Source organism: Bacillus sp. JUb11 (genome assembly GCF_024807925.1).
Lineage (GTDB): Bacteria > Bacillota > Bacilli > Bacillales > Bacillaceae > Bacillus > Bacillus altitudinis.
Window position 1 is genome coordinate 166,291 of record NZ_JANUEZ010000002.1, and the last position, 57,671, is coordinate 223,961.

The 57,671-nt window shown below is 41.6% G+C and carries 60 protein-coding genes and 2 pseudogenes (2 of these 62 only partly in view); 18 read left to right on the forward strand and 44 right to left on the reverse strand.

Annotated features, from left to right (window positions below):
* From essC to M2369_RS04090, 4 genes are all read right to left on the reverse strand, one after another.
* Positions 1-2,020, reverse strand: partial view of a type VII secretion protein EssC gene (gene essC / locus M2369_RS04075; protein ID WP_259253403.1) — the beginning only. The gene continues 2,456 nt to the left of window position 1, outside the view; only the first 2,020 of its 4,476 coding nucleotides appear in the window; its start codon is at positions 2,018-2,020; its stop codon lies beyond the left edge, outside the window.
* A gap of 51 nt (positions 2,021-2,071) precedes the next feature.
* Positions 2,072-3,385, reverse strand: coding sequence for a type VII secretion protein EssB (gene essB / locus M2369_RS04080; protein ID WP_008345895.1), 1,314 nt, complete (start codon positions 3,383-3,385; stop codon positions 2,072-2,074).
* 14 nt (positions 3,386-3,399) lie between these two features.
* The gene (yukD, locus tag M2369_RS04085; RefSeq protein WP_008345897.1) at positions 3,400-3,639 is read right to left on the reverse strand and encodes an ESX secretion system protein YukD; all 240 of its coding nucleotides are present in this window, start codon (positions 3,637-3,639) and stop codon (positions 3,400-3,402) included.
* A 95-nt stretch (positions 3,640-3,734) separates the two neighbouring features.
* Entirely contained in the window at positions 3,735-4,028 is a 294-nt protein-coding gene (locus tag M2369_RS04090) for a WXG100 family type VII secretion target (protein WP_003213769.1), read from the reverse strand.
* 407 nt (positions 4,029-4,435) lie between these two features.
* On the opposite strand from M2369_RS04090, the gene M2369_RS04095 reads away from it, so the two are divergent.
* The 3 genes from M2369_RS04095 (at position 4,436) to M2369_RS04105 (ending at position 7,625) form a co-directional block, all read left to right on the forward strand.
* Positions 4,436-5,665 (forward strand): sporulation transcriptional activator AdeR, encoded by a 1,230-nt coding sequence (locus M2369_RS04095; RefSeq protein WP_008345900.1) that lies wholly within the window; start codon positions 4,436-4,438, stop codon positions 5,663-5,665.
* 110 nt (positions 5,666-5,775) lie between these two features.
* Positions 5,776-6,912 carry an alanine dehydrogenase gene (gene ald, locus M2369_RS04100; protein WP_259253404.1) on the forward strand — a complete coding sequence of 379 codons (1,137 nt, stop codon included), beginning with the start codon at positions 5,776-5,778 and terminating at the stop codon, positions 6,910-6,912.
* A gap of 116 nt (positions 6,913-7,028) precedes the next feature.
* A complete protein-coding gene (locus M2369_RS04105) occupies positions 7,029-7,625 on the forward strand; it encodes a biotin transporter BioY (RefSeq protein WP_039168933.1) in 597 nt (198 codons plus the stop codon).
* A 47-nt stretch (positions 7,626-7,672) separates the two neighbouring features.
* Here M2369_RS04105 and M2369_RS04110 read toward each other — a convergent pair whose 3' ends face one another.
* Together M2369_RS04110 and M2369_RS04115 are read right to left on the reverse strand one after the other, a co-directional pair.
* On the reverse strand, positions 7,673-9,001 hold the full coding sequence (locus tag M2369_RS04110) for a Na+/H+ antiporter family protein (protein ID WP_024719743.1): 1,329 nt from the start codon (positions 8,999-9,001) through the stop codon (positions 7,673-7,675).
* A 139-nt stretch (positions 9,002-9,140) separates the two neighbouring features.
* On the reverse strand, positions 9,141-10,631 hold the full coding sequence (locus M2369_RS04115) for a leucyl aminopeptidase (RefSeq protein ID WP_008346787.1): 1,491 nt from the start codon (positions 10,629-10,631) through the stop codon (positions 9,141-9,143).
* A gap of 326 nt (positions 10,632-10,957) precedes the next feature.
* On the opposite strand from M2369_RS04115, the gene M2369_RS04120 reads away from it, so the two are divergent.
* Positions 10,958-11,434 (forward strand): divergent PAP2 family protein, encoded by a 477-nt coding sequence (locus M2369_RS04120; RefSeq protein WP_024719744.1) that lies wholly within the window; start codon positions 10,958-10,960, stop codon positions 11,432-11,434.
* Positions 11,435-11,474: 40 nt separating this feature from the next.
* Here M2369_RS04120 and M2369_RS04125 read toward each other — a convergent pair whose 3' ends face one another.
* From M2369_RS04125 to M2369_RS04140, 4 genes are all read right to left on the reverse strand, one after another.
* Entirely contained in the window at positions 11,475-12,119 is a 645-nt protein-coding gene (locus M2369_RS04125; RefSeq protein ID WP_100324821.1) for a 3D domain-containing protein, read from the reverse strand.
* Between the two features lie 99 nt (positions 12,120-12,218).
* Entirely contained in the window at positions 12,219-12,539 is a 321-nt protein-coding gene (locus M2369_RS04130) for a YuiB family protein (RefSeq protein ID WP_003212933.1), read from the reverse strand.
* Between the two features lie 81 nt (positions 12,540-12,620).
* Complete coding sequence (locus M2369_RS04135; protein ID WP_008346797.1) at positions 12,621-12,746, reverse strand: YuiA family protein; 126 nt, start codon at positions 12,744-12,746, stop codon at positions 12,621-12,623.
* Between the two features lie 135 nt (positions 12,747-12,881).
* The gene (locus M2369_RS04140; RefSeq protein WP_160758061.1) at positions 12,882-14,099 is read right to left on the reverse strand and encodes an NAD(P)/FAD-dependent oxidoreductase; all 1,218 of its coding nucleotides are present in this window, start codon (positions 14,097-14,099) and stop codon (positions 12,882-12,884) included.
* 390 nt (positions 14,100-14,489) lie between these two features.
* Here M2369_RS04140 and yumC point away from each other — a divergent pair, with 390 nt between their 5' ends.
* Positions 14,490-15,488: a ferredoxin--NADP reductase 2 gene (yumC, locus tag M2369_RS04145; RefSeq protein WP_039181175.1), complete on the forward strand. Its 999-nt coding sequence runs from the start codon at positions 14,490-14,492 to the stop codon at positions 15,486-15,488.
* A 46-nt stretch (positions 15,489-15,534) separates the two neighbouring features.
* Here yumC and M2369_RS04150 read toward each other — a convergent pair whose 3' ends face one another.
* On the reverse strand, positions 15,535-15,741 hold the full coding sequence (locus tag M2369_RS04150) for a hypothetical protein (RefSeq protein ID WP_008346803.1): 207 nt from the start codon (positions 15,739-15,741) through the stop codon (positions 15,535-15,537).
* A gap of 210 nt (positions 15,742-15,951) precedes the next feature.
* Between M2369_RS04150 and M2369_RS04155 the strand changes: the two genes are divergently transcribed.
* The 3 genes from M2369_RS04155 (at position 15,952) to M2369_RS04165 (ending at position 18,134) form a co-directional block, all read left to right on the forward strand.
* Positions 15,952-16,368, forward strand: coding sequence for a hypothetical protein (locus tag M2369_RS04155; protein ID WP_259253406.1), 417 nt, complete (start codon positions 15,952-15,954; stop codon positions 16,366-16,368).
* 117 nt (positions 16,369-16,485) lie between these two features.
* Positions 16,486-17,238: a MerR family transcriptional regulator gene (locus M2369_RS04160; RefSeq protein ID WP_259253407.1), complete on the forward strand. Its 753-nt coding sequence runs from the start codon at positions 16,486-16,488 to the stop codon at positions 17,236-17,238.
* The gene (locus M2369_RS04165; protein WP_017367976.1) at positions 17,238-18,134 is read left to right on the forward strand and encodes a DUF2268 domain-containing putative Zn-dependent protease; all 897 of its coding nucleotides are present in this window, start codon (positions 17,238-17,240) and stop codon (positions 18,132-18,134) included. The genes M2369_RS04160 and M2369_RS04165 overlap by 1 nt, the downstream gene beginning before the upstream one ends.
* A gap of 231 nt (positions 18,135-18,365) precedes the next feature.
* Here M2369_RS04165 and erpA read toward each other — a convergent pair whose 3' ends face one another.
* From erpA to M2369_RS04180, 3 genes are all read right to left on the reverse strand, one after another.
* A complete protein-coding gene (erpA, locus tag M2369_RS04170) occupies positions 18,366-18,728 on the reverse strand; it encodes an iron-sulfur cluster insertion protein ErpA (protein ID WP_017358921.1) in 363 nt (120 codons plus the stop codon).
* A 73-nt stretch (positions 18,729-18,801) separates the two neighbouring features.
* On the reverse strand, positions 18,802-19,656 hold the full coding sequence (gene dapF / locus M2369_RS04175; RefSeq protein WP_041091838.1) for a diaminopimelate epimerase: 855 nt from the start codon (positions 19,654-19,656) through the stop codon (positions 18,802-18,804).
* A 270-nt stretch (positions 19,657-19,926) separates the two neighbouring features.
* Positions 19,927-20,163: a YuzB family protein gene (locus M2369_RS04180; RefSeq protein WP_008346813.1), complete on the reverse strand. Its 237-nt coding sequence runs from the start codon at positions 20,161-20,163 to the stop codon at positions 19,927-19,929.
* 255 nt (positions 20,164-20,418) lie between these two features.
* Here M2369_RS04180 and M2369_RS04185 point away from each other — a divergent pair, with 255 nt between their 5' ends.
* Positions 20,419-21,486 carry an NAD(P)/FAD-dependent oxidoreductase gene (locus M2369_RS04185; protein WP_058213651.1) on the forward strand — a complete coding sequence of 356 codons (1,068 nt, stop codon included), beginning with the start codon at positions 20,419-20,421 and terminating at the stop codon, positions 21,484-21,486.
* Between the two features lie 48 nt (positions 21,487-21,534).
* On the opposite strand, the gene M2369_RS04190 is transcribed toward M2369_RS04185, so the two are convergent.
* Together M2369_RS04190 and M2369_RS04195 are read right to left on the reverse strand one after the other, a co-directional pair.
* Positions 21,535-21,765: a WYL domain-containing protein gene (locus M2369_RS04190; RefSeq protein ID WP_008346816.1), complete on the reverse strand. Its 231-nt coding sequence runs from the start codon at positions 21,763-21,765 to the stop codon at positions 21,535-21,537.
* A 100-nt stretch (positions 21,766-21,865) separates the two neighbouring features.
* Positions 21,866-22,195 carry a YuzD family protein gene (locus M2369_RS04195; RefSeq protein ID WP_008346819.1) on the reverse strand — a complete coding sequence of 110 codons (330 nt, stop codon included), beginning with the start codon at positions 22,193-22,195 and terminating at the stop codon, positions 21,866-21,868.
* Between the two features lie 121 nt (positions 22,196-22,316).
* On the opposite strand from M2369_RS04195, the pseudogene M2369_RS04200 reads away from it, so the two are divergent.
* Positions 22,317-22,616 (forward strand): annotated as a pseudogene (locus tag M2369_RS04200) (NifU family protein).
* Between the two features lie 232 nt (positions 22,617-22,848).
* Here the strand turns inward: M2369_RS04200 and M2369_RS04205 are convergent.
* The 6 genes from M2369_RS04205 to yutH form a co-directional block, all read right to left on the reverse strand.
* Positions 22,849-24,819, reverse strand: coding sequence for a S9 family peptidase (locus tag M2369_RS04205; RefSeq protein ID WP_259253409.1), 1,971 nt, complete (start codon positions 24,817-24,819; stop codon positions 22,849-22,851).
* Positions 24,820-24,917: 98 nt separating this feature from the next.
* On the reverse strand, positions 24,918-25,850 hold the full coding sequence (gene thrB, locus M2369_RS04210; protein WP_007500423.1) for a homoserine kinase: 933 nt from the start codon (positions 25,848-25,850) through the stop codon (positions 24,918-24,920).
* A complete protein-coding gene (gene thrC, locus M2369_RS04215; protein WP_048002236.1) occupies positions 25,847-26,908 on the reverse strand; it encodes a threonine synthase in 1,062 nt (353 codons plus the stop codon). Before thrC ends, thrB begins: the two co-directional genes overlap by 4 nt.
* A complete protein-coding gene (locus tag M2369_RS04220) occupies positions 26,908-28,209 on the reverse strand; it encodes a homoserine dehydrogenase (RefSeq protein ID WP_024719752.1) in 1,302 nt (433 codons plus the stop codon). The genes thrC and M2369_RS04220 overlap by 1 nt, the downstream gene beginning before the upstream one ends.
* Before the next feature lie 222 nt (positions 28,210-28,431).
* On the reverse strand, positions 28,432-29,400 hold the full coding sequence (locus M2369_RS04225; protein ID WP_259253410.1) for a 2-hydroxyacid dehydrogenase: 969 nt from the start codon (positions 29,398-29,400) through the stop codon (positions 28,432-28,434).
* Between the two features lie 74 nt (positions 29,401-29,474).
* The gene (gene yutH, locus M2369_RS04230; protein WP_035389301.1) at positions 29,475-30,515 is read right to left on the reverse strand and encodes a spore coat putative kinase YutH; all 1,041 of its coding nucleotides are present in this window, start codon (positions 30,513-30,515) and stop codon (positions 29,475-29,477) included.
* Positions 30,516-30,628: 113 nt separating this feature from the next.
* Here yutH and M2369_RS04235 point away from each other — a divergent pair, with 113 nt between their 5' ends.
* Positions 30,629-31,129 carry a phosphatidylglycerophosphatase A family protein gene (locus M2369_RS04235; protein WP_024719755.1) on the forward strand — a complete coding sequence of 167 codons (501 nt, stop codon included), beginning with the start codon at positions 30,629-30,631 and terminating at the stop codon, positions 31,127-31,129.
* A 42-nt stretch (positions 31,130-31,171) separates the two neighbouring features.
* On the opposite strand, the gene M2369_RS04240 is transcribed toward M2369_RS04235, so the two are convergent.
* The 3 genes from M2369_RS04240 to M2369_RS04250 are packed head-to-tail and all read right to left on the reverse strand — an operon-like array spanning position 31,172 to position 32,693.
* Entirely contained in the window at positions 31,172-31,942 is a 771-nt protein-coding gene (locus tag M2369_RS04240; protein ID WP_259253411.1) for a TIGR01457 family HAD-type hydrolase, read from the reverse strand.
* A gap of 21 nt (positions 31,943-31,963) precedes the next feature.
* Complete coding sequence (locus M2369_RS04245) at positions 31,964-32,398, reverse strand: DUF86 domain-containing protein (RefSeq protein WP_017367989.1); 435 nt, start codon at positions 32,396-32,398, stop codon at positions 31,964-31,966.
* Between the two features lie 19 nt (positions 32,399-32,417).
* Entirely contained in the window at positions 32,418-32,693 is a 276-nt protein-coding gene (locus M2369_RS04250) for a YutD family protein (RefSeq protein WP_008346837.1), read from the reverse strand.
* A 120-nt stretch (positions 32,694-32,813) separates the two neighbouring features.
* On the opposite strand from M2369_RS04250, the gene M2369_RS04255 reads away from it, so the two are divergent.
* Positions 32,814-33,449 carry a YhcN/YlaJ family sporulation lipoprotein gene (locus M2369_RS04255; protein ID WP_259253412.1) on the forward strand — a complete coding sequence of 212 codons (636 nt, stop codon included), beginning with the start codon at positions 32,814-32,816 and terminating at the stop codon, positions 33,447-33,449.
* A 39-nt stretch (positions 33,450-33,488) separates the two neighbouring features.
* Here the strand turns inward: M2369_RS04255 and lipA are convergent, their stop codons facing one another.
* On the reverse strand, positions 33,489-34,385 hold the full coding sequence (lipA, locus tag M2369_RS04260) for a lipoyl synthase (protein WP_008360456.1): 897 nt from the start codon (positions 34,383-34,385) through the stop codon (positions 33,489-33,491).
* Positions 34,386-34,708: 323 nt separating this feature from the next.
* On the opposite strand from lipA, the gene M2369_RS04265 reads away from it, so the two are divergent.
* The gene (locus M2369_RS04265; protein WP_226650614.1) at positions 34,709-35,653 is read left to right on the forward strand and encodes a M23 family metallopeptidase; all 945 of its coding nucleotides are present in this window, start codon (positions 34,709-34,711) and stop codon (positions 35,651-35,653) included.
* A gap of 81 nt (positions 35,654-35,734) precedes the next feature.
* On the opposite strand, the gene M2369_RS04270 is transcribed toward M2369_RS04265, so the two are convergent.
* Entirely contained in the window at positions 35,735-35,965 is a 231-nt protein-coding gene (locus tag M2369_RS04270; protein ID WP_259253413.1) for a hypothetical protein, read from the reverse strand.
* A 225-nt stretch (positions 35,966-36,190) separates the two neighbouring features.
* Between M2369_RS04270 and M2369_RS04275 the strand changes: the two are divergent.
* Positions 36,191-36,654 (forward strand): annotated as a pseudogene (locus tag M2369_RS04275) (DUF2691 family protein).
* A 78-nt stretch (positions 36,655-36,732) separates the two neighbouring features.
* Here the strand turns inward: M2369_RS04275 and yunB are convergent.
* The 4 genes from yunB to M2369_RS04295 form a co-directional block, all read right to left on the reverse strand.
* Positions 36,733-37,503, reverse strand: coding sequence for a sporulation protein YunB (yunB, locus tag M2369_RS04280; RefSeq protein WP_007500406.1), 771 nt, complete (start codon positions 37,501-37,503; stop codon positions 36,733-36,735).
* A gap of 69 nt (positions 37,504-37,572) precedes the next feature.
* The gene (locus M2369_RS04285; RefSeq protein ID WP_007500404.1) at positions 37,573-37,878 is read right to left on the reverse strand and encodes a YunC family protein; all 306 of its coding nucleotides are present in this window, start codon (positions 37,876-37,878) and stop codon (positions 37,573-37,575) included.
* A 67-nt stretch (positions 37,879-37,945) separates the two neighbouring features.
* Positions 37,946-39,319, reverse strand: coding sequence for a bifunctional metallophosphatase/5'-nucleotidase (locus tag M2369_RS04290; protein WP_073412640.1), 1,374 nt, complete (start codon positions 39,317-39,319; stop codon positions 37,946-37,948).
* Between the two features lie 63 nt (positions 39,320-39,382).
* The gene (locus M2369_RS04295) at positions 39,383-40,234 is read right to left on the reverse strand and encodes a DUF72 domain-containing protein (RefSeq protein ID WP_041091849.1); all 852 of its coding nucleotides are present in this window, start codon (positions 40,232-40,234) and stop codon (positions 39,383-39,385) included.
* A gap of 317 nt (positions 40,235-40,551) precedes the next feature.
* Here M2369_RS04295 and M2369_RS04300 point away from each other — a divergent pair, with 317 nt between their 5' ends.
* Positions 40,552-41,724 carry a PucR family transcriptional regulator gene (locus M2369_RS04300; RefSeq protein WP_259253414.1) on the forward strand — a complete coding sequence of 391 codons (1,173 nt, stop codon included), beginning with the start codon at positions 40,552-40,554 and terminating at the stop codon, positions 41,722-41,724.
* Positions 41,725-41,788: 64 nt separating this feature from the next.
* Positions 41,789-42,946 (forward strand): oxalate decarboxylase family bicupin, encoded by a 1,158-nt coding sequence (locus M2369_RS04305; RefSeq protein WP_259253415.1) that lies wholly within the window; start codon positions 41,789-41,791, stop codon positions 42,944-42,946.
* A 48-nt stretch (positions 42,947-42,994) separates the two neighbouring features.
* On the opposite strand, the gene M2369_RS04310 is transcribed toward M2369_RS04305, so the two are convergent.
* Both M2369_RS04310 and M2369_RS04315 read right to left on the reverse strand, forming a co-directional pair.
* Complete coding sequence (locus tag M2369_RS04310; protein WP_008346860.1) at positions 42,995-44,188, reverse strand: MFS transporter; 1,194 nt, start codon at positions 44,186-44,188, stop codon at positions 42,995-42,997.
* 163 nt (positions 44,189-44,351) lie between these two features.
* The gene (locus M2369_RS04315; RefSeq protein WP_259253416.1) at positions 44,352-45,587 is read right to left on the reverse strand and encodes a pyridoxal-phosphate-dependent aminotransferase family protein; all 1,236 of its coding nucleotides are present in this window, start codon (positions 45,585-45,587) and stop codon (positions 44,352-44,354) included.
* Between the two features lie 173 nt (positions 45,588-45,760).
* Here M2369_RS04315 and M2369_RS04320 point away from each other — a divergent pair, with 173 nt between their 5' ends.
* Positions 45,761-46,639: an endonuclease I family protein gene (locus tag M2369_RS04320; RefSeq protein WP_017367997.1), complete on the forward strand. Its 879-nt coding sequence runs from the start codon at positions 45,761-45,763 to the stop codon at positions 46,637-46,639.
* 120 nt (positions 46,640-46,759) lie between these two features.
* On the opposite strand, the gene M2369_RS04325 is transcribed toward M2369_RS04320, so the two are convergent.
* From M2369_RS04325 to M2369_RS04370, 10 genes are all read right to left on the reverse strand, one after another.
* Positions 46,760-47,218, reverse strand: a complete 459-nt coding sequence (locus M2369_RS04325) for a hypothetical protein (RefSeq protein WP_039956360.1) — start codon at positions 47,216-47,218, stop codon at positions 46,760-46,762.
* A gap of 126 nt (positions 47,219-47,344) precedes the next feature.
* A complete protein-coding gene (locus M2369_RS04330) occupies positions 47,345-48,064 on the reverse strand; it encodes an IucA/IucC family C-terminal-domain containing protein (protein WP_173408254.1) in 720 nt (239 codons plus the stop codon).
* A 21-nt stretch (positions 48,065-48,085) separates the two neighbouring features.
* Positions 48,086-49,123, reverse strand: a complete 1,038-nt coding sequence (locus M2369_RS04335) for a FecCD family ABC transporter permease (RefSeq protein WP_039168968.1) — start codon at positions 49,121-49,123, stop codon at positions 48,086-48,088.
* Positions 49,116-50,132: a FecCD family ABC transporter permease gene (locus M2369_RS04340; protein WP_073412648.1), complete on the reverse strand. Its 1,017-nt coding sequence runs from the start codon at positions 50,130-50,132 to the stop codon at positions 49,116-49,118. The genes M2369_RS04335 and M2369_RS04340 overlap by 8 nt, the downstream gene beginning before the upstream one ends.
* 70 nt (positions 50,133-50,202) lie before the next feature.
* Positions 50,203-51,156 carry an ABC transporter substrate-binding protein gene (locus M2369_RS04345; RefSeq protein WP_007500381.1) on the reverse strand — a complete coding sequence of 318 codons (954 nt, stop codon included), beginning with the start codon at positions 51,154-51,156 and terminating at the stop codon, positions 50,203-50,205.
* Positions 51,157-51,295: 139 nt separating this feature from the next.
* Entirely contained in the window at positions 51,296-52,198 is a 903-nt protein-coding gene (locus M2369_RS04350; protein ID WP_045034560.1) for an alpha/beta hydrolase, read from the reverse strand.
* Between the two features lie 71 nt (positions 52,199-52,269).
* Positions 52,270-53,181, reverse strand: coding sequence for an alpha/beta hydrolase (locus tag M2369_RS04355; RefSeq protein WP_216099133.1), 912 nt, complete (start codon positions 53,179-53,181; stop codon positions 52,270-52,272).
* Positions 53,182-53,472: 291 nt separating this feature from the next.
* Entirely contained in the window at positions 53,473-53,901 is a 429-nt protein-coding gene (psiE, locus tag M2369_RS04360; RefSeq protein WP_024719769.1) for a phosphate-starvation-inducible protein PsiE, read from the reverse strand.
* Positions 53,902-53,939: 38 nt separating this feature from the next.
* Positions 53,940-55,247, reverse strand: coding sequence for a HAMP domain-containing sensor histidine kinase (locus M2369_RS04365; protein ID WP_259253417.1), 1,308 nt, complete (start codon positions 55,245-55,247; stop codon positions 53,940-53,942).
* The gene (locus tag M2369_RS04370; RefSeq protein WP_024719771.1) at positions 55,234-55,929 is read right to left on the reverse strand and encodes a response regulator transcription factor; all 696 of its coding nucleotides are present in this window, start codon (positions 55,927-55,929) and stop codon (positions 55,234-55,236) included. Before M2369_RS04370 ends, M2369_RS04365 begins: the two co-directional genes overlap by 14 nt.
* Positions 55,930-56,166: 237 nt before the next feature.
* On the opposite strand from M2369_RS04370, the gene M2369_RS04375 reads away from it, so the two are divergent.
* A complete protein-coding gene (locus tag M2369_RS04375) occupies positions 56,167-57,372 on the forward strand; it encodes a DUF418 domain-containing protein (protein ID WP_259253418.1) in 1,206 nt (401 codons plus the stop codon).
* A 79-nt stretch (positions 57,373-57,451) separates the two neighbouring features.
* Here the strand turns inward: M2369_RS04375 and M2369_RS04380 are convergent, their stop codons facing one another.
* Positions 57,452-57,671: the 3' end of a helix-turn-helix transcriptional regulator gene (locus M2369_RS04380; RefSeq protein WP_259253419.1), read on the reverse strand. 719 nt of this gene lie beyond the right edge of the window; 220 of the gene's 939 nt are visible here — the last part of the coding sequence; its start codon lies off the right edge, out of view; the stop codon is at positions 57,452-57,454.

A 57,671-nucleotide genomic window follows, 5' to 3' on the forward strand; every position in this document is an offset into this window, starting at 1 on the left:
CATGTGGGCCATGTGCTTTTTCATGCAGATTCAGATCGACAATATCGTTTTTTCCTTTATAACCGATAGGCACAGATAATGACTTTGCTGTTTCAGATGTCAGCCATTTTTCACGAATGCCAATGTCATCTACCTGCTTGGCATGAAACAGGTCAAGGAAGGAGACCGTTTCTGGAATTGAGTTGGTCATCCCGACTTGATGATCTAATGTTCTTAAGGTTCTGGCAAACAGCTCATTGTCCGCTCGCTCATGTGCATCCAGCTGAAATGGAATTCGTACGGCCTTCTTATGCTGAATGAGAATATCTCCTTCTTCTTCGTTAATGTAACGAACAAGCGTTGAAATATTTTCAGCCAAGCTTTCCTTTGTTTCTGCCGCAAAGATAATTGAGATGCCTAAATCCGTCCGGCTGCCTTCTAGGTATTCTAAAATCACGTGTTCCGCAATGAGTTCATGGTTTGTCACGATAAACACAAAGTGAGGCGTAAAGATTTTTTTCTCTTTTTCCTCTTCCAGATCACGCTCTCGCAAAATTTCATAAATAGAAGACAAGAGCTGATCACGTGTTTGTTCGTTATATATAAACCCTTTCCCGTATGTATGAGGAAGTTGGAAGTGCGGCAGCCATTTCATCCATTCCCAGTTCTCATACTCCTGTTCATTAAAGATAAAAACAAATCTCAAATCATGATAGCTGTGCGAGAAAGCAAGCTGGCCGACAAGCTGGTGAAGCTCATTTTTGACAATTGCCGGTTTTCCTATTAATCCGGTTGGACCGTCCGCAAGACCGAACGTAATCGGTACATCTTTTACCTCGCGATAGACGTTTTGCATATGCTGTGTTTGTTCCATTAAGTCATCGATGTCACGATTGGCCATATCGCCGCCGCTCGTCGATAATTCATAACTTGAAGGAACTGCACCTGTCCCGAGACGCAGCTGTAAAAAATCATCACTGACAAGCGTCTTTTCCCAAATACGCCCGCTGATTTCTGACGTCAAATATTTCATTTGTTCAAAAGACGGATAATGATACGTTAAAATAAATTGTTGACGGTCATACAGCTCTTGCAGCTCTTTCCGCTTATTTTCTAAGTAAAGCGAGTAAACGCGTTGCCGCTTCTCTTCTCGTCTTTTGCGCTGTGATTTCTCTTTAAAATATTGAACGGACGAAGTAATTAACGTCATAATAAACATCGCCATCGACACGACAATAAAGATGCCTCGCGGCTGTACAAGGGCCACGATCCCCATGACAATCAGCATGACAAGCGGTGGAAGAACCACGAGCCAAAGTCCTCTGCCATTATTTTCACTCTCCTGTGAAGGAAAGCTGAAAGACACCCGGTCATCTGGCAGATCGTAAATCAAACGTGGTGTTCGTCTATATAAAGGATATTTTTGTTTCGTTTCGGTACTCGGCGGCCTTGTTTTTTCTAAACGTGTTTGAAATGGTTCAAATGCTGTTACTTGCAATAAATCATCATCTTTCAATGACAACGTCAAAAAGTTCCAAAACAGCTCATCTCCAGCAAGAAGCTGCTGTTGACCGTGCAACTGTTTCCCGTTCACATAGATCGTCTCATCTTGGGGAATGACATACCAAGTGCCTTCTATTTTTTCCAACGTGAAGGATTTGGCATCTTGAAACATTGAATGAGCTTGTTCTTTCCACACATCCGCTTCATCTATTTCTTCACTTGAAATAGTCACTTCGACTCTATTTCCTAGGTAATAAATGGATTGATCATGATGTGAATCCATCAACATGAGTGTGAGTGAACCAATCTGATATGGTTCATGTGGAAGTAAGTGACCTTTCTTTTTTTCGCCCTGATAAAGAGAAAAGCCGTCATTCGTTTCATCTGGAGATAAACGAATCAACCCTTCATCAAACGAAAGGGAAGGAATCGTTACTGTATGCTCTATTTCAGGTCCAATCACAGCTTCTCGGTTGAACTGCTCATCTAAACGGACGGTTTGATAATCTTCCTCATAAAAAACCCATAGAAGACTCAAACGCTCCACCTCCTCATCGGACAGCACCAACTGTCAGTTGTATCGAAAGAATTATTTTTTCTCATCTTTTTTCGTCTGAGAGGTTTTCTTTTTTGCATCAGATTCTTTCTCTTTTTTCTCCTGATCGGCTTTTGACTGCTCTTTTTGTTCAGCTGTTTCATCTGTTTGACTTGCATCTGAGGAGTCATTGGTGCTCGTCTCCGTTGTTTCTTTTTCTTCATACTTCGCCATTTCCTTAATGATTGGATCTAGCTGTTTTTGTTTTTCTTCAGCAGATAGGCTGTCGTCATTTTGAATTTCATTGCGGTAGGCGACGAGTGCTGTGAATATGTATCGGTCGTCCCCGAGCACCCTTGCAATATCCAGAGCTTCCTTGCTATTGCCTTGTCCAATATGAATCCAGAACAGGAAGTATTGCGGGTCAGTCTGCAATGTGTACGTATCCGTGATTTCTTTTTTGTGCTGGTCAAGCAATAGATTCCCTTGATTCGTTTGCACATACGAAATGGCCAGTTCATATTGAAGAGAGACTGGCATTTGATCGGCTTTGTATTTTTCGAGCGTATCCACCACTTGGCTGTACTGTTTGTTGAGATAATACTTGTTCGCTTCCACATACGCTTCTTGTTTCGGCATGGCGAAAAAGAACGTGTAAATGGTATACACCAATGCAGGAATCAAAAGAACAAGGAGACCAAGTCCAATGTATCGTTCGATCTTCCATTTCTTTTTTGGAATGGTTAAGAGCGTCTTTTCTTTTGCTTCGATGGCTTCTATTTTTTGTTGAATCAAAGCAGACAATTCTTCCAGTGACTGTGTATCACTTATTTCCTTTGCCAGCTCAGATAATTTCAACGTATCATGATAAGCCAAATATTCTTGAAACTGATATTCATGGTCCACCACTCGAAGAATGACGGCTTTGACCTCTTTTAACAGACGATGTTGGTCGGTTTCATATGGCGGGATGCTTTCTTTAACCCCGTAATGCAAAAATGCAGGCGCTAAGCCTTGATGAAAAACAATGTTTTCAGGAGAAACAATAGGATGCAGCCGCTTCACGTCGTGTTTGCACACTGCATCGACAAGCTGGTATGAAAAAATCCATTTGCTTTTTTCATCCTTTGCATGGATGAAACGAAATTCCTGATAGGCAGGAGGCGGTTGAATCGAAATGATGACCTCACCTTCGGTTAATTGGATCTCTTTTTTAAATGAAGGATTGATGTCTTTAATCGGTGCCGCTTCTAAACCGTCTAAGAGTTTAATTGTCTCTCTTTGAAAAATGAAGGTGTAAGTGCCTTCCTCTTTTTTCATGACTGCTTCTAATTGTTCTTCTAAATAGGAACTCTTTTTATCTGCCATTTACAAAAGTCCTTTCATAGTATTTCCAGCCTGTCTCCTGTGGTGATTCCACAGTCTGACAGCTTATATTCGCCTGAAAACACAGCTTTCTTATTGACTACACGCACCCATCCGCCATCTCGTTTAGGTAGTGAGATTTGTTTTGCCTGCCAGGCGATATGGATGACTTGTTTAATATGTAAATAATTTGATAGTCTCAAATCAAACACACTGCCATCATAGTTTTTTAAGTCGATGGTAATATCGATATACACAAATTTCCACCTCACAAAATAGAAAGAGCGCCGGCATCAACTGACAGACTCGGCGCTTTTTCTGCTTTTCACACTTAGAAAGGAAATCCCTTTGATTAGCCGCGGATTTGGCTAGCGATGTCTTGGTCAGTGCTTTCAAGTGTATTTGCAGTTTGATCAAGCTGATTGCTGACATCTGTTAATAGATCAGACATTTTGATGAATGAAGGTTTAAGCTGTTCGTATTGATCAGCGAATGCTTCACTAGAAGCACCTTCCCACATTCCTTTTAGGTCAGAGATCATTCTATTTAGACGATCAACTTGGTTTAACACTTCTTGACTTTCAACACCATATTGCTTAGCGGTCGCTCTTAGTTCTTCTGGGGTTACGCGAATAATTCCTGACATATTCCTCATTACCTCCCGTGCATAGCCGCCATATAATGGGCTAATCCACTTATTTTTTGACGTTATTATTATAAAAACAGAAATGATACACAGTCAAACAAATCTGTTTTTATTTTACAAAATGAGTCTATGGAATTACTGTTTTTTCGCTCTTTATCTAGTATTTAACAGTTTTTTGGTCATATATTCTTAATAAAAGGGCGTGCACTTCCATGAATCTTTCCGCCTATTGATTTTTTACTACATTATTATTGTACTATTTCTTTTTGTGATCAACGCATGACCAATGTGCTCATTTTTCAAGCTTTTTGTTTTTTTAATGTTTATGGCATTTTTTTGTTGATTTACGTACCTGATTCTCTTCATAATGTAAGTACGTGAAATATTCGAAAAAGCAGGGGTTTTTTATGACAAAAAAGACAGATCCATTTAAGTATAGCCTTGATCGTTTAGAGGATGTGGCAGACCAAATTAGTGATGTGCTCAATTGCCCTATTACTATAGAAGATACTCATCATCGATTATTAGCCTATAGCACACATAATGATTTCACTGATCCCGCCAGAACTTCAACCATTATCTCCCGCCGTGTACCGGAAAAAGTCATTAATCGGCTTTGGAAAGACGGTATCATTCCTACACTCCTTAAAACAGATGAACCGCTTCGCGTACCTCAAATTGCAGAAGTCGGTCTATCCAGCAGGGTTGCCATTTCCATATGGAAAGACAAAGAGGTGCTCGGCTTTATCTGGGCAATTGAATCCACGCAGCCTTTTTCAGATGAAGAAATGGACCTTCTCAAGATGGCAGCACATGCCGTGAAAAACAAATTACTCAATTTACAAATTCGAAAAACGAAAACAGAAGAACGCAATCAGGAGCTATTTTGGAAGATGCTCACAGGACATATTCATGAAAAGGATGAGATGCTTGATCTCTTCTTGAGACTTGGGATGAGGTGTCCAGACACGTATGCCATTATTATCTTTCGCCTTCGTGATGAACTCACTGAAGATACGGAAAAGAAGCTCTCCTATCTGCTTGAAACAACGCAACAAGTGCAGGTGCTGTTAACGACTGTTGATTTTAACGAATTCATTATTCTTGTCTCGCCAAAAACAGAACATCCGCTTCAAGATATTAAACAATTCACAAGCGGCATGCTAAAGCAGTTGTCTGATCGGTATCAGCTCCATGACGTTCAAGCGGCCATTGGTGGAATTTACGATCACATTACTCATATTCAGCCATCCTATAAAGAAGCACTGGCCGTCTTAAAAACAAAAGAACGCTTTCCTGTGGAAACAGAACAATTAAACAGCTTTTCTGAACTGGGTATTTATCAATACTTAGATGTGCTTGCTGAAAAACGAAAGGGATCGTCTTATTCCAGTTACTCTTTATCAAAGCTTGAGGATTACGATCTCAGGCATCATTCCAACCTCGTCGAGACCCTTGAACGGTTTATTGATTGTGACAGCAACGCCAATATCGCCGCAAAGCAGTTAAATATTCATATCAACACATTGAATTACAGACTGAAGCGGATTACGGACATTGCAGAAATTGATTTAAAAAACATGAATGAGAAAATGACCATTTATCTTGATATGAAGCTAAAAAACGTCCCTTTGTGAAATTTCACAAAGAGGCGTTTTTTAATTTTTTCATTCAACCGAAGAATTTTCTAAACTTTCAGGATACACTAGACATACAATATCAATAGATAAGCATAGGAGGAATTGATATGATCATCGGCATTCCGAAAGAGATTAAGAACAATGAAAACCGGGTCGCATTAACACCAGGAGCAGCATCTCAATTGCTTTCAGCTGGACACCAGATTTTAATTGAAACGAACGCTGGTTTTGGAAGCGGTTTCACTGATGACGATTATGTATCTGTTGGTGCAGAGATTCTTCATCAAGCGAAAGATGTGTGGGCATCTTCTGATATGATTATGAAGGTAAAAGAACCATTACCTGAAGAATATGCTTATTTCAGAGAAGGTCTGATCTTATTTACGTACTTGCACCTTGCAGCAGAGCCCTCCTTGGCTGAAGCATTAAAACAAAAAGGTGTAACAGCCATTGCTTATGAAACGGTAACGGACGGAAAATCACTCCCTCTATTAACGCCAATGTCTGAAGTAGCAGGTAGAATGGCTGCTCAGATTGGTGCTCAATTTTTAGAAAAGCCAAAAGGCGGAAAAGGCATTTTGCTCGCCGGCGTGCCAGGAGTATCGAGAGGGAAAGTCACCATTATTGGCGGCGGCGTTGTTGGAACAAATGCAGCGAAAATGGCGATCGGACTTGGCGCAGATGTCACCCTTATTGATGTAAATGCGGAACGATTACGTCAGCTGGACGATCAGTTTGGTCATCAAATGAAAACGTTAATGTCTAATCCTGTTAACATTGCAGATTCAGTGAGCGAGGCAGACCTGCTCATTTGTGCAGTTCTCATCCCAGGTGCTAAAGCTCCAACCCTTGTCACAGAAGAAATGGTGAAACAAATGAAGCCTGGTTCTGTCATTGTCGATGTAGCCATTGACCAAGGCGGGATTGTGGAAACAATCGATCATATCACAACACATGATCAGCCTACTTATGAAAAGCATGGCATTTTACATTATGCTGTTGCCAATATGCCCGGAGCGGTTCCGAGAACATCGACAGTTGCTTTAACAAATGTCACAGTCCCATACGCACTGCAGATTGCAAATAAAGGCGCTGCAAAAGCGATCAAAGAAAACAAGGCGATTGCTGAAGGCGTCAATGTGATGAACGGACATATCACCTATGAAGCTGTCGCTCGTGATCTCGGCTATGATTATGTGCCTGTTAGTAAAGCCCTTGAAACCTCTTCCATGACCGAAGCTTAATATCTAGCCCGCCCTTTTCAGGGGCGGGTTTTATTGTTAACCTAAAATAAAAATGAGTTGACAAAAGAACCTCTTCCCCTTAATCTATTTGTACAGATAAGACAGGGGGAAATATCATGCAAAAGAAGACAAGAACAGCTGACTTTGTGCTCGTCGGGATGTTTGCTGCACTCATGGCTATCGGAGCCAATATCACATCCATTGTGCCATTTTTACAGGTCGGCGGAATCCCACTTACGATGCAGCCGTTTTTTTGTGTGCTTGCTGGTCTTTTGCTGGGCAGACGACTTGGCGCATTGGCCATGATTGTCTATGCTCTTGTTGGGATCGCTGGTGCACCTGTATTCGCACAGTTCTCGGCGGGTCTCGGCGTTATTTTAGGAAAAAGCGGTGGCTTTGTGTTATCATACATTCCTGCTGCATGGTTTGCCGGATTCATTCTTGAAAAAAGACAAAACCCTGGTTTTGGCCGCTTTTTATTTGCAGCCATTGCAGGAACGACCGTGATGTATGTGATCGGGACAACTTATACGTACATCGCATTAAATGTATGGCTGAACGCACCAATCTCTTATCAAACCACATGGTTCTTCATGATGTGGTTTATGGTAAAAGACTACGCGCTGACCATCCTCCTTGCGATGCTGGCACCTAAAATTTATCGATCGGTTTCAAAAGCCACATCCTTTCGAAAAGAACAAACAGCTTCCTAATATCAGAAAAGGTTCCTTTACTCTATGAGTAAGGAACCTTTTTTCATTTATAGCATAATTGCCGCAAGCCAGCCGAACAAGACGAGCGGGATATTATAAAAGGCGAATGTTGGGACACATGTACCCCAAATGTGGTGATGCTGTCCATCCATATTCAGTCCAGATGTTGGTCCAAGTGTACTGTCGCTTGCAGGTGAACCTGCATCTCCTACCGCCGCAGCTGAACCAATAATCGCAATAGTCGCCATCGGGCTGAATCCTAAGTGTAAACAAAGCGGGACAAAGATCGTCGTAATAATCGGAATCGTTGCAAATGATGAGCCAATGCCCATTGTCACTAGCAGACCCACCAATAGCATTAAAATAGCCGCTAAGCTTTGGCTGTTTCCGATAAATTGAGAAGACGCCTTGACGAGAGATTCAATATCTCCTGTTTTCGTTAAAACATTGGCAAATCCAGCTGCAACAAGCATGACAAATCCGATAAATGCCATCATGTTCATGCCAGATGTAATCAGCGCATCTGCTTCATCACGTTTCATCATTCCAGTTACAAACAAGACAAGCAAGCCTGCAAGCGCACCGAAGATCATCCCTTCGACTCCAAGACTTTGAGAGAGATATAACTGAACAATAAGTGATACAAGGATCGCAAGTCCAGCAAAGAATAAGCTCTTTTTTGTATATGCTGATTTTTCTACATCCGTAATGTCACGATTCTCATATGTTTTTGGCTTACGATAGACAAAGAGTGAAACGATCAAGCCAACAACCATGCCGCCTACAGGAATCAGCATCGCATACGGAATGTCTGCTAAATTCACTGTTAAACCTGCATCTTTCATGTTGTCACGAAGCATTCCGTGAAAAATCTGTCCAAAACCGACCGGAAGCAAAATATATGGTGCAGTAAGTCCGAAAGTCATCACACATGCTAGCAGTCTGCGGTCAATTTGAAGCTCGTTAAACACCTTTAATAATGGCGGGATTAAGACCGGAATAAAGGCAATATGAACAGGAACAACGTTTTGAGAAAAACAAGATACAATCAAAATGACCAGAATAATGAGCACTTTTGATAATGTTTTTCTTCTTGAATCGCCTTCTTTTCCAAGAAGCTTCACAGCTCCTTCGACCATGGCATCAGGAAGACCCGTTTTCGTCAGTGCGGCTGCGAATGCACCTAATAGTGCGTAACTAATCGCCACTGTCGCATTTCCGCCAAGACCGTCAGTGAACGCTTGAACTGTTCCCCCTAGACCTAATCCACCTGCAAGTCCGCCCGCTAAAGCGCCAAGTGCCAGCGCAATCACGACATTGACCCGCAGCAAGCTTAATATCAACATTAAAACAACCGCTAAAACAACTGCATTCATGGTGAAACCTCCGAAATCCTTTAGTTTACTAATGTAGTAGATAATTAAAGTACCAACGTATGTTACCATAGAAAATTTACTTCGTCAAATGGCGTATGTCCTACATAAAAAGCTCTGCCAGTTGGCAGAGCTTCGGTCTTTATTTCTTCGGTTCAAATCGTTCCACAAATGTTGCTAATGATCTGACCATCACACCTGTTGCTCCTGTTGGACCAAAGCATGAAGGCTTTTCTGTCGTGGCTGTTCCTGCAATATCTAAGTGAACCCAAGGGGTATCTTCAGCGAATTCCCCAATGAATGCACCTGCCATGATCGCATGACCATCACGACCTGGTGAGTTATTCAGATCAGCCATTTTGCTGTTTCTTACTCGTTTTTTATCTTTTTCGGTGATTGGCAGCTGCCAAATCATTTCCCCACATTCTTCTGATGCCTCTTTAAACTGGGCATACAGTTCATCGTTATTGGTCATCACGCCTGTTGTCTCATTCCCAAGTGCCACAATGACACCGCCTGTTAGTGTCGCAACATCCACAAGCACAGAGGCACCATGCTGCTTCGCATAGGTCACACCATCTGCTAAAACAAGCCGACCTTCTGCATCCGTGTTAAGCACTTCAATTGTTTTGCCGCTTAGTGAGACAATGACGTCATCTGGCTTCATCGCATCTGCTGAGACCATATTATCTGTTGAGGCGATGACCGCAATGACATTCTGCTCTGGACGAAGTTCACCGATGATTTCCATTGCACCTAAAACAGAGGCTGATCCGCCCATATCTGTTTTCATCCCCACCATACTTGCTCTTGGCTTTAAGGAATACCCACCTGTATCATACGTAATGCCTTTACCGACAAGACCGATGACGTCTGTCCATTCTTCCTTGCCTTGATATTTCAATACAATCAGCTTCGGTGGTTCTGTTGAGCCTCTATTAACGGCTAGAATACCGCCCATTCCGAGCTCTTCCATTTGTTCTTTATCTAAAATTTCAATCTCGAATTCATATTTATAAGCAAGCTCTGCCGCATAGGATGCAAGATCAGAGGACGTGAGCATGTTCGGCGGCATATTCACAAGTGTACGAGCCGAATTGACCGATTGTCCGTAGACTTCGCCCACTTTCAAACTTGCCTGAATTTCGGCAGCATCATGATCCGTTGTTGCATAAACAAATTCGATAAAGCGATCCGGTTCATTCGTTTTATGTTTAAAATCTTGTAATTCATATGTAGCTAAAAGGCAGCTTTCAGAAAGGGCATGGGCTGCATCTTGAACAGGCAGATCCTTTCCTGTGAATGTATCAAGCAAAACCGAAACTGCTTGCTTTTTATCTTGATGAAGCTTTTTAAATAAATGCGCAAACACTTCCTTTGCCTCTTCAAACGTGTAATCTGACTCCTTCCCAAGCCCGACAAAATAAATACGTTTAATGCCGGTTTCAGGGGATGGGAAAAATTTCGAAAGCTGATTTCGCTTGGACGAAATATCGCCTTCTTTTAATAATTCAGTGATTCTTCCTCCATGTAACTCATCCATTTCTTTTGCTTTTCCTGATAATTGGCTCTTTTGAAAAAGTCCGATGGCCAGTGTATCTTTATGTTGCAACTCATTTGTCGAGAAAAACATATTTATCACACGCTCCTTCAATGAACTCCATATTTCACATTGGAACTTCTATTATATCAAAATTTATGTGCTGATACGATCATTGCCAGCCTGTCTTCCCTTGAAGAACATTTATATTTTGGCACGCGGAAGGGCATCATGAAAAAGCGGCAGCGATCCATAGCAACCTGTCCATGGTCTCCTCGTTCCACATCTACTTTCTTTAATGTTATAATGAACATGGACTTGGCAACAGTTCTTACTGCCATCATTTTTTTATCTTACTAGGGTAAATACTTTATCATTTCGCACGTTATTTTTTCTTAAAGAGAGGATGTTTCTTGTTCATGAGCGTACTGACGAATTTTCCGCTGCTTGCCAGCCTTGCAGCCATCTTTTTTGCACAATTTGTAAAAGTACCGATTCAATTTATCATTTCTAGACGACTAGATTGGTCGCTCATTACAAGCACAGGCGGAATGCCAAGTTCACACTCCGCAGCAGTAACAGCACTCTCAACAGCAGTTGCTTTAGAGCACGGGCTAGGAACATCTATTTTTGCCATTTCCGCCATCTTTGCCATTATTACGATGTTTGATGCGACAGGTGTTCGCAGACAGGCAGGAGAACAAGCAACTGTCCTGAACAAACTGGTCACAGATTTTAACCGGTTTGTTGCCGAGGCAAAGAACTTCCCAAGTGCGGAAGAAAAAGAGAAGCAAAAGAAATTGAAAGAGCTTCTTGGGCATAAGCCGATTGAAGTCTTCTTCGGCGGCTTAACAGGAATTTTGCTCACACTCATCTTAGATTATTACTTCATGTAGAAACGAAAAAGCTTTGGACCTTTTGAGATCCAAAGCTTTTTTATTCTTTATTGGCTTGAAACTGCTGCCGGAACACTTGCATCGATTCTGCTTCATTCAACTGATTTAAGTCTTTTTCTGTCAGCGTTCCTTCACCCTTTTTAATCACATAAACGTCCAGCACTTTTTTACCCCATTCTCTATACACATCATCAACCGTTTCATAATATAAATCAAGCTTATGACCTTTAATCGCTTTCCCAGTATCTGCGACTACACCATAGCCATAATTGGGGATAAACAGGACAGTTCCTATCGGAAAGACAGATGGGTCCGCTGCAACGGTTGAATATAAATCACGTTTTACTTTGACGCCTGAATATGTAATGCCATATGCATGATGTTCTTTCGTCTTACCTGTTGATTCTACACCTGCTGTATAACCTGTGGCGACAACCTTTTGCTTCGGATAATCGTTCCAATTAAATGCTTCTTCGAGAGAAACAGCACGCAATTCGTCACTTTTCACCGCCATCGTCTGCCTTTTTGGATGCTTTAAAAAAGAAGATACGTGCTTACCGGCATCGGTCTCTTTCACCCATGCAGCTAAATCACTTGGTTCTACGCCAGATATGCCCGTAAAGCTTGTCATCAAGGCAAGCATAAACAGAACTGTCATGAACAATCGTTTCATCCATGTTTTCATTTCTATTTGTCACTCCTCTACCCATCTATTTGTTTCCAAACAAAATGGAAACTATGCAAAGGAGAAACAAAAAAACCCACTTGCGTATAGACAAGTGAGTTAAAACATTTGATAGCCTCTTTTACGAAGGGCATTAATGACAAAACCTGAGGCAATGGCACCAATTAGACCACTTAATAAAATAATGATATCTGCCGCAGCAAGAGAAACGATGCGGTCTCCTATCCCGGAAAAAGCAATGCCTGGTTCTCTTACATAAGCAATCATCTTTTGATTATTGATAATGAAAAGGCATACAATTGGATATAAAATTGCCATAATCCATGACATTCTCAGCAGCATATTCAGCAAAAAGCCAATGCCGAAGAATAACACGAAAAATAAAATAACTGAAATGATAACGACTGGTAAACTGATCACTTCATCTCCACCCCCAAATATCCCATCATTAGTTTAACTTGGAAATAGAGATGAAGTCAATCAATGGAAAAAGCCGTAAGATTAATGCTTCTTTCCTGTCCCTTTACATTCCTCACATGTTTCTGATCCGCCGAGCAATAACTGAAAGTATCCTTTTCCTGAACAATACTGACAAGTTGACTTTTTTTCTTTCGTTTGTGCATTCATATTGCTCACTCCTTAATCTAAATTTTCTGATAATTCATCATAACATATTTTTCTGTCCAGTACCAAGTGAGAAAATATTCCGTCAAACATTAAAAAACGTGTACCACAAGGATACACGTTTTTGTCTATATCGGTTTAGAAGAACTTGAATTTTCCTTTTTTCAGAACAAGTCCTGGTCCGCCAACCATGAATAATGAACGGTTGTCGATGATTTTTTTCATTGCAGAAGCTTTTGTTCCTTGAAGTTTTTTACCAAACGCAACACCTACAGCGTCGTGTTCACCAAGAGAAGCAACTGTTCCTTTGATGTCTGGCTTAAAGCTTTCTAGCGTACCACCTTTTACTAGTGCTGCAAGGTTTTTCGCTACTGTTTCACCTTGCTGCATCGCAATTTGTGCAGTAGGTGGGTATGGACGATTAATTTCTTCATTGATGATTAATGAGCAGTCACCGATGATGAATACATCTTCATTTTCTGGTACACGAAGATCTGGAGACACTTTTACGCGGCCGCGCATGTTTTCAAATCCAGCTTCTTCAACGATTGGGTTACCACGTACACCAGCAGCCCATACAACAGTTTCAGCTTTGATTTCTTCTGTATCATCGTCTTTTCCAACAATGATGCCTTCAGGCGTACATTCTTTGATCGCTGTACCGATTTTGAACTCAACACCTTTACCTTGAAGGTAGTTCATCGCATAGTCGATCAATTCAGGATCGAATCCTGGAAGAGCTGTTGGTGCAGCTTCTACACAGATAATACGCACGTCTTTTTGATCAATATCATACTCTTTGCAAAGCTCAGGTACACGGTTTCCAAGCTCACCAAGGAACTCAATACCTGTGAAGCCTGCACCGCCGACAACGATTGTCAGACGCTCTGGACGCTTTTCGGCTTCCGTATTATATGTCGCAAATTGAAGTTCAATGTGCTCACGAAGCTGACGAGCAGAGTTGATGTTAGAGATTGAGAATGCATATTCTTTCAGTCCTGCAATACCAAAAGTTTCAGGAACAGCACCAAGCGCAACAACAAGGTAGTCATAAGAAAGTTCGCCATCTGATGTCACAACTTTCTTCTCTTCCTTATTAATGCTTTCAACTGTTGCTTGTACAAAGTTGACACGGGAACTGTTAATCACATCTTTGATTTGATAACGACAACGGTCATGATGAAGAGTACCTGCACTTGCTTCATGTAACCATGTTGTTTCGTAATGATAATTATGCTTGTTCACAAGAGTAATGTCCGCATCATTTGTGCCAAGCTGTTTTGTTAATCTTGTTACAGTCATTAATCCGCCATAACCTGCACCTAATACAACGATTTTCGGTTTATTCACTGGAATCACATCCACCTTTTTTAAATTTGCTGTAAAACGGATAAAGAATTACATATCGTTATTCTCAACCGCTTTGCGGCATTTTATGAAATTTAAACAAAAAAATAAGTATGTGAAAATCTGAACTTTCACCTACAAAAAACGAAAGCATTTGACCGTATCCGACAAAAATTCATAAAAAATTAATATTTAGTTCCCTTAACAATAATAGCGAGTTCTGCTCCTTTTTTCAAGGCTTTAAACTGAAAATCCTTAGGATAAACGGTCTTTCTCTCTTTTTTCCCCTTTTCACAGCATCGGCATCAAAAAACGACAAGTTTTTCAAAACAAGTCAAACGACGATATGTGGTATGATATGATATAGTGATAACAATTTTCATTTGGGAGGATTAAGGAATGCAAGAAGATTCTAAGGTATATGACATTACCGTTATCGGGGGCGGCCCAGTCGGATTGTTTACTGCGTTTTACGGAGGCATGAGACAGGCAAGTGTGAAAATCATTGAAAGCCTTCCTCAGCTCGGCGGTCAACTATCCGCTCTTTACCCTGAAAAATACATTTATGATGTGGCTGGTTTCCCAAAAATCCGCGCACAAGAATTAGTTGATAATTTAAAGGAACAAATGGATAAATTTGATCAAACCATTTGCTTAGAGCAAGCTGTGGAAACGGTTGAAAAACAAGCAGACGGTATCTTCAAACTCGTTACGAATCAAGAGGTTCATTATTCAAAAACGATCATCATTACAGCTGGTAACGGTGCATTCCAACCGAGAAAGCTTGAGCTAGATACTGCAGAATCATTTGAAGGAAGCAACCTGCATTACTTCATCAATGACTTGAACCAATTCGCTGGCAGACGTGTTGCTGTTCTTGGCGGCGGAGACTCTGCGGTCGACTGGGCACTGATGCTTGAGCCAATCGCAAAAGAAGTATCGATTATTCACCGTCGTGATAAATTCCGTGCACATGAGCATAGTGTAGAAAACTTGCACAACTCGAAAGTCAATGTACTGACACCATTTGTGCCAACTGAGCTCATTGGGGAAGACCGCATTGAACAAATTGTGCTTGAAGAAGTGAAAGGCGATAAAAAACAAGTACTAGATGTGGACGACGTGATCGTCAACTTCGGTTTTGTTTCCTCCCTTGGACCAATCAAACAATGGGGCCTTGAAATCGAAAAGAACTCTATCGTGGTCAAATCCACGATGGAAACAAACATCGAAGGCTTCTATGCGGCAGGAGACATCTGTACGTATGAAGGAAAAGTCAAATTAATCGCAAGCGGATTTGGTGAAGCACCAACTGCTGTGAACAACGCGAAAGCTTACATGGACCCGAAAGCTCGTGTACAGCCGCTTCATTCCACAAGCTTATTTGAAAATAAATAAGAACGGATCAAAAAAAGGAGTTCCATCTGCGGAACTCCTTTTTTGTTTATTTAAAAATCCCAATATAGGCATTCGCCATTCCAAGTACCATTGCAGCAAGTAACACCACAACAATTCCTGCCACAACCAAAATCACCCGATCCTTCACACGTTCCTTTTTCGGAAGCGGCTTGTCTATCCCGCAAGATGGACATGTTTTTGAACGATACGGAATCAGTTCATGACAGTTCCTGCAATTGATTTGTTCACTCAAACCTCAGCAACCTCTTTTCTGATGACAGTTTATGTTTGGTTCTCATGATACTCTTTTCGAGTGGAAATAGCCAGTTGTGAGGACAAGCTGTAACAAAATTGAGCGATTTATGAATTGTTTGAGAAGAAATGGAATCAATGAAGGTTTGATTGGTTCAGCCGATATAAGAAGGAGAAGATCGTCATGAAGTCATGAAGGATAGGTGGAAAGATGATAAAACGTTTCGTGATTAGTTTGAGCTTGTTACTGATGATTGGTGGTTCAGTTGAAGTGTTTGCAAAAGACTATAACAAACACTATGCTCAATTCGCTGCCGGATTGAATATGGATGTTGATCAGCTAGAACCTTTTTTAACACATGTGTCTACTTCGATTTTAGATGCTGGTTTGAGTGATCAAGAAATCAAACAGATACTCACCAACGTTCAAAAAATGAATAAAAACAATGAAACAAAAAGAATGGGCACTTTTGAAGTGGTGTACCATGAAAAAACAGCAAAGATTAAAATTGAAATTGAAGTCCATGTGGAAGATGGCAATAAAGAAGTGGTGATCTATATGTTTAGCACCCAAGAGTTGGTGGATGTCTTGGATAAAGAACTATTGAAAATAGAAGAAGCAATTTGAGAAAGAGACGCTGAATGAGTGTCTTTTTTTCATTTTTACACCTTCATTGATCCCTTTCTATTGACCCTCACGTAACGTCATACTTTATAGTGAATATCATAAGGAGATGTGTTGAATATGAAAGTAAAAGAAGTCGCTGAATTGTTTGATATTAGTATTCGTACACTTCATCATTATGATCAAATTGGTTTGTTGACCCCAAAAGAAGTCACGGATGCTGGTTACCGGCTTTATTCAGAAGAAAACCTTGAAACACTACAGCAAATATTATTTTTCAGAGAACTGGGATTTAACTTAAAGGAAATAAAAGAAATCCTAAACAATCCGTCATTTGATAAACATGAAGCATTTATATTACAACGAAAAATGTTGATGGAAAAACGAAATACACTCGATAGAATGATTGAAAATATTGATAAGACGCTAAAACATATAACGGGAGAAATTCACCTAACAAATAAAGAGAGGTTCAAGGGAATGAATATGAAATTCAACCAATATGAAGAAGAAGCTCGCTGTCGCTGGGGGAATCAGTCCATTGATAACGTGAACTTCAAATTAAGTCGATTGTCGAAAGATGAACAACATGATTTATCTTTAAGATGGGATAGAGTTTTTCATAACTTAGCATCCCTCCGCAACCTCACTCCTCAATCCAAAGAGGTACAAGCCGCCATCAGAGAATGGTATGAATTTTTAAATAATCACTTTACTCAATACTCCCTCGAGGCATTTTATGGATTAGGTCAACTTTATATTCAAGATGAACGATTCACAAAAAATATAGATCAATATGGTGAGGGCTTGGCTTCATTCATGAGTGAAGCCATGAAAGTATTTGCTGATCAACAGAAAAGAGGTCCAAGCTGATGAACATCATCATTGAAGATACAATCGCTCAATACGAAAAATTGTTTTCGCTAAAAGAAAATAAAGAACACTTTTTTCGATACAACATGATGAGGCCTTTTGAAAAGATGTGGAATATGATAAACGTTCCGTTAAAAGCTACACAAAAAAATGGCTATGATGTCATCATGGCAACCAATATGCTTGGCTATCTTGATGTATCACAAACACAAACTGGTAAACAAGCGTTAAAAAAACTACAAGAAATTCAAGCTCTTCAAATGGCAAATACCACCTTGAACTATTGTATGAATTTTATCAAAAAACACAACCTTCATATAAATTCTGATGAATTGAGATTTGGTCTATATATAGCTGATCCGAAAAAGCTAGAACAACAAAAAGGGTATTGTGGCTTTGGAGGAATTCCGGGATTTATCCAATGCTCAATATATCCGAACTCTTATAACATCCCACGGATCCCCGCTCTAATTGCGCATGAATTCCATCATAATATTCGTTTTTCCTATTTTGAATGGGATTACGGAAATGTAACGGTTGGAGATTACTTAATTATAGAAGGTTTAGCTGAATCATTTGCAAAAGAACTTTATGGTGAAAAGATGCTAGGACCTTGGGTCACTTCTTTTGATCAACAGGACTTAGAATATTCAAAAGAAGTGATTAAAGACGCTTTATATACGAAAGGGTTTGCTGAGGTCAGTAGTTATATGTTTGGTGATAACATTGCAAAAGAACAAGGATATCAACCTGTCGGATTATCACCCTTTGCAGGCTATGCAGTAGGTTATCAAGCTGTACAATCTTTTATGAAAATGAATAATGTAGGAATTGAAGAAGCAACCGTACTTGATACAAATGAAATTTTAAAAAATTGCGGATTATTTTTCACCTAAACATTTTAATGAATTTCAAAGCAAATCGGTGTAATAATGAATTCTAATTATCGTACGAAACATACTGTATGCTCATGCTATATCTAATCATTTCAAATAGACTTGTTGAAAACCTTGTTAGAATTTTAAGCACCTTTAAAAAAGAACATAAAAAAACCTCCTCAAATTTATAATCTAATTGAGAAGGTTTTTATTCAAAATGGATTTACAGAATTCATTGATACTGAAATTCTAACACTCTTCCGGCGTACCGGTATTGGTAGCTGTTCTGAACGAAGAACCGCATCCGCATGACGCAATCGCGTTCGGATTGTCAATCGTGAAACCGCCGCCCATTAGTGATTGTTTGAAATCAATGATGGTGCCGTTCATGATGTCAAGGCTTTCGGAGTCGACAAGGACCTTGATGCCCTGCTGTTCGAACTGCGTGTCTTTCTCAGAAACTTCATGGTCAAAGCCCATTCCGTATGAAAGACCGCTGCAGCCGCCGCCTTTTACGCCCACTCGTAGGAACGCATTTTCTTCTTCATGTTCTTTCATCATATCTTTAATCTGCAATGCAGCAGCTTCTGTAATCGTTACTGGTGTACTCACGATCATCCCTCCTTTTGACTGGATGTTTCTTTTCAATTATAAACGTGATGTTGCCTTTTCTCAAATAAATGGTTTAGAGATAGAATGTGCCGTCACAAATTGTTTCAGCAGGTCCTGTCATCAGCACGTGGTCATTGTCTTTCCAGCGAATGATGAGGTCTCCGCCAGCTAGATGAACGGTCATATCCGTTTCTTTTTTCGCATGTCCATTCACAATCGTTGATACAGCCGCAGCACATGCTCCTGTTCCGCACGCTTGCGTAATCCCTGATCCTCTTTCCCAAACGCGGAAATGCAGTTCCGTTTCACTGACACGTTCAACAAATTCTACATTGACGCCTTCTGGAAACATGTCATGCTTTTCAATGATTGGTCCAAGCGAATCAAGCGGCGCCTGTTCAATGTCTTCTAAATAGAAAACGATATGGGGATTCCCCATTGAAACAGCTGTTCCATTTAAGGTCGTCGTGCCAAAATCAAGCGGTTCATTAATCGTTGTACTGGCCGGTTCACCAAGCATCGGCATCGCTTCTTTTTCAAAACGAGGTTTCCCCATATCTACTGTCACTAACTGAACGTGACCATCCTGCACATGAACGGTCGCCTCAACGAGTCCTGACAATGTCTCAATCTGGAACGTTGTGTCTGTTACGATTTGATGCTCATATACATATTTAGCAACGCAACGCAGACCGTTACCGCAGTTTTTCCCCTCTGATCCATCATTGTTGAAAATGCGCATCTTCACAGGCGCAACATCTGATGGGCAAATGAGGATCATTCCGTCTGAACCGATACCTGTATAAACAGAAGAAACCTGAATTGCTATCTCTGACAGCTGCTCTTCTGGAAGCTGTTCCTTCATCTGATTGACGTATATATAATTGTTTCCTAGTCCGTGCATTTTCGTGAATTGAAATGATGTCATGAGCGTCCTCCAAAAATGTTGTTTCTTTATAGTATAAAAGGAGTCGATTCAGGAGACAATCTTATCATCCCCCGTTTTTCATACATAGAAGCTCTTTGCTGCCATGGCAAAGGGCTTTTATTATGCATATGCCTCTTTTTCTCTCGTGTGATGCTTCATTTTGATGATATTTTATTAGCATAACATATTGGATGCGCTTTCTATATTTTCCCCTAAAAAACGGAAACTGAATATATGAAAAAAATGCACCTCATGACCCATGCGATGCATTTAAAACATGTCGTTTTCCTCTATAAAAGCATAAATACGCTCAACTAGCTGCTCTGCATTTTCTCCAGAAACAAATTCTCCATTCACAAGGGCAAATGGGGAGTCCATACATTTGCCGCAGTAGCTTAAACAACCGTATTCCATTACATCTAAGTTTGGGTCTTTTTCAAGTTTCTCTTTTGCTTCTTGAGACCCTTGTGCAAGATTACTTACACAAAATTCGATCAGTGGAAACACTGTGCTTCACCTCACATTTGCCTTACTATCCTACCGAAATTCCTTCTATTAGTCAAAACATGAGCTTCAATAAATCGTTACGCCTATTCCCCGTAAAATGTTTTACTATTTAGGACTAAGTAATGAATATGTAGGTTATTTTGAAACAATTATTGTGGTTTCACAGTAAATTCGATATAATTTTATTTGGTATTTTAACTTAAAGTTTTTTAGTATAAGTGTTTTTCAATGTCTAGGGGGAAAAGGAGAATCGTCATGAAAAATTTAGTCTTGATCGGCGGAGGTTACGGGAATATGCGGGTTCTCCACCGCTTATTGCCAAATCAATTACCTGATGATGTTACTATCACATTAATTGATCGAAATCCTTACCACTGTTTAAAAACAGAATATTATGCACTTGCTGCTGGAACGATCTCTGATCATCACATTCGAGTATCTTTTCCAGAGCATCCGAAGCTGGATATTCAATACGGGGAAGTAGAAAAAATTGATATTGAAAACAAACAGATCTTATTTAGCGACCGTGAACCGCTTCCATATGATGATACGGTAATCGGACTCGGCTGTGAGGACAAGTATCACAATGTCCCTGGTGCGAAAGAACATACATACAGCATTCAAACCATTGATCAGTCAAGACATACGTATAACAAATTAAACAATTTGAGTGCAGGTGCAACGGTTGGTATCGTCGGTGCTGGACTTAGCGGGGTAGAGCTGGCCAGTGAACTGCGTGAAAGCCGTTCTGATTTAAACATCATTCTTTTTGACCGCGGAGAACTGATTCTTTCCAGTTTCCCAAAAAGATTAAGTTTATATGTACAAAAATGGTTTGAAGAAAATGATGTAAAGATCATTAATTGCGCCAATATTACGAAGGTTGAAGAAGGAGTTGTGTACAACCATGACGATGCCATTGAAGCAGATGTCATCGTGTGGACAGCAGGAATTCAGCCAAGTAAAGTCGTGCGAGATATGGATGTTGAAAAAGACGCCCAAGGCCGTGTCGTCTTAACTCCTCATCACAATCTCCCTGGAGATGAGCATGTCTATGTCGTAGGTGACTGCGCAAGCTTGCCGCACGCACCAAGTGCACAGCTTGCCGAGGCACAGGCAGAGCAAATTGTGCAATCTCTACAGAAACGCTGGAAGAACGAGCCGCTTCCTGAGACTTACCCGCAGTTTAAGTTAAAAGGCGTACTCGGCTCTTTAGGGAAAAAAGCCGGATTTGGCTTAGTAGCGGATCGCCCGCTTGTTGGTCGTGTTCCAAGACTCTTAAAATCTGGACTTCTTTGGATGTACAAGCATCACAATGGATAAAATGATGTGAATTTTTTCTCAAAGCTCCTTCTAATGAAGGAGCTTTTATTATGAAACGGCATGTGCCGATGGATGGTTCACTTTGATAGGAGCAAGCGCAAGGATGCAGTCTTTACGAAACGTTCTGATCGTCTTCTTCGATAAACAATACGCTTGTATGAACTGTTCAGTTTGACGATGTACAATGATTTTTCGTTTCGAGCACTCTCCATTTTTCTTCATATAAATCATATCAATCGGTATTTGTTGATGAAGAGATTGTTTTAGTAAATAATTCATGATGCTCACGCTCCTTTCCTCTCATTATATACGAACAAACGTTCTAAATCAACCTAAAAAGGAACGTTTGTTCGATTTATTTTTCTAAAAAAAGAACAGCTCATTCACTGCTCTCTTCGTACCCGTATTTCTCCATTTCTTGATAAATATCTTTTAATTTCGGATTGCCCTCTCCTACAATTTGATCCTCAACAAGGACAAGCGGATAAAAGAATTCATCATCAAGAATTCGTTCAGATAATTCTTTTTGGCGTTCGTTTTCAGGCGGGTGCTCAATATCGATATATGTGATGCGAAACGGCTGATTTGGATATTTTCGTTTTAATGCTGCATCTAGCCACTCAAATGTATCTTTTGAAGAAGGCAGATTCACGCAACTAGCGCACAGGACATCTCTTCCATATACATAAAGGTCAACGGTTTTGTTCATTTGACAAGCCCCCCATTCTTTCTTTATTTTAGCTGAATTTTCTGTATGAAAAAAGTCAAAATCACTTTTTGTTTCAAGATGAGATTGTGCTATAATGAGAAGGAAACTTTGAAACCAATCAATAGATTTTTATCGTCCAGATGAATATAATGGTGATATGTTGTGAAAGGAGCGATTATATCTAATGACTGAAGTCGAAATGAAAGACCAAGTACAGGAAGTACTGGACAAACTTCGTCCATTTCTATTACGTGATGGTGGAGACTGTGAGCTTGTAGACATTGAAGATGGCATTGTGAAATTACGCCTTCTTGGTGCATGCGGCAGCTGCCCAAGTTCAACCATTACATTGAAAGCCGGTATTGAGCGCGCATTATTAGAAGAAGTACCTGGCGTTGTAGAAGTTGAACAGGTTTTCTAATTCATATATGACATGAAAACGGCCCTTACTGGGCCGTTTTTTAATTGTTGACAAAGGGCTAATTTTAGCCCTTTGTCTTGTTTTCAGTGTGATAGAAAACCTTTGCAGTCTAGGAAGGACGAGTACTGGCGCGGAGCGAATTTGACATTCGTGAGCACCGGAACGCAGGACTGACACCGAATGCGAGGGTTTGTCTACACGCTGAAACGACCCAATCAGGGCCGTTTTTTAATTAGGATAACTTCTCTCTAAACCATTCTTGAATAAAGGTCAGTCTTTGAATACGCTGCCCAGGGTGGCCGCTTCTCGATAAATCATGAGAGGCCTTCGGGAATTTGACTAATCTCGTGTCTTTTCCAAGCTCCTTTAATGCCACAAAAAGCTGTTCTCCTTGATCGACTGGGCAGCGGTAGTCTTCATCACTGTGCAGGATCAGAAGCGGTGTATTCACCTGTTTTACATACTTTAGCGGCGAACGATCCCATAGCTTATCAACAGAGTCATAAATATCCCCATCAATCTGCCATTTTGTAAAGAAATAACCGATATCACTGATGCCATAAAAGCTAATCCAATTTGAGATGGAACGCTGTGTAACAGCTGCACGGAAACGGTCTGTCTGTCCGACAATCCAGTTGGTCATAAAACCGCCATAGCTGCCGCCTGTTACGCCAAGCCTTGTTTCATCAAGAAAGTCATAGGCTTCGAGCACATGATCAACAGCCAGCATGACATCCTCATAATCAACATCACCATAGCTGTCTCTTACTCGGTCTGTAAACATCTGTCCGTATCCATGACTGCCATGAGGATTGATGTACACAATCGCATACCCTTCAGCGGCGAGCATTTGAAATTCATGAAAATACGTATGACCGTACATCGCATGCGGCCCGCCATGAATTTCTAAGATTAATGGATATGTCTTCCCCTCTTCCATCTGAGCAGGCTTCATCAACCAGCCATGTACAACGTCTCCTTCTTTTGACTGGAAAGAAATTGGTTCAGGTTCGGATATGACATGTTCCTTTAGAAAGTCATCATGCTCAAACGTGATTTGCTTGAGTGAGGATTCCCCTAAAGTCAGCTCATACAGTTCACTAGGCGAGACAGATGAAAGACGGCTGATCAGCATTTTTGATTCGTCTGGATGAAGACTGAAATTCGTCACATGTTCTGCCTCTAAACGAACGGGATAGGCTAAGCCTTCAATAGAGAAATAATAAATTCCGGTACTCCCTTGATCAGAAACAAGCGCATAAAACCCCTGACTATCCTTTGTCCATTGTGGAAGCTGATTGGCCTCACCCATAACACTATCCCCTGCCATACAGTTTCCTACATACATATCGAGCATTTCTGACAATTGAACGGTCTTTTTCTCCTTCAGGTCATGCAGCCACAATGACAGGATGGTCGCATTTTCAAATTCACGTTCGTGTCCAATGTACAAAAGGCTTTCTCCATTTGGAGAAAATGATACAGTCGTGTAAGCGCCTGTTGATTGGGTGATTTTCTTGGATGTACCGTCCTCTAAGGAAAGGAGACAGATATCACTTATGTAAAACGTCTGAGGATTTGATTGAATATACGCAAGCCACTTCCCGCAAGGAGAGATGACATGATTCACATGATGATGGGGCTCACTCGTAACCACCTCTACCTCGCCGGAACGGACATCGATTTTTACAATTTGCGTCAGACGCCCGTCTAAAAAGCCTCTGCCATCTGCTTTATAAGTCAAATCATCATATACGGCCGGAGCAAAGTCATCGCACTCTTCCTTTTTTTCATCATGAACAGATTCTTCTTGTTTTAATGAGACCGCTGCATAAATAAAAGCTCCATCCGGTGAAAATACAGGTTGAGAGACGCCGTAAGGAATATTCGTTAAGGTACGAATTCCGCCGCCATCGCTCTGAATAAGTGCGAGCTGAGGGACTTCCTTTGGCTTCTGCAAAATAAACGCAAGCTGCTTTCCGTCTTTTGACCATGTTGGCTGATGATGCTTCCCATCATCAAATGTCCATTGAGACAGCTCCCCTGTCTCTTCATCTCGAACCCATAAATGAATATTGTAATCATCCTTTTTTTCATTCACCGTTACTTTTGTAAAAACAGCCTTTTTTCCATCTGGTGAATAAACTGGATGAGAAACAGACACGATTTGTGTTAAATCCTCTGCTGTTATCAATTTCTTCATCAATAGATCGCCCCCTTTTATGTATCAAAAAATAGTTCGCTTCTCTAAATAATAATCCCTGCTTTTGTTATGAAAAACAAGAAAAAGAACGTGCGTCTTCACAGCACGTTCTTCATTTGATTCACAGAATGATGCTCGACGACGACACCTTCTACCGGCACCGTCAGCACATCCACTTCACAATGCGGGAAATTTTGAGCAAGCTGCTTTTTCAGCGCTTCTCCCTTCCCTTTTTCCACTAAGGTCAAAATAGTCGGCCCAGCACCACTTAATGCCGTTCCATACGCGCCTTTTAATGAAGCAACGTGCTCCACCTTGGACAACTCTGGGACAAGCATCGTGCGGTATGGCTGATGAAATAAATCTTTATTCATCATTTCCCCTACAAGCGGCCAGTTCTGCGTCATTAAGGCGGCGACAAGGACGTTACTCACTGCACTCGCACTTACGGCCTGTTTATAGGAAAAATCCTCTGGCAGGACATCACGGGCATCCTTTGTGAGCACTTCATAAAAAGGAATCACGACGACGACATCTACATCCACATGCTGCACTTTAACGGCATGTGTCTTGTCTTCTTCATGAAGACCGATGAGTAAACCACCGAATAAAGAGGCACCCGCATTATCTGGATGACCTTCTACCTCACTTGCAAAAAAGAGCTTCTGATCATCGGTCATCTTTAATTCAAGCAACTGATTGGCGAGCTCAATAGCGGCGACAATGGCAGCAGCGCTGCTACCCAGCCCCCTTGCTAATGGAATATCACTCCACACTTTGACATGAACAGGCGGGAGTGTTTTTCCAAAGTCATCTGCGACCTTTTTAGCTGTTTGGTAGATCAGGTTATCGGTGCCTGATGGAATACCAGACACGACATCTGTTTCTGCTTCAAACAGCCAGCTATCATGGTCATAGACCGATAGCTTTAAATAGCGGCTGAGCGCCATTCCGACTGAGTCAAAGCCTGGTCCTAAGTTGGCAGTGCTTCCCGGTACTGTGATTGAAAAAAGCATGGAGGCGTTACTCATACGCGTGCGGCCTTTTCTAAATGTTCCAGAATTTGATCTTCATCTGCATCCAGCGTGACCGGTTTGATGTGTGAAATATCAATCGCCGTATTCGGATCTTTTAATCCGTTTCCTGTCAGTACAGCGACGACTTTACTGCCTGGCTTAATTTCTCCAGATTTCACTTGTTTGAGTACACCTGCAATTGATGCACAAGAGCCTGGCTCTGCAAACACACCTTCTTCACGTGCGATCAATTGATAGGCATGAAGAATTTCTTCATCTGTCACTTCATCAATTTTCCCGTTTGATTCATCTGCCGCTGCTACAGCTTGCTTCCAGCTTGCAGGGTTTCCGATGCGAATGGCTGTTGCGACTGTTTCTGGCTGCTCAATGACTTCATTTCTAACGATGGCTGCAGCTCCTTCTGCTTCAAAACCACGCATGACTGGCAGTCCCGTGCCTTTTTTCTCATGATATTCTTTGAAACCTTTCCAGTACGCTGTAATATTCCCCGCATTTCCAACAGGAATCGCCAGTACGTCCGGTGCGGAGCCTAGCTGCTCACAGATTTCAAATGCCGCTGTTTTTTGTCCTTCAATTCGGTATGGATTGACGGAGTTAACAAGTGCAATCGGTGCTTTTTCACAGATGCTGCGGACAATTTTCAGCGCATCATCAAAGTTGCCGTCAATGGCAATGATCTCTGCTCCGTACATGACAGCCTGCGCCAGCTTACCGAAGGCAATTTTTCCATCTGGAATGATGACAATACATTTCATATCAGCGCGCGCCGCATAAGCTGCTGCTGCTGCAGACGTATTCCCTGTCGATGCACACATGATCGTATCATTGCCTTCTTCTTTTGCCTTTGCGACGGCCATGACCATCCCGCGATCCTTAAAAGAACCTGTAGGGTTGACGCCTTCTGTTTTCACATGAAGTTCAATACCAAGCTTTTCAGATAGCTTTGCGAGATGAATCAGCGGTGTGTTTCCTTCATTTAATGTTAGTTTAGGTGTGTGTTCGTTTACTGGTAAAAATTCTTGAAATTCTTCAATGAGTCCATTCCACTTCATCAGCTTAAACCGTTCCCTTCTACTCGGTACGTGCTCTTCACTTGAACCACCACGTCGAGATCGTTTAATGTTTGCAGGATATTTGAGAAATCTTCTTCTGATGTCTGATGTGTAATAATCACAATTTCAGCCAGCTCATCATGCCCTTTGACAGGAAGCTGAAGGATCTTTTCAAAGCTGATGCCTCTTTCAGAAAAAATCGATGTAATGCGGGAGAAAGCTCCGACTTGATCTCTCACATGTATTCTTAAAAATTGCTGAGCAAATACTTCGGATGATGATTTGATTTTCTTCTCAAATTGCGGTGCAATAAATCCACTGCCATTCACACCAAGACGCATGTTTTTCATAACAGCGACTAAATCTGAGACAACAGCTGTTGCCGTTGGCAGGCTGCCTGCTCCAGGCCCGTAAAACATCGTTTCTCCGACAGCACTTCCGTAAACATAGACAGCATTAAATTCATTGTTGACGGAAGATAACGGGTGATGATCAGGAAGTAAAGTTGGCTGTACGCTGACCTCCACTTTCTCTCCGTCCCTTTGGGCAATTCCAATCAACTTCATTGTATAGCCAAAACGTTTACTGAAATTAATGTCCTCGTCCGAGATGTCCGAGATGCCTTTCACTTTCACATCCTCTAAGTCTACATTCATGGAAAAGCCGAGTCTTGCCAGAATGGCCATCTTTCTTGCCGCATCCAGTCCTTCTACATCCGCCGTCGGATCTGCTTCTGCAAAGCCAAGATCCTGCGCTTCTTTTAATACATCTTCATACGCACTTTTATCGACATTCATTTTTGTTAAAATAAAGTTCGTTGTCCCGTTCACGATTCCCATCATTTTTGTGATGCGGTCAGAGGCTAAACCTTCCTCTAGTGTACGCAAAATCGGAATCCCACCTGCGACACTTGCTTCATAGTAAAGGTCACAGCCGTTTTCTTTTGCTACATGTAAAAGCTCTGTGCCATATAGCGCCATTAAATCCTTATTGGCTGTAATGACATGCTTCTTCTCATTTAGTGCATCTATTAAATATTGTTTTGTCTCTTCAATGCCGCCCATCACTTCAATAATGACGTCGATCTCTGGATCTCGAATCACATCGTATACTTCAGTTGTGAAGACCTCTCTTGCCACATCCACATCTCTTTTTTTATCGGGATTGCTCACAAGCACTTTTTGTATTAATACCGGACAGCCGATCTGGTGCATTAATTTATCCTGATGATCTTGAATAATCTTAACGACACCGCTCCCCACTGTTCCTAATCCTAGTAGTCCAACTCGAATTGCCTTCACCTGAAATTCCACCTTTCTCCGTAAATGTCCTCTCTAAAAAGACATTTGTTAACCTAACACAGACATTCAATGTACACACATTATAAAGGGGTATCCTCATTTTGACAAGGTAATAAAATAAGAGAATATGAGAATGAAACCGCTTAACAGCTATTTATATCAAGATTCTATATTTTCAAAATATTTTTGTGAGAAAAGCTCCCGAAGCCGGGAAGCTTGAGATTACGCCTGAACTGGCGTTTTGGCTTGCTGATCTTGCAGGACAAGCGCAATATTTTCAGCACATAAATGCATCATGTTTTTTCTCGTTTCAACACTTGCACTTCCGATATGAGGAAGCACTGTCACATTTGGTAATGTTGTTAACGGGTGATCTGGGCTGACTGGCTCCTTGCTAAATACATCCAGACCTGCTCCTGCAATTTTTCCTGTCGTGACAGCATCATATAAAGCATCTTCATCTACCGTCAGCCCTCTGGAAACGTTGATGAAGTAAGCCGTGTTCTTCATCTGCTCAAATGCTTTCTTATTAAACATTTCTTTCGTTTCAGGCGTTAAAGGCGTCAAACAAACGATGAAATCAGACTGCGTAAGCAGCTCATCAAATGCGGCATAGGTCACACCTAGTTGCGCTTCTGCTTCTGGCTTTCTTGAACGATTATGATACAGAACATTCATATCAAAACCTTTTGCCCGCTTGGCCAGTGCGGTTCCAATACTGCCCATTCCGACAATCCCTAACGTTTTATGATGAACATCAGCACCAGCTAGAAGAAGCGGCCCCCAGCCTGTCCAGTTCCCATCCTTAATCCAATCACTCGCTTCGACAATTCGTCTTGCTGACGCCATCAAAAGCGCAAAGGCTAAATCAGCCGTCGATTCTGTTAAGACGTCCGGTGTATGACATACCGTGATCCCGTGCTTTTTAGCTGCCTTTAGATCAATATTGTCATAGCCGACCGCGAGATTCGCGACCACTTTTAGATTTGGAGCATTTGATAAAAGTGCCTCATCTACTTGATCTGACAGCATCGTGAGCAGCCCATCTGCTTGAGCCGCTTGTTTTTCTAACTCTTCTCTTGGACACGGCTCATCCTCGCTCGTCCACATATCAATATGAGCGACTTCTTTTAATGGTGTAAGTGTTGTTTCATCAAGCTTTCTTGTGATATAAACATAAGGTTTCGTCAAGAAGAACACTCCTTTGATTGATTTCTTTAAGCATAACGAAAAACGCCTCAAGAGAAAAGAGACGTTTCGTCTGTTCACTGAAACTTCAAATCAGCGGATTGATGAATCCATCCAACAGGAGGAATGAGATGCCCACCGCTGCGCATAGCACTCAATTCTTGAAACACCTTGAGAAAATATTCGTAGCGGTTCGCATCATTTAAAACGTAATCTAATCGTTCTTCATAATAAGATTTTTCATTTTCTCCTGACATATAATAACCTTCGACAATTTCAAAATAATGAAGCGGAAACAGAAGACGGCTGTACAGCAGACGCTTTGAAAATGATGAAAGAGGCGTAACCTGCTCATATTGCTGCAAAAAGGAAAATCCCTCTTCAATTAAATCCTCCTTATGCTGGACAAAGGTTTCTCTTAAATATTCTGCGATGTCCCTTGTTGGATGATCAAATACCCAATCTACAGGTAAACGAAGCGGCTGCTCATGTGGCCAGGTCATACGTGAAAAGCGCTGATGACAAACAGTACCTGAATCACATTCTTTCGGTTCATCATCAAGCTCTGTATCCACTAAATATTGAATGGCATTTTCCGTTAATCCGAGATAATACGGAAAGGATTCAATAAATTTCTTTTCAAATCGTTCAAGTGGTTTTTGATGCATTTGCTGCATCCAAAAGCCTTCCAGCTGGTCTAACCGTTTTGCCCATAATTCCTTCCAAGCTCCGACACGTTTTGTTTCAGACACCTCATAAGGAAACCCTCTCCCCCTGACATGAAAGGCCGCCAGCTCTGATGCGTGCTGAAATGAGCGGCTTGTGACCCGCGGTGCTGCCTTTAATAGAGCGTACAGTTCTTTTCCATGGGTAAAAGTCGGTTTCTCTTCGTTTGTTAATTCAAACACGGCAACGTATGGGTCACCGTCATTCAGTAAATACTGACTGATATGATAAAGCTCTGTGAGTTCTTCTTCTCGCAAATGAGACACGGGAACAATGATGAAGAGAGCTTTCGCCGTTTGAAAGCTCTGATAACTGCCATATGGCATAAATTGACGCACATCAATACCAAATGTGTGATAAATGGTTTCTTTCATGATTTCACCTGCGTTCATAAAATCAGTCTCTTATCATATCGTAGTCGCAGGTTGAGGGATTTATGAATACTATTTACTATCCGAAGCTATTTCACACGTTGTGGACAAATTACGAGGATTGGGTGAGGAACATGCCGCATCATCATGAGATGAACGAAGTAGAAAAAACAGCAAGACGCCGTTTACAAGAACGAGGCGTAACCATTCAAGATATAGCAGACCTTGTCTTCTTTTTACAGGAAAAATATCATCCTGGCTTAGACATGACAGAGTGCATCCACAATGTGGAACGTGTCATCGCAAAACGTGAAGTCCAAAATGCCATCTTAACAGGCGTTGAACTAGATGTTCTCGCTGAGCAAAAAAAGCTGACAGAACCGCTGCAATCCATTCTTGAAACAGATGAAAGTCTATATGGTGTGGATGAAATTTTATCCTTTGCCATCGTTAATATTTATGGCTCCATCGGCTTTACGAATTACGGATATATCGATAAAGAAAAACCAGGGATTCTTGGGAAACTCAACGATAAATCCTCAGGCGAATGCCACACCTTTTTAGATGACATTGTCGGTGCTATTGCTGCGGCAGCATCAAGTAGACTGGCACATAGTGCAAGAAATGCAGAATAAAACACAAAAGAGGACGTGCGTCTGACGCTTGTCCTCTTTTCATTAAGATAATCGTTCAATCCACTCAGATAATGAATCAATGACATAGGTTGGCTGTTTGTCATATTTCTGAAGCAGCTCTTTTGTCGTGACGCCTGTATGGACAAGCAGTGTATCCATCCCTGCATTCATCCCTGCCATAATATCGGTATCATAGTTATCGCCCACCATGAGCGCCTCTGACACATCTGTCCCGAGCACCCGCATGGCCTGTTCCATAATGATAGACTCTGGCTTCCCGATAAATGTTGGCTGCACTGTTGTCGTAACCGTCAGCACAGATGTTAACGATCCATTTCCAGGTAACAGCCCTCTTTCTGTCGGAATGGCAATATCTCCATTTGTTGAAACAAATTGTGCACCTTGACGGATCGCAATGGCTCCTACCGCTAGTTTTTCATATGTAATACTGCGGTCTATTCCAACGACAACGAAATCAGCGTCTTCTTGACCAAACGACAGTCCTTTTTCTTCGATGGCCTGCTGAATGCCTTCTTCTCCGATCACATACACCGAGGCATCTTTCTTTTGTTCTGCGATATAGTTTGCCGTCGCCATACTGGTTGTAAAGACTTGTTCTTCCGTTGCTGGAATATCGAATGAAACCAGTTTTTCTGCTACTTGCTTCGGCGTGCGTGAAGAGTTATTCGTGACAAACAAATAAGGGATGTTCAACTCATTTAACTTGTGAACAAATTGCCCCGCCTCTTCGATCTTTTCTGTTCCTTTATACATCGTCCCGTCTAAATCAATTAAATAGCCTTTGTATTTCATGCTGCATACAACTCCAATGGTTTATTTAAACGCTGATACTGGTCCAAGCTCCTGCTCCAAGTAAGTGCGAATTCGATTCGGGAAGACTTGCAGCGCCTGTTCTACCTCACTGATGACCTGCAACAAATCGTGATGAACCACTTCTTGGTATTGCTGAACAAGTGTTTTACGGCACGAGACCAGTTTTTTCAGGTGAGTGCCTTCTTCTGTTGGTACAACTTTTTCGTCCACAAGAATATCCATGATGTCGTCATAGCTTCCTGGGTCCCGCATGATAAAGCCGTCAATCATATCATTTCCTGTATCAAGAATACATTCGACGAGCAAATGAACAATTCGTTCCAGCGCTTTTTTTTCTAAAGGGCTTGACCATGTTTGATGACTGCGCATCAAATTATATTGCTCCTCAAAAAAACGTAATGTCTCTTCAATCTTCTTTCTGTCTACGAAATACATCATGACGCTCCCCTTTGCGTTATTTTCTAATCCGCTTTAAGACAAAATAGGCACAGCCAAAATTACAGTATTCATAAATGTATTCATCGAGTGTACTGATTTTTGTATCGAATGTGGCCTTTTGGTTTTGGTCATCAAAGAACCCCTTCAGCCTAAGCTGGTTATAGCCCCAATCCCCCACAATATAATCATACTTATTTAAAATATCTGAGTACCTTGCTTTAAACGCTTCCTCATCAAAGCCGTCTTTGATTTCTCTGACAAGATCAAAGGTAGCATTCTGAATGACGATCATCTTCTCACCTCTTTTTAAACGATCCACCTTTAATGATAATTCATTGGAACAACTCCATCAATTGCTAAAGCATGTTTTTTCCGATTTAGCCGAAGCTAAAGAAAAAAGGAGGTCACATTTATGATGAAACAACTGACAGCCACTATTCTCCTATGCATGCTTTTAGGCGGGTGCGGCTTTCAATCCGGCATGAACCGGCAAGTGGATGAAGATTCTTCCAGTAAGACAATTCGCCTGTCTGATCGTCATGAAGGAAATAATTCCAACATGCCAGAAGCAGATACGAATCGAGCAGGCTATGTTCGTTATCAGCGCCAGCAAGTAACCGATCAGAAGGAAAGAACCCCTGCTTTAAATCGTGAGCATCTTGCCCACGTGATTACAAGTTTAGCCATTCAGCTGCCAAATATAAAGGATGCAGCAACACTTGTCACAGACGAGGATGCCCTCATTGTGTATCGAACAGGCAACAAAAAACGAGATGAATCAGCCGATCAAGTGAAAAAAACAGCGGTTTCTGTTCTCCCTCGTTATTATCATGTGTACGTCTCTGATAACCCAGAGCACTTTCAATCCATTGCCAATTTTTCACGTCTTCAAACCAACTCACGTGATTTTGATCAAATTTTAACGAAAACGATTCAACAAATGAAATACTCTCCTCAAGGCGGAGATATTTCAACGAAAGAAGATGCCAATGGCATGACGAATTCCGATCGGACCATGAGACGAAACGCACCTTACGGCCAAAATTAATACGAGAAAAAACGCCAGAGAGCTCTGGCGTTTTCTTTGTTATGCTTGCGCCTGACGCTTCTTAGACGCTTCGTTTACTTGTTCGTCTGCATGATAAGAAGAACGGACAAGCGGTCCAGCTTCACAGTGGCTAAAGCCTTTTGACATGGCAATTTCCTTCAGCTCTGCAAACTCATCTGGATGGTAGTATTTTTGCACTTTCAAATGCTTTTTCGAAGGCTGTAAATACTGACCAATTGCCATGATGTCGACGTTATTGGCAAGAAGATCATCCATGACTTCAATGATTTCTTCCTTCGTTTCACCAAGTCCAATCATAATGCTTGATTTCGTTGGAATGTCAGGCTGCATTTCTTTTGCACGACGCAAGAATTCCAATGAACGATCGTATGTAGCCCGTGCACGAACTCTTGGTGTTAACCTGCGAACTGTTTCAATATTGTGATTTAAAATATCAGGGCGTGTATCCATTAACGTTTTCAAATTATCATAATTGCCACCCATGTCTGAAGGGAGAACTTCAATTGTTGTGAATGGACTTTTTCTTCTAATGGCACGAACAGTTTCAGCAAATACGCCTGCTCCGCCATCTTTTTGATCATCCCTTGCAACCGCTGTTATCACAGCGTGCTTTAAATTCATCAAAGCCACTGAATCTGCCACGCGTTCTGGCTCTTGCAAGTCTAACTCAGTAGGAAGTCCGGTTTTCACCGCACAGAAACGGCATGCGCGCGTACAAACAGATCCGAGGATCATAAATGTAGCAGTTCTTCTCACTGCCCAGCATTCGTGAATATTCGGACATTTCGCTTCCTCACAAACGGTATGCAGGTTGTTTTCCCGCATCATTTTTTTCAAACCGGTATAGTTTTCATTCGTATTCAGCTTAATTTTAAGCCAGTCCGGTTTTCTTACGTGCTCTTCCTTCTTTGCCAATTCCATCATCTCCATATGAATTCGTTAAAGGTGCATATACAATCATCTTCCTGCTATATACGATGGATGCAGCTGTTGCCGCAAAAAAATGAATCTTCGGCCTAAGGCCTTTTCTTTAGACACTTTAACATAGTACAGATTGAACAACAAGGGAATGAGCTGCAAAAATACCCAAAAGCCTCCTAAAATAACAGAAGAAAATTACTAACATTTTCTTCTTATGAAATAACGTGATCAAACCACACTAAACGGTAGAAGGTATGTTCGAAGAAAGGAGATGGACGTTTGTGAAGGTGGTTTTAGCGATCATCATCGCTCTTTCAATGATTCCCGCATCAGTCCATGCACAAGGGGCAAACAAGCAGCCCGATGAATTAAAACAGCGAATGGCACTGTATGAAAAGATCGCCATCACCACACAGGTCCCGTGGTATGTACTTGCTGCGGTTGATCAGTATGAACACAATATACGCAAAAGCAGAAGAGATTTACCAAAACAAACAGGTGTGATTGGCATCTACATTCCCCGGGAAATGTGGATGGGACCAGAAAATCCCAATAAGCAGGATACCTCTCCATTAAGCATTAAAGTGTTCGACGGTATTGGGCTTGATGGTAATGGGGATGGAAAAGCGGAAATCGATAACGATGAAGATGTCCTGTTCACGTTTGCTCAATACTTGCTCCATTACGGCAGCAGCATCGATCAATTAAAAATTGCGCTGTGGGATTATTACGGACGCGATCAAACCGTTGGAATCATTTCATCTTTTATGAAGCTCTATAAGCATTACGGCCATCTTGACCTTGGAAAGCATGCATTTCCTCTTCCGGTTGGCGCTGACTACAGCTACAGGAGTACATGGGGTGATGCGAGAGGCTTTGGAGGCAGAAGAATTCATGAGGGCACTGATCTTTTTGCTCATTACGGTCTTCCTGTTCGTGCGACATCGTACGGCGTGATTGAAATGAAAGGCTGGAATCGCTTTGGCGGCTGGCGGATCGGCATTCGAGATATTCACAATCATTATCATTATTTTGCCCACTTAAATGGCTTTGCAAAAGGACTCAAAGCTGGGCAGATTGTAGAACCTGGTCAAGTCATCGGATCAGTCGGAAGCTCCGGTTACGGTCCACCTGGCACAGCAGGAAAATTCCCGCCGCACCTTCATTACGGCATGTATAAAGACAATGGACGAACTGAATGGTCGTTTGATCCTTATCCTCATTTAAGGGCATGGGAAAGAGCCGAGCGGAAACGTCGATAAATAAAAGGAGAAGTTTAGCGATACCGCTTGCTTCTCCTTTTGATATGTATCAACATTTCCCCGGTCATCACTTGTCTACTGTTACTGCTTATGCTTCTCTTTCAATCCTAAAACTAAAAAAAGAATACCCATGAGGAAAAAAAGGAGATACACAACTGTTACTTCAAGTGGAATCATGTCAAACATCCCTCTAAATAAGTCGACACTCAAACTGTCACTCCCAGCTAATAATATCGATGCTGACATATACTTAGCACTAAATACAATGGCAAATACTAAAAAACAAAACCCGCTTACATGAATTTTCTTCATATCAATCAAATCCTCTTCTCACTTTCATAACAGACGATCGTGAAAAATCAGTCTTCAGGATAGCTTCCACTATTCAGAAAAGGAAAACAATGAACATTTATCATGGCACGTGATCCGTATGGAATCAAGTGGTTAATTAGGATAAGATGAACAGATCACATGAAAAAAAGTCTAAGCATGGCAGCCAATGAAAGATTACTTCACAAAGAGTTAGGGGGTTGTTTTTTGAAAAGAGGAATGACTTTTACCATTCCAAATGAATACGGAGTCTTCCTTGGAGAAGTGCTAAAACCGATCGACATCACCAAATTCAGCTGGCGAATCGATACCGAAGACTCGAATATACTGTTGATGGCCAAAAAGATGAAGAACTTTTTCCTGAAGGTAAAACAGAAATGGACGGTATAGAACTCAAACACCTCATTGAAAACAAGACGTATTATATGATTTTCGCCGATTTACAAGCATATCCAAAAGGGACATTGACTCATATTAAGACCTATGAAGAATTTATTGAAAGCCAATGCGAGCTTGTTCTTTTAGTGGCCGATTGCTCCTATGTCACGATCTATTGCAAAAATAAGGGAACACTCGAATGGCTATACAAGAATGCAGTTGAATGTGGATTTGAAGACGTGACCTATATCACCGATGAAAATGATGCAAGGACAAGACTGTCTGTTTCGTAACAATAAAACGTGCATCACAAAAACACTATATGCAATCACAGCATATGAAAAAAACAGCCCAATTCGTCCATTGGGCTGTTATTCTTTCTTCTCCTTTTTTTCTGGCAGAACAATCGATGGAGCGCCTGAATTTGTTCCGCTGCCATTATAATAATCTGGGACATCTCCTTGAACGGCTTGAATGGAGACAGGCACGGAGTTTTTGACGACGATGGTTTCTGAGGCGAATGGGATGATGACTCTCACCTTCACCTCAATGAGCACACTAATATCAATCAAGGCATTGTTGATGCCATAAGGCTTAATGTTTTTTTCAACGTCCGTATGCGGGTCACCAATGACACTGAATCGTACAGGCACTTTTGGTCCTAGGTTGGCGATAAGTGCATTTCCGGACGCTTGCCCAAGCGGAATGTTATATATAATGCCGTCATGTCCATCTGTTTGATCCTTTAATGCTTCTTTTGCCTCTTTTTGAAAATTCCCCTTTTCAATGTCCTCTAGATTTTTTTGAAGGTGACGTGACAGGTCAGCCATTGCTTTCGATGTTGCTTGCGCATTGAAGTCGATAGTTGTCACTTTTCCGTTCTCACTGGTATTCATCACAACCATATCCTTCATATTCTCCTGATCATCTGCAAAATCCTGAACAGAATATTGGATAAGATGATTGGCGATTCGTTCTGTTTCTAGTTCAGCAATGTGAATCAACGTTGGTTTAATGGAACGATTGATGAAGAATAGGCTAATGACAGTTGAGAGCACAAAAAATAATATGGCAAGCAGCATGACATAACGAAATGGCAGAGGGCCCTTTTTATAGGGGCGATAACGGCGGTTCAATCTCAATAAAAAATCCCCCCTTCTCCATTACAAGTGTATGCAGACAGGCGGGGGGATAGGAATCATCTGTTCATTTTATTTCACCATTTTTAATAATGCATCTCTTCCAATTGTGCCAGCATGAATGCCGAGCGACTCAGCGGCATATGTCACAGATTCTAAAGGTGCATCTAGCAATTGCTCGATGGTTCTTACACCGACTGCTCTTCCTGCGATGATTCCTCTATCTGCAAGCTTTTCATTTAGGAGCCCGACATCAAGTGCACCGCACATAATATAACCATGCTCATTTGTCACTGCCATGAAATTGGTCTTTGGCAGTTTGACGGTGACGGCTGTAAAGGAATGGCCATCAATTGTAATAGGTGTTAAATTCACCATATCCCTTCACTCCCTTCAACACAATCTATGTGAAGGGAGGGCAAGTGTTGTTAGGCTGGAGCGGATTTCACTTTGCATCCTTCAATCGCCAGCTCAGGACATCACGTAAAAATTCCGGCATAAAATATTCAATGTGTTCATGGTCACGTATATGAGGAAAAAGAGAGCCAAGTGTATACATATCCACTGTGCCAACTGTATAGGACACGTCCTCTTGGATCAGCTCGCCGTTTACATAGACCTCTTTTACTCGTTTGGCTTCGCCCTCTTCTAATGAATAAGTCAAACCGCTGTATAGCATTTTCCCCATCAGTTCGCCTCTAAAGCCAAAGCCTTTGATGCGTAGCTGTTCCATTTTTTCTTCACAGCCACGAGACACTGTTTCGATCAATTGCTTCCCAGTAAGTGTCACCCGAATTGGATTAATGGGATGCGGGCATATCCGGTGAATGTCTTCTCTTGTGACGATGCCAGCCTCTAATGAATCAAGCACCATCCCAGCATTCATCATGCCGATATCTGCCTCGCACCATTCTTTAATGGCATCTGTTAAAAGTTGCGGAAGCTGGGAGTCATCAAACCACTTTGTTTCGAGCTTTGATTTAATGGATGTCACTTTTTCCTGCATGAGTGACTTCGCTCGTCTTTCAGCTTTCTGTAAAGTCGTGATCGCTTCATCGGATTCACTGATCAGCTGATCCACTGATTGCACCGTCGCTTTTTTCTCGATGAGCTCGCTACTCGCTGTGTCAATGGTCAGCTCGACACAGCCAATATAATGCCCATACTTTTCAGCACATGCAAGAAGAACGCCATTATCCATCTCGCCCTGTTCTAAAAGATGATGCGTATGTGAGCCTAAGATGATGTCGATTTCTGGGAAGTCATGGGCTACCTCTCGATCATGGATGATGCCTAGATGGGAAAGAAGAACAATGACATCGGCTTGTCCTTTCACTTCTTGTAGCATCTCCCGTATGCTCTCAAATGGGTCTGTAATGTCCCAGCCCAGCTTTTCATAGACAGGTGTATACGCAATGGTCACCCCTAAGACGGCGATCTTCAGTCCATTTTTCAACGTGATCACTTCATAAGGCTTTGCCCACGATGGTCTTTTGCCTTTTTCAAATAAATTAGATAAAATCACCGGGAATTGCGCGTCTTTGTACAATTGGTCGAGCTGCTCATGAGGCAACGTAATGCCTTCATTATTACCAATTGTGACTCCATCATAGCCAAGCTGATTGAGAAGTTTGACATTCACTTTTCCATAATCCGCTTCTGATACAAGGTTTACTCGATCCATATGATCGCCAATATCAAATAAGAGCATCTGATCGTGAACTTGACGCTTTTCTTCAATATAAGCTGCGATTTTTGGCCAGTTTTCAAAGTGGCTGTGCAAGTCGTTTGTATGATATAACCATAGCTTCTGCAGCATGTTGATCTCTCCCTCAAGTTGTCACTGAACCGTCTCGTTCAAATTGAAAGCCACAGCTCTCATTTAACTAAATAAATCTAACTGCTTCGGCGATAAGCTTGAATACGTCAAATCCAGCAAATCAATCATTTGCTGGCCATTCGCTGCCGCATCTCCGCCTGAGTTATTATTAAATACGACATATACATCTTTCGATTGTTGATGCAGAATGTCGATGTTCTTTTTCCATTCCTTTAGTTCAGCTTCATTATATAAATATAAGTAACGAACTTCACGCCAGTTCTCATGATCTGCCGGGTGAAGCCAGCCTTGTTTATTTCTTCCGTGGAAACGGACCAATGTTTTGTCACGGTGTGTGGCTTTTATGACTGGCGGTATAGACCCTTCTCCGACTTGCGGTTCATCACAGACGGAATGAATCCACCCTTCTTTCTCCATAAAAGATAAGGTTTGTTCATAAAACTCGTCTGAAAACCAAGTTCGGTTTCGGAATTCGAGTGCACAAGGAATGTCCCCCATCTTCTCCTTACACCATCTTAAATAGTGGACGTGCTCCTTTTTGCAATCAAACCATGGTGGAAATTGAAACAGAACCATCGCCAGTTTCCCTGCTCGAATGAGAGGAGTCAGTGAAAGAATAAAGGCGTCAAACATTTCTTCCTTTGAAGCAAACGGGATCTCGCCTCTTTGATGCCCGGTCATACCTTGATATGCTTTCACAACAAATTGAAAGGCGTCTGGCGTATCTTTTATCCATTTTTCATGGTTCCGCTCAGGCTGAACAGCATAAAAGCTTGCATCCAGTTCCACAATGGGAAACGTTGATGCGTAGTGAAACAGCTTTTGAGAGCTGCCGATTCTCGGCGGGTACAGACTGTCATGATCGCCCCAGCCAGTTAATCCGATATAAATCATCTATCTCACCTCTTGCCACTTGCTTGTCTAAACGGATTTTCCCATTGAAAGTCTTTGTTTCTTGGGATACCCATCTTTCTGAAAGAAATTCTTATGTCTACAACATATCATATTTACCCATTTTTCTGAATGAAGATGACTGATGTGACGTGATTTTGCCCTGCCATCTTTTTTGTGATATTACATCACAACTTTCTATCTAAATTGAATGGAGCTGATAACATAAAATTGATATCAGAGACTTTGACAGCGATTGTCCATTTTTTTATTCATCTTCACCAAAGGCTTCAGCTCTAAAAAAAGGAGAATGAGTGGATATGAACATTGTCGATCATCATGTTGAAGCATTGCAAAAAGTGGCCCAAAGAATTCATCAGCCTGTCTATATGATCAATCAGTATGGACGTATTCTTTTCACCTCACCCCAAGGTATGACAAATCCAGATTGGATACAAATGCTCCGCTTGTTTCACAGTACGCAGCAGCATTATTTTTCTATGGTTCATTCAAAAGAAAGCGTTTCTGTTTTCCCTATCTATATAAACGAACAAGCTTATGATTATTTAGTCGTTCCCGCCTTCATTCATCCTCAAGACGACATGGGGCTGCATTTGATAATTGAACAAGCTGTACATGCCATGTCCATTTTGCGCATCAAACAACATGCCATCAAGCAATCCACAGAGCGAGCAAAAAATGAATGGTTTCGCAAATGGATGGAGGGGACGATTTCCTCAGAGCAAGATGTCACCCGCCTGGCACGCATGTTTGGATTAAACACAACGATTCCCTATTTATGTATCGTCTGTCAACTTGATCAGAGCAGTCATTTCACTTGTTTCCTTAAGCAGCAAACCCTTGTAGATGATGTGTTTGCTTTACTTGAAAGCACCCTTTCGCACTATCCATTTCCCTCCTTTCTTTTTGTCAAAGGAGATATCGGCATCTTCCTTATAGAAGAGACTGGCGGCTGGCAGGCAATGAACAAATCGATCTGCTCTTTTTTAAGACAAATGCAGATCCTTATTAAACAGCATGTGAATGCCACTATTTCCTTTGGTGTAAGCTTAAGCGGTTATCTCATCACCGATCTGCCAAAAGGATTCAGTGAAGCTGCCCATGCTCTGCAATCAGGCCAGCTCTCATTACGAGCTGAATATATTCAGTTCTATCAAGCAAAAGATGTGTCAGATTTACTGAAGCTCATCCCACCAAAAGATTTAACAACATTCTATGAGCGGTATCTCCACCCATTATATGAACAATCACAAGTCGATCCAAACCTTCTCCACACCTTATCTGTTTATGTCGAAACACATTGCCATATTTCAGAAACAGCCAAACGTTTATCTGTTCATCGCAACACCGTGATATATCGACTGGAGAAATGTGAAGAACTGCTCCAGATCAGCCTAAAAGATCCTGACGCAACATTGCGCTTGCGATTAGCTTTGCGTATTCAAAAGCACCTTTCATCCGATTCCAATTGAATCTTTTTTTCTTACGCCTCATATATTTTGGAGGAGAAGTGTGAATGACAAGGAGTGGTGTCAAATGGATGAGGAGATTCGTCACATCCCGCAACCGATTCGAGACGATGGGGCCGGCGCAACCGATTTAGGCCCGCGAGACGTTCTGCGCGATATGGAGAACCCAGATATGTTCGTTCCCCCTAAAACAGATGCGGGGACGATTCCTAATTTAAAATTTTCATATTCTGATACACATATGCACTTGAATCATGGCGGCTGGTCGAGGGAAATTACCGAGCGAGAGCTGCCTGTTTCAACAACGATTGCTGGTGTAAACATGCGGCTTACGCGCGGAGGTGTTCGTGAGCTTCATTGGCATAAGCAGGCGGAATGGGCATATATGATTTTAGGCAAAGCCCGGATCACATCTGTAGATGCAAAAGGACGGAATATGATCGCTGATGTAGAAGAAGGAGACTTGTGGTATTTCCCACCCGGTATTCCGCACTCCATTCAAGGTCTTGAGGATGGCTGTGAGTTTCTCCTTGTGTTTGATGATGGTGCTTTTTCTGAATTTGATACGTTCACCATCACAGACTGGTTTGCTCATACACCAAAAGACATTCTTTCTGCTAATTTCGGCGTGCCAATCAAGCTGTTTGATCACATTCCACATAAACAACGCTATATGTTTCAAGGCTCTTCACCGGCATCCATTGAAAGCCAAACAGTCTCTGATCCATACGGCGGCATCAAACCGCCATTTACCCACCAGCTCCTTCGTCAAAAACCAATCGTGACCTCTGGTGGAACCGTGCGAATCGTCGACTCACGCAATTTTCCAGTATCTAAAACCATTGCTGCTGCACTTGTGGAGGTAAAACCTGGCGGGATGAGAGAAATGCACTGGCACCCGAATAATGATGAGTGGCAATACTATTTAACCGGTACAGCCAAAATGACGGTTTTTGGAGCAGGCGGGACAGCTCGCACCTTTAATTACAGAGCAGGTGATGTTGGTTATGTTCCTTTCGGAATGGGGCATTACATACAAAATATTGGGCAAACGAGCCTTTGGTTTCTAGAAATGTTTAAAAGCGATCGATTTGCTGATATTTCATTGAACCAATGGATGGCCTTAACCCCTCCTCAATTAGTGAAGGAGCATTTGCATGTAGACGATGCATTGATTCATGCGCTGCATAAAGAAAAATCACCAGTCGTGAAGTATGAGCGATGACGAAAAAAACCGATCCATTTGTGCTGATCGGTTTTTTCTATGCTGTCTTTACGATACGGCATGGGAATGTTGCTGCGCTTTTTTCGCCCATAAAATAGAAGCAATGAAACTCATACAAAGCACCAGCGTTCCAAACATAAATGGCAGCTCAATATTCACATCAAATAAAATACCCGCAAGACTTGGCCCGACGATATTCGCAAGGCTCATAAAGGAGGTATTGAGGCCGCCTGCTACCCCCTGCTGATTCCCTGCCATTTTAGATAGTAATGTATTGAGGGCTGGGCGAACAAACGAGGTGGCCGATAAAAACAAAATGGAGCCCGTAAAAATCAGCCAAAAGGAAGGGGCAAAGCGGCAGGCGATCAGCATAAACGCCGCAGCTAAAAGGGCATACCGGACGACACGCATTTCGCCAAATCGTTTCACAAAGGTATTCACTAAAGCACCTTGAACGATGACACCCGCAAGTCCAGCTACCGTAATGACAAATGCAATATCCTTCGGTGTAAAGCCATGTTTTTGGTCCACATATAAGCCAAAGATCGATTCAAAATGAATGATTCCGAAATTCAAAACAAAGGCCAAGATAAACAAAAAACCGTATGGTGTTTTTAAAGCCTGAATCATCTGCGTAAAAGGATTGAAATGAAGCTCTTTATTCAATCGTGCTTCTTCCTGCTTTTCCTTTGTTAAAGTTTCAGGTAAGAACAAGAAAGACAACAGCGTCGACAGGGCTGCAAAGGAACCAGCGATGAGGAAAGGAAAAGCAATCCCAAACTCAACCAAATAACCCCCAACACCCGGTCCAATGACAAAGCCTAACGTCATTGCTGCACTAAATAGCCCCATTCCTTTCCCTCGATCCTTCTCACTTGTGATATCAGCGATGTATGCAAACATGGCGGGCATGAGTAAAGCTCCGGCAGCACCACCAAAAAACCGAGACACAAACAGCATCCAAAGCTGATCCGCAAATGCAAAAATAAACTGGGCAATCGTAAAGCCGGCAATCCCAGCAATAATCAATTTTCTGCGTCCAAATCGATCAGTCAGCGCTCCAGCGACGGGTGATAAAGCAAATTGTGTGAGGCCAGTTGCAGCAACGAGGAAACCAAGTGTTTTCCCAGTTGCGCCAAAGGCTTCAATATAACTTGGCATGACAGGAACGATCAGACCAAATCCAAGCATGGCAATAAAAATATTGAGCATCAAAATGTACAATCTGCCCATTTTTTTCATATTAAAACCTCTTTCTTCAAAATAAATGAAAATGATGACAAAAATGATAAGAACTTCTTCAGTATAGCGATATCGCTCTCTATAAGTCTAGTTTTTCAAAAAACAGCGTTTTTTCCCAAATAAAAAATACCCGCTGGTGGCGAGTATTTTGAGAATCCCTTTTTTATTCAGCTTGTTCATAGATGGAAAGAGCCGCCTGTAACCCAGCGCCACAATTGATGGCTGCGCCGTATTTCATCAAGATGGCTTCAAGGCCTGCTAAAACAAATAGAATATTTTCCTTTCGGCAGCTATAGCCCATTGAGCCAATTCTCCATATCCGTCCTGCAAGAGGCCCAAATGAACTCGCAATTTCAATTCCAAAATGATGAAGAAGATCAGCCCGGACCGTTTCTCCGTCGATATCACTTGGAATGACGATACACGTCACGACCGGCATTTTGCAGTCTGGATCACCAAATAATTCAAGCCCCATCGCTTCAAGTCCTGCCATTAAAGCCTTTTCATGAAACAAGTGGCGCTGAAAACGTTCCTCCAGACCTTCCTCTAGCACAAGTCGAACCCCTTCTCTCAGTGCATAAAGCATCGTTGTCGCTTCTGTATGATGATTTAACCGCCTCGGGCTCCAATAATCTTGCAGCTGGCTTAGATCAAAGTAATTGCTTTTGATTGGAGAAATGTCTACCTGTTTTTGCAGTTCGTCCTGTGTTGCAATCCCTTTTTCTACTTTCTTTCTCGATTGTACGACGTCAGCCACTCGTTCATTATATGTGATCGGTGACATCCCTGATGGAACAGACAAGCATTTCTGCGAGCCCCCAATTGCCGCATCGATTTTCCATTCGTCTACCTTGACCTCGACACCACCAATTGTCGCCACAGCGTCTACAATAAAAAGCGCATCAAGCGCTCGGCATGCTTCACCAATTTTCTCAAGCGGCTGTAATCTTCCGGTAGATGTTTCACCATGAACCATCGCAACAATTTTCGGCTTGACTTGATGCATCTCTGCGATGATGTCGTCTTGCTTAAAAACCGTTCCCCATTCACATTCCATTGTATGTACCTCAGCACCATAGCGCTGTCCAATTTCAATCAGCAAATGACCGAAGCGTCCAAAGACCGGAACAAGCATCACATCTCCGGGCTCGATCACACTGGCAAGCACAGCTTCAAGTCCTGAGCGCGACGTTCCATCAATTGGATAAGCCCATTCATTTTCTGTTTGAAAAAGTGATCGTAATAAGGTCATCGTTTCATTCATGATCTCTGTAAATGCAGGATCAAATTGACCAAGAATTGGTGTACTCATCACTCGAAGGACTCTCGGATCTACTTCGACAGGTCCTGGTGTCATAATGGTTCTAGTAGGTGTGTGTAGTTCTTTCACGTTATCCATCCTCTCCCTTGCTGTGTCCATCCTTATATGCCCACTTATACAGCAATGCTGATAAAATAGCAATCTCTTTTCTTACGAATTGGTTACATAAAATTTACGATAAATCCATTTATTTCTTTATGGCAATATGATAGAACTAAAGAGTATACATTCCCTATGAAGGAGGAAATAGAATGAAAAGATCTTTATTTGGAACTGTGGCCGCCGGAATTATGATTTTCGGTACATTTGCCGCTCCGCTGCCTCCCGCTGCAAATGCTCAAGGCTTTACTCTGAATGAACCGAGTCAAACCATCACCTTTTCCCCGTTACAGCTACAAACCGAAACATCTGCTCAACATGCGAAAACAACTGCTTCAAGTCAAATTGATTCCTATTACCAATCTGCTGCTGGCAAATCTGGGCCTGCTCTTAAGAAAGCATTACACGATATTATTGATGATCATACGCAGCTATCCTACAGCCAGGTTTGGGATGCATTAAAGAAAACGGATGAAGATCCAAAAAATCCAAGCAATGTGCTCTTGCTCTATAGCGGTATCTCCAGGTCAAAGCAAGCAAATGGAGGAAACGTGGGACAGTGGAACCGGGAGCATGTGTGGGCTAAATCTCACGGCAATTTTGGGACGAGCCAGGGACCTGGTACAGATCTCCATCACCTTCGGGCAACAGACGTACAAACGAATAGCACACGAGGAAATTTAGATTTTGATATAGGCGGAAATGAATACAAGGGAGCGCCGGGCAACTTCTACGACAGCGACTCATTTGAACCTCATAGCCGGGTGAAAGGAGATGTAGCAAGAATGCTCTTTTATATGGCCGTCCGATATGAAGGCGATGACCGCTTCCCAGATTTAGAATTGAACAACAAAGTGAATAATGGAAGCGCCCCTCTTCACGGCAAAATGTCTGTCCTATTGAAATGGCACAAGCAAGATCCAGTCGATCAAATCGAACGGAATCGTAACGAAATCATCTATCAAACGTACCAGCACAATCGCAATCCTTTTATTGATCACCCTGAATGGGTAAGCGATATTTGGGAATAAAAAAGAGAGGCACTGCTATGAACAAGCAGTGCCTCTTTCCATTACTATCTCTATAAAAGATGATCATACAACATCAAACACACTTCTCATCTTATAAAGATTCTGATCATTATGTTATGTTTATTCCCCAAATTTACTAATAATAATTCTTTCTACATTGCGATCTAAACAGAAAAATTCTATTTTGATATCATGCTTTGAATCCTTATAGCCTAAAATTTCATATCCCTGATCGTCATTTCTACGATAATAGTTTTCACCTAGATAATCATAGATATCTTTTTTAGTTGAATGAATATTTAGTGTGTTGTTTATATTACTTTGATTATTTTCTAAAGAGATTGCCACTATTTCTTTTCTATTATTCACTTTGAAATAATTTGAATTTGAAGTTTTAATCCACTCGTTTTCACTATAGTTTCTCTTTATTAATCCCAACTTCAATTCTCCCACCTTTAATTCAGTAAGATTTGTACTTTTTACTTTAAGAAAAGAGATGTGGTTTTTAAGTGGTTGAATGAAGAACAAGCCAATGATGATGATGAAAATAAAGATGATATATATGATAATTTTTTTCATATCAGTTCCTTCCATAAATGATTATATAATGAAACAATATAACATAAATATCATATTTAAATTTACTGTACAAATATTTAAGAAAAATCTAATCTAATAAAAAAACACCTTGCATAAGGTGTTTTTTTACTTTAGCGGACAGACGAGACAATAATCAAGGCTCTCTGATTTTTTCTCAAGCTTATAATACATACAGCAAGTCTTTCGATTTGATGTGTCTAGCAAACTTTCATCTAAATTTAAGCTGTGCTGAAAAGGATTTTGCTTCGCTCCGAAAAGATCACCCGATGCCTTCTTCAGAAACAAATAATCCTCCCGTACGCGCTCTTTCATTTTAGGCTCTTCCGTTTCTCGCATCATGCTACGGTAAAGAGAATTGATACGTACCGCTACATTTTCCCATAAAATCGAATACGGAAGTCTTGAAGTACGTTTCAATACATCTAAAAGAGGTGTGACACACTGCGTAAATAGCATGCGGACGACCTGTTCTCTCCACTCATGACGATCTCCTTCTAACTGAACAAATGAACAGAGCGTTTCATCTAGCTCAATTTTACGATCTTCTCTAAAGACACACGCCTCTGGTGAAAACCGGTAGACAGCATCATACATTGTCATCAAGTACAAAGTAGAACTAACAGCTAAATAGGCATAGCGTTTTGAAAACATGGACGCCGCCACTGCTATATTCGGTGCATGCATCGCTTCCTTTTCAGCTTCTAATAAACGTCTGATAGATGCTTCTGAAAAAAGCGCAGCCAGTGTGCGATCAGATGTCATTGGTCCATTTGTGATGTGTACCCCGAAATCAAGTAATTCTCTCTCAACCCACTCTGGCTTCATATCAAAACCCCCATCTTTCGTTTAACGATTTCGCTGTTGATATAACAAATAAATAAAGAACGGTGCACCAATTGCCGCCGTAAAAACACCTGCCGGGACATCTAACGGGAGAAAAGCCGTTCTCGCAACTAAGTCTGCCAGCATCACGAGAATACTTCCAACAAGCGCAGATGCTGGAACAAGCGCAATAAAGGAACGACCGATGATCATCCTTGCCACATGTGGCGCCATCAGTCCGACAAATTCAATACCACCTGCGAATGCAACGGCAATACCGGCTAATGTCACACTCATCAGTAGAAAGAATAACCGCTTCGCCTGAACCTTGACCCCGAGACCTGTTGCAAGATCATCTCCAAGCTCCTTCACATTCATCGTTCTTGCCAGCACCATGACAATCGGTAAAATAATCAATACCCAAGGAAGCATTGCGATGACGTCCTTCATTGTAGAACCATATAAACTGCCCGTCAGCCAGATGTATGACTTGGTCGTGGTCATCGTATCGCTGAGCACAAGAGTAAACGTCACACACGCCTTCATAATGGCGGAAATCCCAATCCCCATCAAGACGAGCGTGATCGGCTTGACGCCTTTTTTCCATGAAAGCAAATAAATCAGACATGAGACGGCAAACGCCCCTGCAATCGCCCACAAGGATTGATACGCAATAGGCACAGTGCCCATCCAAAAGACGATGAACATAATGGCGCCAAACGACGCACCGCTCGTAATTCCTATGATGTCAGGCGATGCAAGCGGATTTCGAATGAGACCTTGTAAAATAAGCCCCGATACCGCAAGTGCCGCTCCCACTAAAACCGCAAGCAGGGTCCTTGGAATCCTCAACGTATTTAATACAAACGTATTTCCCTCGCCTTGTCCGAAGATATGCAGCAGCACATCAGTAGGCGGAATAAAGCGGCTGCCCATACAAAGGCTCAGAATAAATAAACCAAAGGCAACGCCTGTCAATAATAGTAAAATCAAAAACGTCCGCTTTGAAAATTGAAATGAAATGCGCCCGCCCTTTGAACGCACTGTATATGTTTTAGCCACCTGTCTTCAACCCCTTGCGCACGAGATAAACAAATAGAGGCGCTCCTGCAATTGCCGTCATGACACCAATCGGTACTTCCTGCGGCATGATCAGAAAACGAGCGGCAAGATCTGCGACAAGTAAAAGCGACGCCCCTACAACGGCACAATACGGCAGTACCCAGCGGTGGTCAGGTCCAACAAGCTTTTTCACAATATGCGGCACAAGAAAACCAACAAACCCAATGGATCCTGCGACAGCGACGGAACCTCCTGCTAAAAAGACGACAAGTACCCCCATCGTGATTTTCAGCAGCAGTGTACGCTGGCCAAGCCCTTTTGCAATATCATCACCCGATAAAAGGACATTGATCGAGCGGCCAAGAAGCAGCGCCACCACAGTCGCCCCAAGAATATAAGGCAGCACAGGCAGCAGCATATCTATACTTCTTCCTGACACTGAACCAGCCATCCAGAACAGGATGCTTTGAATGGACTGTTCATTCACGATTAAAAGTCCTTGAGTAAAGGACGCAAACAGAGCAGATATCGCAGCACCTGCGAGTACAATTTTGACCGGTGTCAGTCCGTCTCTTCCAATGGAGCCTAGAAGAAAGACGAGCATACCTGCAATGGCAGCGCCTAAAAAGGCCGTCCACATATAACCTGTTAACGACTCGGTAGAAAAGAAAACAATCGAAATCACAATAAAAAAGAGTCCACCTGCATTAATACCTAAAAGATCTGGTGCAGCCAGCGGATTTCTCGTCAATGCCTGCATGAGTGCACCTGAAATCGCTAGACTTGATCCAACAACCGTCGCAATTAAAGCTCTTGATAATCTGGATGTCATGACAATCACACTGTTTGGATCTGACTCATCAAACTGAAGAAACGCATGGATGGTGGCTTTGAGGGAAATTGAGGTTTGCCCAAGAGAAATACTGAGCATAAAAAAGACCAACATCAACACGATGAATCCAGCAAATAGCAGTGCCTTGCTCGAATCCTTTTTTAATAAACTTCTCATCTGATTCCCGCTTTCAATCTGTTATGGAAAAAGGAGAAAATGGTTTTTCACATTTTCTCCTCTGCTACACTTATTTATCAAGCCCTAGACGATCATAAATATCATCAAGCATCATGTTTGCAGCGGTGATACCGCCAGCCATGTTCCAAGTGATTTCATCGACTTTATGCACTTGTTTCGCTTTCACTGCGTCAAGCTGCTTCCATAAAGGATGACTTGTCCACTCTTTATATGCTTTTTCAACTGCTTTATCCTGATCATCCATGAAGTAATAGATCACATCTGCATCCATTTGTGGAATGCTCTCTTTGTCTGTAAGTGTAATGATATCTTGCTTTTTATCTTTGACATTTTTAGGACCTTCAAAGCCTAGCTCTGTTAAAATTGAACCTGCAAACCCAGTTTGATAGATTCTTGCATGATCTGCACGGAAGTTCACCACAGACACACTCATTGGCCAGTTTTTAATGTCTTTCTTTGCTTTTTCTTTGAAGTCAGCGACACGGTCATCCCACTTCGTCAGCAATTCTTTCGATTTGTCTTGCTTGTTTAACGCTTCACCCATTAAATTCACTGTGTCTTTAAAAGTGAACACTGTTTCTGTTGCAACAGTTGGAGCGATTTCTTTCAGCTGATCAAAAATTTGCTCGTGACGGATTTTTGATGCAATGATCAAATCTGGCTTCAGCTTTTCAATTTCTTCTAAGTTTGGTTGTGTTTCCTGCCCAACAATTTTGACACCCTTTAAATCATCTCTTAAATATTTATACGTAGGTGCTTCAAGCCAAGATTCTACAACACCCACTGGTTTAATGCCCATAGCGACGGCTGCATCAGTTGCTCCTTGATACAACGTCACTACACGTTTAGGCGATCCTTTAATTTCAGTTGAACCGATAGCGCTTTCAACGGTTCTTGTTTTCTCATTACTATCTGACTTGCCTTCGCTGCTATTACTGCCACAAGCCGCAAGTAATACGATGGAGAGCACAACTAGTAGCGACCAAAAAGATTTTTTGAACATGTACCTCACCTATCCATTCTATATGTAGTCATATCGTTTGATAACGATTCTCATTATCACACTATGATTTTATCATAGAAAAGGATGGTGTCAATGTAAATTTTTAAGAAAAAGGTAGAGTGTTGACTAGTTGTTCAGGTTAAATGGAACTTTTCCACATTTGGATGGTACGCCCAATCTTTTTTCCCGATTCTAGTAAAATGGACAAATGAGTATGGTTTTCTATCACTTGGTAAACAGATTGATTTTTCACCTGCTGATTTGGAAGCGCCAGATATGGATGAAATTTGTCTACGTCGTATAACTCATCCTCGCTTCCAACAAACATGCCATAAGGCTGGTCCAGCCTTGCAAATTGTTTTTGAGGTGCAGATGGCGTTAAGGCAAGAGACATATTGATGGTAATGCCTGTTAAAAGAAGTGGATCTTGTGCAATCACCCATGCTGGGTAGTGAAATCGTACAGCTTCTGAATGCCCCATCAGCCTTCCTTTTGTCATCGCAGATAGCACGAATTTCCAAACTTGAACTGTGGCAAAAGGGACTTGATTAGACTTCGCTGTGTCAGATTTGTAGCCAAATTCAGGAGCAATAAAAAAGTAACCGTCTACTTTTCTTTTTTCATCCCAAGATAGATATTGAAGCAGCAATCCAGCTCCAGAGGAATGACCACAAAGATAAAGTGCTCCTTCGTGCTGCTGTTTGATGACATCCACAACTTGCGAAATATCTTGCCACACGTCAGTGACTTTGGGTGTATCCCCCTTCTTTCCTTCAGAATATCCGTGGCCTCTCAAATCCAGCAAAAACACATTCACGTGAAAATCATGTTGCAATGTATAGGCGATATGCTCATAACCAGCCAAGCTGTGAGCGCCTCCACCATGAATGATGATCACATTGGTCTGCGTGTTTGTTTCTGATAAAAACGGATAATAAGCAAGACGTATGCCGTCATGTGATTGAATGAACTGTCTTTCTGGAATAGCTACAGGAGCTACTTCCTGCATACTTGTAAATGAGAACGGTTCTGTTTCGTTCATAATTAACTTTTGATCCTCCAATTAGACACGAGAATGGCTAGAGCATTGCTGGCCATCCTCATGTTCGCATCCTATTTTGTCATATCCCTCAAAGGGAACGTCTTACTCTCAATAATAGCGACAATTTGTTTTAACGCTTGGTTCGCTTCGGGAATAGGGAAGACAGGAAAGACGTGATTCATTTTTGGGTATTCGATATAGTTGATGGGAACACCCTGCTTGTCTGCCATCTCTTTGAATTTCCGGGCATCTGGGAGAAAGAATTCATGAGTGCCAATAAAAACAGAAATTCGTCCTAACGATTTGATTTCTCCATAGATTGGACTGATCAAATGATGTGTTTCATCTGTATCACCTGCATAGGCTTTGCCCGATTCAATTAGTAAATCTAGGTTGAGCATTGGCTCTTTTGGAACCATTTTAGCGATATCAGGATTACTTAATGTCACATCAAGCCATGGTGATAATAGAATCAAGTTTCCAGGCTGCGGAAGACCTTTTTTTGCTAAGTATTGAGCAAAGGCCAACGATAAACCGCCGCCAGCAGAATCACCCATGATGACGATTTTTTCTGGTGTTCCTTTTTCTAAAAGAGCTTGGTAAACTGGGAGAACACTCTCGATTGCATCCATATACTGATGATTCGGTGCTTTAGGATAAACTGGCACATACACCGTACTATTTAATTGCTTCGTCAATCGATCCAAGAAACGCCAATGCCATACGAGCGGCTGCTCAATATAGCCTCCTCCATGTAAAAATAGCACCTGATGATCATCTGGCTGCACATCTGATTTCAACATGTACGTATCGACTGAAAACATGCTGCTTTTGGTGATGTGATATTTCTTTTTCAACTTCTCAGGCAGCACATAAGGTAATTGATTCGCCATTCTTCGTTCTTCTAAATACCCCTCAACATTTAGTTTCTTCTTTGTAAGTACAAGTAACCATTCAACAAACAAACTTTGAATACTTCGCATACGATCGACCCCTATAGATAGAATGATGACAATCAATGTCTAGGAAAAGAATGGTTTCTCTTTTTCTAAAGCATAACATAAGAACTTGTGAATCCGTTAACTGCTTTGGACAGAATACTTTTTCTATACATCTATTCATTTATGAACACCTGTCTATTTGTATTATATTTTCTAGATCCATCATCATCAATTGTCAATCTTTCAATCAATGTTCATTAATCAACACATATTCAAAAACTGTTCATTTAAACACAAAAAAGACGAGTGTTGACCACTCGTCCTTCTTCTTCCTCACTTCACTTCCTCATGCTCATGAGCAGTATCTCTTTTGCTCGCGATAAAGAGTGCACAGGTCATCGCAAGAATGGCCAGTGCCCACCAGAATGTCGATACGGCCTGTTCATGATCAATGATAATCAAACGGATGACAGCTGTGATGCCAATATAAATAAAATAGCGCAGCGGAAAATGAAAATTGGATTTAAAGTATTTAATAATTAAGGCAATAAACTCAAAATACATAAAGAAGATCAGCAGCTCGCCAAGCATTCCATAATAGCTTTCTCCTTTGTTAAACACTGTTTTATAGACGAATTGTACGATGTACCATGTTTCACTAATTAAGAGTACGCTTAGCGCAATCGCTAGAAAGAACAAACAGATATTCAGAAGGGCTTGCAGAAGATCAGGTACCTTTTGGAAATTGTTGAATCGTTTCATCAGATTGTTTCCCCATTCCATGATGTTGTTTTTGCTCTCTACATTTTGGTATTCCAAAATCGCAGCACGATGTAGTAGGTATCGTTCTTTTCTACACTTTCAAACTGTCCATGCATTCGGGACATCATCCGCTTGATGCTTCGTTCTCCGAGTCCATTGCTTTCCGGGATGATGTCTGTCTTTTTTATCGCATTGCTCACATGGATTTCAAAGACATCTTGGTCGGATAAAAAAGTGATCTGAATGTTCTTTTCAGGATCTGCGTATTTACGTAAATTTGACATCACATTATCAAACACTCTGCCAAGTTCCTCGACGTTTACGTTCATATAGCTATCCGGCATTTCGCCTACAATATGGACCGTGAAATTCTCCTGATGCAGCAGGGCGACCTGATCTGATAGAAGATCATAAATCACTTCTTTCACTGCAACGGTTTCAAGCTCTGACTCGTGCTCTTTATCTAGCAGGAAATAGGCAAATAGATTGTCAGACAGATTCTTTAATTGCAGGGCTTTTCCATACGCACTCGCTATATATGGCTCCTTGCGGGTATCCGCTAGAGCCTCCTCTTTTTTCGCAAATTCCAGATTCATGATGAGTGATGTCAGCGGGGTCCTCATATCATGCGACATTTCGGTCACCAAACTGCGGCTCTCTTCCTGCAGATCATCAATGGCGTGAAGCTTGTCCAAAAAGGCTGTTCTTAAATCCTCAATGCTCTTTGCAATCATGGCCAACTCATCATGCCCCTTCACTGTCATCTCATAATCGAGCTCACCGCCTTCAAGAATATGAATCTCTTCACGGATCGTTTGCAAGTAACGCAGACTTCGGCGAATGCCAACAAGCACAATCAGGAGAAAAATGAGTGTTGCACCAAGCAGTTCTAGTGTAAAGGCGAGATCGTGATATCGAGAGGAGTAAAACCCGTCTACCATAACCCTACCTTCTCCATCGCTAAATTGAACCGGGTAAGAATGACGCTTTGCGTAGTCGGTCACCTTTTCTTTCCCATAGGCCGATTCGTCAGCGGCAGAGTAAATCGAGTCATATTGAAGCACTTCATCCTTGTAAACAGTGAGATTAATATAATCTTTTTTTTTCACCCACTCACCGAATGCTTTTCGATCCGTTGAAGTCAGCTCATGTTCTGAAACGTAACGGCTGAATGTTTGAATGTATCTGGCGGATTCTTCCTTATAGTACTCATCCGAACTCAAATATCCTTCAATCAGGTGATCTGTGATCTTTTGCAGTGTCAAAAAGACAACACCACTTACGATAGCAGCGACCAAAATGAGCAGTGACAGCTTTTTGGTCAGCGTATATTTACGATGTGCCAAACCGGTATCCTCTCCCCCATTCTGTTTTGATATACACGGGACGAGCCGGGTCATCTTCAATTTTGGCACGCAGCTTTCGGATATGCACCATGACCGTATTGTTTGAACAATAAAAATAAGGCTGGCCCCACACGCTTTCATAAATATTTTGAGCAGAAAATATTTTGTTTCGTTTGTTCATGAGCAGTTTTAATATCCGATATTCTAAATCAGATAACTTGATTTGCTGCCCATTTTTCCACACTTCATTAAATTCTTCACTCACCTTCAGGCTACCGCCAACTAAATAGGTTTCTTCCTGTTCCTTTTTTTCCTGATAGATGGTATATCTGCGCAATTGCGCCATGACCCTAGCGTGAAGCTCCTCTTCTGAAAAAGGTTTTGTCATATAATCATCTCCGCCAGCGAGTAGTCCTTCGGTTTTATCCCATGTACTAGATCTGGCGGTCAAAAATAAAATTGGCACATTTGAGGTGGCTCTTATTTGCTGGCACGTTTCGATCCCAGAGATACCTGGCATCATAACATCCAAAATCACCAAATCAAGCGAATCATCTACAACATACAATGCCTGCTTGCCATTCATAGCTCTCAGCACCTCATACCCTGCACGTGTCAGAGATTCCTGCAAAAGATCACCGATCTCCTGATCATCCTCTACAACTAATATTCGATGGGTCATGTCTCAATCACCTCATCCTTCATGATGTTCATTCTTATATGTTATTACTATATATCATCTAGCTATGTGAAAAGATACACCATAAATCTTAAGTGTTTATGAATATGATCAATTGCCATCAAGTTGTCACATTTATTTTCAAAAAATTGGATCTTCATAAATGATTAAGAATTGACCTGTATATTGATTCATTGAAGGATTTATCTTTAGATCCAATACACGAAAAGGAGCATAGATATGAATGTAAACAAGGTAGAACACGGACAACCAATGAGTCTCAAAGAACGGGTACATTTCTTGGACATCGTACGAGGATTCGCCTTAATGGGGATTATTTTGGTCAACTATTTTTTGATTGTGGATTCGGTCAAGGGATTTGAGATGGAGTCTAATGATGGTTTTCACCACATTGTGAATTGGTTTGCCTCGGGGAAATTCATTACGTTATTTTCTTTTCTATTCGGGGTTGGTTTTATGATATTTATGGATCGAGCCGCTCAAAAGGTGGACAGCCCGAACAAGTTGTTTGCTCGCAGATTAACCATTCTCTTAGGGATCGGTCTTCTGCATGTCACGTTTGTATGGATTGGAGATATTTTAACCTATTATGCTGTCGCGGGCTTTTTACTGCTTTTCTTTTACAAACGCACAGCCAAAACCATCCAGTACTGGCTCATCACACTCTTTGTGATTCAATTGCTCACGCCTCTTTTCACCATGCTGCTCAATACCATCAGTACAGGATCATCAGGCAAGCCGGATTTTGCCGATTTTGAATTGACCAGTCACAACAGTCTGACTTATTTAGCATCGATAGGTGACCGGTGGACGGATATGTTCACGATGGCTTCGAGCTCATTTTCCACCGTCTATTCCATGTTCTTCATGTTTTTACTTGGTGTGTATTTTGTGAAAATGTCGTTTTTCAAAAACATGGAGACGAAAAAAGCGATTTGGAATCGTATCTGGATGATTTGTACAATTGCTTTTCTTATCACACTAGCCAGTACAATTATGACGGCGGTCAACTCTTTTGGAAATACGCCATGGATGAACATTGTCTCTGCACTTGAGCAAAACGGCGGGTTGACTGGCAGTATGTTTTATATGAGTTCACTTGCGATGCTGTTTCTGCACATTCCTCAGCTGCGAGGTGCTTTAATGGTGTTCACCAAAGTCGGACGAATGTCCCTGACCTGTTATTTACTTCACTCCATTATTGGAACAATGCTATTTCTCAAGTACGGAGCTGGACTTGCCGATCATCTTTCACCGGCTGGCACGTTCTTCATGGCTATTGGCGTGTATGCCTTCCTTGTCCTTTTCAGTACGTTATGGTTAAAGCGATTTAAGTCTGGACCGATGGAATTTATCTGGCGTCAGCTGACGTATGGAAAGGTCAATGACCAATCGAAAACAAATACATTTCAGGCGGCGAAGTAGAAGTAATAGAAAAAAGGCGAATTACGACAGTTCGCCTTTTTTCATGTGTTAAGTTTTTTGTGATTCAGATACAATCCGTTCATTTTATATATTGATCCATCATTTCTTGCAATTGAGTCAAATAACTCACTTTTAATTCATCTGGATATTCAATTTTTACATGTTTCCCAAATGAGATCAAATAGTGAGTCATATACGATAATTCTTCTTGGTTGTACCCACCCACTATATAAGGCGTATCATCAATGGTCTCCAATCTCATATTCGGATAATGATTCTTCAAAAACTTTTCTTTCCCT

What these genes read in the sequence shown, in the direction of transcription:
- essB (WP_008345895.1), bottom strand. Translation starts at nt 3,385, where the DNA reads ATGGCAGATAAAAAGAGTTCCTATTTAGAAGAACAATTAGAAGCAGTC.
- M2369_RS04090 (WP_003213769.1), bottom strand. Translation starts at nt 4,028, where the DNA reads ATGTCAGGAATTATTCGCGTAACCCCAGAAGAACTAAGAGCGACCGCT.
- M2369_RS04095 (WP_008345900.1), top strand. Translation starts at nt 4,436, where the DNA reads ATGACAAAAAAGACAGATCCATTTAAGTATAGCCTTGATCGTTTAGAG.
- ald (WP_259253404.1), top strand. Translation starts at nt 5,776, where the DNA reads ATGATCATCGGCATTCCGAAAGAGATTAAGAACAATGAAAACCGGGTC.
- M2369_RS04105 (WP_039168933.1), top strand. Translation starts at nt 7,029, where the DNA reads ATGCAAAAGAAGACAAGAACAGCTGACTTTGTGCTCGTCGGGATGTTT.
- M2369_RS04110 (WP_024719743.1), bottom strand. Translation starts at nt 9,001, where the DNA reads ATGAATGCAGTTGTTTTAGCGGTTGTTTTAATGTTGATATTAAGCTTG.
- M2369_RS04115 (WP_008346787.1), bottom strand. Translation starts at nt 10,631, where the DNA reads ATGTTTTTCTCGACAAATGAGTTGCAACATAAAGATACACTGGCCATC.
- M2369_RS04120 (WP_024719744.1), top strand. Translation starts at nt 10,958, where the DNA reads ATGAGCGTACTGACGAATTTTCCGCTGCTTGCCAGCCTTGCAGCCATC.
- M2369_RS04125 (WP_100324821.1), bottom strand. Translation starts at nt 12,119, where the DNA reads ATGAAAACATGGATGAAACGATTGTTCATGACAGTTCTGTTTATGCTT.
- M2369_RS04135 (WP_008346797.1), bottom strand. Translation starts at nt 12,746, where the DNA reads ATGAATGCACAAACGAAAGAAAAAAAGTCAACTTGTCAGTATTGTTCA.
- yumC (WP_039181175.1), top strand. Translation starts at nt 14,490, where the DNA reads ATGCAAGAAGATTCTAAGGTATATGACATTACCGTTATCGGGGGCGGC.
- M2369_RS04155 (WP_259253406.1), top strand. Translation starts at nt 15,952, where the DNA reads ATGATAAAACGTTTCGTGATTAGTTTGAGCTTGTTACTGATGATTGGT.
- M2369_RS04160 (WP_259253407.1), top strand. Translation starts at nt 16,486, where the DNA reads ATGAAAGTAAAAGAAGTCGCTGAATTGTTTGATATTAGTATTCGTACA.
- M2369_RS04165 (WP_017367976.1), top strand. Translation starts at nt 17,238, where the DNA reads ATGAACATCATCATTGAAGATACAATCGCTCAATACGAAAAATTGTTT.
- dapF (WP_041091838.1), bottom strand. Translation starts at nt 19,656, where the DNA reads ATGACATCATTTCAATTCACGAAAATGCACGGACTAGGAAACAATTAT.
- M2369_RS04185 (WP_058213651.1), top strand. Translation starts at nt 20,419, where the DNA reads ATGAAAAATTTAGTCTTGATCGGCGGAGGTTACGGGAATATGCGGGTT.
- M2369_RS04190 (WP_008346816.1), bottom strand. Translation starts at nt 21,765, where the DNA reads ATGAATTATTTACTAAAACAATCTCTTCATCAACAAATACCGATTGAT.
- M2369_RS04195 (WP_008346819.1), bottom strand. Translation starts at nt 22,195, where the DNA reads ATGAACAAAACCGTTGACCTTTATGTATATGGAAGAGATGTCCTGTGC.
- M2369_RS04205 (WP_259253409.1), bottom strand. Translation starts at nt 24,819, where the DNA reads ATGAAGAAATTGATAACAGCAGAGGATTTAACACAAATCGTGTCTGTT.
- thrB (WP_007500423.1), bottom strand. Translation starts at nt 25,850, where the DNA reads ATGAGTAACGCCTCCATGCTTTTTTCAATCACAGTACCGGGAAGCACT.
- thrC (WP_048002236.1), bottom strand. Translation starts at nt 26,908, where the DNA reads ATGAAGTGGAATGGACTCATTGAAGAATTTCAAGAATTTTTACCAGTA.
- yutH (WP_035389301.1), bottom strand. Translation starts at nt 30,515, where the DNA reads ATGAACGCAGGTGAAATCATGAAAGAAACCATTTATCACACATTTGGT.
- M2369_RS04235 (WP_024719755.1), top strand. Translation starts at nt 30,629, where the DNA reads ATGCCGCATCATCATGAGATGAACGAAGTAGAAAAAACAGCAAGACGC.
- M2369_RS04240 (WP_259253411.1), bottom strand. Translation starts at nt 31,942, where the DNA reads ATGAAATACAAAGGCTATTTAATTGATTTAGACGGGACGATGTATAAA.
- M2369_RS04245 (WP_017367989.1), bottom strand. Translation starts at nt 32,398, where the DNA reads ATGTATTTCGTAGACAGAAAGAAGATTGAAGAGACATTACGTTTTTTT.
- M2369_RS04250 (WP_008346837.1), bottom strand. Translation starts at nt 32,693, where the DNA reads ATGATCGTCATTCAGAATGCTACCTTTGATCTTGTCAGAGAAATCAAA.
- M2369_RS04255 (WP_259253412.1), top strand. Translation starts at nt 32,814, where the DNA reads ATGATGAAACAACTGACAGCCACTATTCTCCTATGCATGCTTTTAGGC.
- M2369_RS04265 (WP_226650614.1), top strand. Translation starts at nt 34,709, where the DNA reads ATGATTCCCGCATCAGTCCATGCACAAGGGGCAAACAAGCAGCCCGAT.
- M2369_RS04270 (WP_259253413.1), bottom strand. Translation starts at nt 35,965, where the DNA reads ATGAAGAAAATTCATGTAAGCGGGTTTTGTTTTTTAGTATTTGCCATT.
- M2369_RS04285 (WP_007500404.1), bottom strand. Translation starts at nt 37,878, where the DNA reads ATGGTGAATTTAACACCTATTACAATTGATGGCCATTCCTTTACAGCC.
- M2369_RS04290 (WP_073412640.1), bottom strand. Translation starts at nt 39,319, where the DNA reads ATGCTGCAGAAGCTATGGTTATATCATACAAACGACTTGCACAGCCAC.
- M2369_RS04295 (WP_041091849.1), bottom strand. Translation starts at nt 40,234, where the DNA reads ATGATTTATATCGGATTAACTGGCTGGGGCGATCATGACAGTCTGTAC.
- M2369_RS04300 (WP_259253414.1), top strand. Translation starts at nt 40,552, where the DNA reads ATGAACATTGTCGATCATCATGTTGAAGCATTGCAAAAAGTGGCCCAA.
- M2369_RS04305 (WP_259253415.1), top strand. Translation starts at nt 41,789, where the DNA reads ATGGATGAGGAGATTCGTCACATCCCGCAACCGATTCGAGACGATGGG.
- M2369_RS04310 (WP_008346860.1), bottom strand. Translation starts at nt 44,188, where the DNA reads ATGAAAAAAATGGGCAGATTGTACATTTTGATGCTCAATATTTTTATT.
- M2369_RS04315 (WP_259253416.1), bottom strand. Translation starts at nt 45,587, where the DNA reads ATGGATAACGTGAAAGAACTACACACACCTACTAGAACCATTATGACA.
- M2369_RS04320 (WP_017367997.1), top strand. Translation starts at nt 45,761, where the DNA reads ATGAAAAGATCTTTATTTGGAACTGTGGCCGCCGGAATTATGATTTTC.
- M2369_RS04325 (WP_039956360.1), bottom strand. Translation starts at nt 47,218, where the DNA reads ATGAAAAAAATTATCATATATATCATCTTTATTTTCATCATCATCATT.
- M2369_RS04330 (WP_173408254.1), bottom strand. Translation starts at nt 48,064, where the DNA reads ATGAAGCCAGAGTGGGTTGAGAGAGAATTACTTGATTTCGGGGTACAC.
- M2369_RS04340 (WP_073412648.1), bottom strand. Translation starts at nt 50,132, where the DNA reads ATGAGAAGTTTATTAAAAAAGGATTCGAGCAAGGCACTGCTATTTGCT.
- M2369_RS04345 (WP_007500381.1), bottom strand. Translation starts at nt 51,156, where the DNA reads ATGTTCAAAAAATCTTTTTGGTCGCTACTAGTTGTGCTCTCCATCGTA.
- M2369_RS04350 (WP_045034560.1), bottom strand. Translation starts at nt 52,198, where the DNA reads ATGAACGAAACAGAACCGTTCTCATTTACAAGTATGCAGGAAGTAGCT.
- M2369_RS04355 (WP_216099133.1), bottom strand. Translation starts at nt 53,181, where the DNA reads ATGCGAAGTATTCAAAGTTTGTTTGTTGAATGGTTACTTGTACTTACA.
- psiE (WP_024719769.1), bottom strand. Translation starts at nt 53,901, where the DNA reads ATGAAACGATTCAACAATTTCCAAAAGGTACCTGATCTTCTGCAAGCC.
- M2369_RS04370 (WP_024719771.1), bottom strand. Translation starts at nt 55,929, where the DNA reads ATGACCCATCGAATATTAGTTGTAGAGGATGATCAGGAGATCGGTGAT.
- M2369_RS04375 (WP_259253418.1), top strand. Translation starts at nt 56,167, where the DNA reads ATGAATGTAAACAAGGTAGAACACGGACAACCAATGAGTCTCAAAGAA.